This is a genomic window from Kitasatospora sp. NPDC036993 (assembly GCF_055607525.1).
The window spans coordinates 490,166-544,198 of sequence record NZ_JBVJRP010000001.1 but is presented as its reverse complement, the minus strand read 5'-3'; the positions used below and the strand labels follow the sequence as shown (position 1 = coordinate 544,198).

At 72.2% G+C, this 54,033-nt stretch carries 54 protein-coding genes and 4 tRNA genes (1 of these 58 running past the window's edge); 24 read left to right on the top strand and 34 right to left on the bottom strand.

Translation table 11 applies throughout. The annotated features are described in order from the left end of the window. The 5 genes from ACZ7C5_RS02570 to crcB (ACZ7C5_RS02550) all read right to left on the bottom strand — a co-directional run. Positions 1-1,958: DEAD/DEAH box helicase (locus ACZ7C5_RS02570; RefSeq protein WP_470321741.1), on the bottom strand; the 1,958-nt coding region annotated here is incomplete at its 3' end. 195 nt (positions 1,959-2,153) lie between these two features. Continuing rightward, the gene (locus ACZ7C5_RS02565) at positions 2,154-2,837 is read right to left on the bottom strand and encodes a hypothetical protein (protein ID WP_401089000.1); all 684 of its coding nucleotides are present in this window, start codon (positions 2,835-2,837) and stop codon (positions 2,154-2,156) included. A gap of 245 nt (positions 2,838-3,082) precedes the next feature. Continuing rightward, a complete protein-coding gene (gene crcB / locus ACZ7C5_RS02560; RefSeq protein WP_401089002.1) occupies positions 3,083-3,457 on the bottom strand; it encodes a fluoride efflux transporter CrcB in 375 nt (124 codons plus the stop codon). After that, positions 3,454-3,828 (bottom strand): DUF190 domain-containing protein, encoded by a 375-nt coding sequence (locus tag ACZ7C5_RS02555; RefSeq protein ID WP_401089003.1) that lies wholly within the window; start codon positions 3,826-3,828, stop codon positions 3,454-3,456. Before ACZ7C5_RS02555 ends, crcB (ACZ7C5_RS02560) begins: the two co-directional genes overlap by 4 nt. After that, positions 3,825-4,388, bottom strand: a complete 564-nt coding sequence (gene crcB / locus ACZ7C5_RS02550) for a fluoride efflux transporter CrcB (protein WP_470321740.1) — start codon at positions 4,386-4,388, stop codon at positions 3,825-3,827. The genes ACZ7C5_RS02555 and crcB (ACZ7C5_RS02550) overlap by 4 nt, the downstream gene beginning before the upstream one ends. Positions 4,389-4,458: 70 nt before the next feature. Between crcB (ACZ7C5_RS02550) and ACZ7C5_RS02545 the strand changes: the two genes are divergently transcribed. The 5 genes from ACZ7C5_RS02545 to ACZ7C5_RS02525 all read left to right on the top strand — a co-directional run bounded on the left by ACZ7C5_RS02545 (position 4,459) and on the right by ACZ7C5_RS02525 (position 5,509). Further along, positions 4,459-4,800, top strand: coding sequence for a metallopeptidase family protein (locus ACZ7C5_RS02545; RefSeq protein ID WP_188295177.1), 342 nt, complete (start codon positions 4,459-4,461; stop codon positions 4,798-4,800). Positions 4,801-4,912: 112 nt separating this feature from the next. Beyond that, positions 4,913-4,985: transfer RNA gene (locus tag ACZ7C5_RS02540), tRNA-Glu, on the top strand. A 56-nt stretch (positions 4,986-5,041) separates the two neighbouring features. After that, positions 5,042-5,115, top strand: a tRNA-Asp gene (locus tag ACZ7C5_RS02535). Positions 5,116-5,142: 27 nt separating this feature from the next. Next, positions 5,143-5,216 (top strand) — tRNA-Phe (locus ACZ7C5_RS02530). 89 nt (positions 5,217-5,305) lie between these two features. Next, complete coding sequence (locus ACZ7C5_RS02525; RefSeq protein WP_470321739.1) at positions 5,306-5,509, top strand: hypothetical protein; 204 nt, start codon at positions 5,306-5,308, stop codon at positions 5,507-5,509. A 136-nt stretch (positions 5,510-5,645) separates the two neighbouring features. Here the strand turns inward: ACZ7C5_RS02525 and ACZ7C5_RS02520 are convergent, their stop codons facing one another. The 3 genes from ACZ7C5_RS02520 to ACZ7C5_RS02510 all read right to left on the bottom strand — a co-directional run bounded on the left by ACZ7C5_RS02520 (position 5,646) and on the right by ACZ7C5_RS02510 (position 9,671). Then, entirely contained in the window at positions 5,646-8,072 is a 2,427-nt protein-coding gene (locus tag ACZ7C5_RS02520; RefSeq protein ID WP_401089017.1) for a helicase-associated domain-containing protein, read from the bottom strand. Positions 8,073-8,259: 187 nt separating this feature from the next. Further along, the gene (locus ACZ7C5_RS02515; protein WP_401089019.1) at positions 8,260-9,156 is read right to left on the bottom strand and encodes a hypothetical protein; all 897 of its coding nucleotides are present in this window, start codon (positions 9,154-9,156) and stop codon (positions 8,260-8,262) included. Further along, positions 9,153-9,671, bottom strand: a complete 519-nt coding sequence (locus tag ACZ7C5_RS02510; protein WP_401089021.1) for a SigE family RNA polymerase sigma factor — start codon at positions 9,669-9,671, stop codon at positions 9,153-9,155. Before ACZ7C5_RS02510 ends, ACZ7C5_RS02515 begins: the two co-directional genes overlap by 4 nt. Before the next feature lie 140 nt (positions 9,672-9,811). Between ACZ7C5_RS02510 and hrpA the strand changes: the two genes are divergently transcribed. After that, complete coding sequence (gene hrpA, locus ACZ7C5_RS02505) at positions 9,812-13,810, top strand: ATP-dependent RNA helicase HrpA (protein WP_470321738.1); 3,999 nt, start codon at positions 9,812-9,814, stop codon at positions 13,808-13,810. 145 nt (positions 13,811-13,955) lie between these two features. Continuing rightward, a tRNA-Asp gene (locus ACZ7C5_RS02500) sits at positions 13,956-14,029 on the top strand. A 379-nt stretch (positions 14,030-14,408) separates the two neighbouring features. Here the strand turns inward: ACZ7C5_RS02500 and bldC are convergent. Then, positions 14,409-14,615: a developmental transcriptional regulator BldC gene (bldC, locus tag ACZ7C5_RS02495; RefSeq protein WP_014137253.1), complete on the bottom strand. Its 207-nt coding sequence runs from the start codon at positions 14,613-14,615 to the stop codon at positions 14,409-14,411. A gap of 487 nt (positions 14,616-15,102) precedes the next feature. Then, positions 15,103-16,080: a DUF8083 family protein gene (locus ACZ7C5_RS02490; RefSeq protein WP_401089025.1), complete on the bottom strand. Its 978-nt coding sequence runs from the start codon at positions 16,078-16,080 to the stop codon at positions 15,103-15,105. 207 nt (positions 16,081-16,287) lie between these two features. Between ACZ7C5_RS02490 and ACZ7C5_RS02485 the strand changes: the two genes are divergently transcribed. Next, positions 16,288-17,445: a Glu/Leu/Phe/Val dehydrogenase dimerization domain-containing protein gene (locus ACZ7C5_RS02485; RefSeq protein ID WP_401089027.1), complete on the top strand. Its 1,158-nt coding sequence runs from the start codon at positions 16,288-16,290 to the stop codon at positions 17,443-17,445. A 384-nt stretch (positions 17,446-17,829) separates the two neighbouring features. Further along, positions 17,830-18,087, top strand: coding sequence for a DUF3073 domain-containing protein (locus ACZ7C5_RS02480; protein WP_188295183.1), 258 nt, complete (start codon positions 17,830-17,832; stop codon positions 18,085-18,087). Between the two features lie 159 nt (positions 18,088-18,246). Here ACZ7C5_RS02480 and purM read toward each other — a convergent pair whose 3' ends face one another. From purM to ACZ7C5_RS02465, 3 genes are all read right to left on the bottom strand, one after another. Then, the gene (gene purM / locus ACZ7C5_RS02475) at positions 18,247-19,332 is read right to left on the bottom strand and encodes a phosphoribosylformylglycinamidine cyclo-ligase (RefSeq protein WP_401089030.1); all 1,086 of its coding nucleotides are present in this window, start codon (positions 19,330-19,332) and stop codon (positions 18,247-18,249) included. Positions 19,333-19,431: 99 nt separating this feature from the next. Continuing rightward, complete coding sequence (gene purF / locus ACZ7C5_RS02470) at positions 19,432-21,015, bottom strand: amidophosphoribosyltransferase (protein ID WP_188295185.1); 1,584 nt, start codon at positions 21,013-21,015, stop codon at positions 19,432-19,434. 371 nt (positions 21,016-21,386) lie between these two features. Beyond that, entirely contained in the window at positions 21,387-22,232 is an 846-nt protein-coding gene (locus ACZ7C5_RS02465; protein ID WP_317619933.1) for a diacylglycerol kinase family protein, read from the bottom strand. 126 nt (positions 22,233-22,358) lie between these two features. Between ACZ7C5_RS02465 and ACZ7C5_RS02460 the strand changes: the two genes are divergently transcribed. Then, positions 22,359-23,642 carry an adenylosuccinate synthase gene (locus ACZ7C5_RS02460; RefSeq protein WP_401089032.1) on the top strand — a complete coding sequence of 428 codons (1,284 nt, stop codon included), beginning with the start codon at positions 22,359-22,361 and terminating at the stop codon, positions 23,640-23,642. Between the two features lie 168 nt (positions 23,643-23,810). Further along, entirely contained in the window at positions 23,811-24,413 is a 603-nt protein-coding gene (locus tag ACZ7C5_RS02455) for a GNAT family N-acetyltransferase (protein WP_401089034.1), read from the top strand. A gap of 61 nt (positions 24,414-24,474) precedes the next feature. Here the strand turns inward: ACZ7C5_RS02455 and ACZ7C5_RS02450 are convergent, their stop codons facing one another. After that, complete coding sequence (locus tag ACZ7C5_RS02450) at positions 24,475-24,630, bottom strand: hypothetical protein (RefSeq protein ID WP_188295188.1); 156 nt, start codon at positions 24,628-24,630, stop codon at positions 24,475-24,477. 332 nt (positions 24,631-24,962) lie between these two features. Here ACZ7C5_RS02450 and ACZ7C5_RS02445 point away from each other — a divergent pair, with 332 nt between their 5' ends. The 3 genes from ACZ7C5_RS02445 (at position 24,963) to metG (ending at position 27,905) form a co-directional block, all read left to right on the top strand. Continuing rightward, positions 24,963-25,811: a helix-turn-helix domain-containing protein gene (locus ACZ7C5_RS02445; protein ID WP_401089037.1), complete on the top strand. Its 849-nt coding sequence runs from the start codon at positions 24,963-24,965 to the stop codon at positions 25,809-25,811. Further along, a complete protein-coding gene (locus ACZ7C5_RS02440) occupies positions 25,808-26,008 on the top strand; it encodes a DUF397 domain-containing protein (RefSeq protein ID WP_188295190.1) in 201 nt (66 codons plus the stop codon). The genes ACZ7C5_RS02445 and ACZ7C5_RS02440 overlap by 4 nt, the downstream gene beginning before the upstream one ends. Positions 26,009-26,171: 163 nt before the next feature. Then, positions 26,172-27,905 (top strand): methionine--tRNA ligase, encoded by a 1,734-nt coding sequence (gene metG / locus ACZ7C5_RS02435; RefSeq protein WP_401089039.1) that lies wholly within the window; start codon positions 26,172-26,174, stop codon positions 27,903-27,905. Between the two features lie 82 nt (positions 27,906-27,987). Here metG and cutA read toward each other — a convergent pair whose 3' ends face one another. The 6 genes from cutA to ACZ7C5_RS02405 form a co-directional block, all read right to left on the bottom strand. After that, a complete protein-coding gene (gene cutA / locus ACZ7C5_RS02430; RefSeq protein WP_188295192.1) occupies positions 27,988-28,317 on the bottom strand; it encodes a divalent-cation tolerance protein CutA in 330 nt (109 codons plus the stop codon). 74 nt (positions 28,318-28,391) lie between these two features. After that, a complete protein-coding gene (locus tag ACZ7C5_RS02425) occupies positions 28,392-29,309 on the bottom strand; it encodes a class I SAM-dependent methyltransferase (RefSeq protein WP_401089041.1) in 918 nt (305 codons plus the stop codon). Positions 29,310-29,347: 38 nt separating this feature from the next. Next, positions 29,348-30,388: an NAD(P)/FAD-dependent oxidoreductase gene (locus ACZ7C5_RS02420; RefSeq protein WP_470321737.1), complete on the bottom strand. Its 1,041-nt coding sequence runs from the start codon at positions 30,386-30,388 to the stop codon at positions 29,348-29,350. Between the two features lie 82 nt (positions 30,389-30,470). Then, positions 30,471-31,433: a hypothetical protein gene (locus ACZ7C5_RS02415; RefSeq protein WP_470321736.1), complete on the bottom strand. Its 963-nt coding sequence runs from the start codon at positions 31,431-31,433 to the stop codon at positions 30,471-30,473. A 129-nt stretch (positions 31,434-31,562) separates the two neighbouring features. Next, a complete protein-coding gene (locus ACZ7C5_RS02410; protein ID WP_401089047.1) occupies positions 31,563-32,132 on the bottom strand; it encodes a GNAT family N-acetyltransferase in 570 nt (189 codons plus the stop codon). Between the two features lie 23 nt (positions 32,133-32,155). Next, positions 32,156-32,983 carry an NAD(P)-dependent oxidoreductase gene (locus ACZ7C5_RS02405; RefSeq protein WP_470321877.1) on the bottom strand — a complete coding sequence of 276 codons (828 nt, stop codon included), beginning with the start codon at positions 32,981-32,983 and terminating at the stop codon, positions 32,156-32,158. Between the two features lie 224 nt (positions 32,984-33,207). On the opposite strand from ACZ7C5_RS02405, the gene ACZ7C5_RS02400 reads away from it, so the two are divergent. Continuing rightward, a complete protein-coding gene (locus tag ACZ7C5_RS02400) occupies positions 33,208-33,555 on the top strand; it encodes a winged helix-turn-helix transcriptional regulator (RefSeq protein WP_188295197.1) in 348 nt (115 codons plus the stop codon). 14 nt (positions 33,556-33,569) lie between these two features. Here the strand turns inward: ACZ7C5_RS02400 and ACZ7C5_RS02395 are convergent, their stop codons facing one another. Both ACZ7C5_RS02395 and ACZ7C5_RS02390 read right to left on the bottom strand, forming a co-directional pair. Then, positions 33,570-33,992 (bottom strand): DUF350 domain-containing protein, encoded by a 423-nt coding sequence (locus tag ACZ7C5_RS02395; RefSeq protein ID WP_401089049.1) that lies wholly within the window; start codon positions 33,990-33,992, stop codon positions 33,570-33,572. Between the two features lie 114 nt (positions 33,993-34,106). Then, positions 34,107-34,595, bottom strand: a complete 489-nt coding sequence (locus tag ACZ7C5_RS02390) for an LURP-one-related/scramblase family protein (protein ID WP_401089051.1) — start codon at positions 34,593-34,595, stop codon at positions 34,107-34,109. A 165-nt stretch (positions 34,596-34,760) separates the two neighbouring features. On the opposite strand from ACZ7C5_RS02390, the gene ACZ7C5_RS02385 reads away from it, so the two are divergent. Both ACZ7C5_RS02385 and ACZ7C5_RS02380 read left to right on the top strand, forming a co-directional pair. Then, positions 34,761-35,282 carry a GNAT family N-acetyltransferase gene (locus ACZ7C5_RS02385; RefSeq protein ID WP_401089052.1) on the top strand — a complete coding sequence of 174 codons (522 nt, stop codon included), beginning with the start codon at positions 34,761-34,763 and terminating at the stop codon, positions 35,280-35,282. A 65-nt stretch (positions 35,283-35,347) separates the two neighbouring features. Continuing rightward, positions 35,348-37,207, top strand: a complete 1,860-nt coding sequence (locus ACZ7C5_RS02380) for an NHL domain-containing thioredoxin family protein (protein ID WP_470321735.1) — start codon at positions 35,348-35,350, stop codon at positions 37,205-37,207. A 57-nt stretch (positions 37,208-37,264) separates the two neighbouring features. Here ACZ7C5_RS02380 and ACZ7C5_RS02375 read toward each other — a convergent pair whose 3' ends face one another. Further along, on the bottom strand, positions 37,265-38,572 hold the full coding sequence (locus ACZ7C5_RS02375) for a M18 family aminopeptidase (RefSeq protein WP_188295203.1): 1,308 nt from the start codon (positions 38,570-38,572) through the stop codon (positions 37,265-37,267). A 316-nt stretch (positions 38,573-38,888) separates the two neighbouring features. Continuing rightward, positions 38,889-40,718, bottom strand: a complete 1,830-nt coding sequence (locus ACZ7C5_RS02370) for an acyl-CoA dehydrogenase (protein ID WP_470321734.1) — start codon at positions 40,716-40,718, stop codon at positions 38,889-38,891. Positions 40,719-40,931: 213 nt separating this feature from the next. Here ACZ7C5_RS02370 and ACZ7C5_RS02365 point away from each other — a divergent pair, with 213 nt between their 5' ends. After that, positions 40,932-41,435 (top strand): SseB family protein, encoded by a 504-nt coding sequence (locus ACZ7C5_RS02365; RefSeq protein ID WP_401089056.1) that lies wholly within the window; start codon positions 40,932-40,934, stop codon positions 41,433-41,435. 257 nt (positions 41,436-41,692) lie between these two features. After that, the gene (locus ACZ7C5_RS02360; protein ID WP_470321733.1) at positions 41,693-42,652 is read left to right on the top strand and encodes a pirin family protein; all 960 of its coding nucleotides are present in this window, start codon (positions 41,693-41,695) and stop codon (positions 42,650-42,652) included. Between the two features lie 108 nt (positions 42,653-42,760). Here the strand turns inward: ACZ7C5_RS02360 and ACZ7C5_RS02355 are convergent, their stop codons facing one another. Further along, a complete protein-coding gene (locus tag ACZ7C5_RS02355) occupies positions 42,761-43,582 on the bottom strand; it encodes a protein phosphatase 2C domain-containing protein (protein WP_470321732.1) in 822 nt (273 codons plus the stop codon). Positions 43,583-43,784: 202 nt separating this feature from the next. Between ACZ7C5_RS02355 and ACZ7C5_RS02350 the strand changes: the two genes are divergently transcribed. After that, the gene (locus ACZ7C5_RS02350) at positions 43,785-43,928 is read left to right on the top strand and encodes a hypothetical protein (protein ID WP_401089290.1); all 144 of its coding nucleotides are present in this window, start codon (positions 43,785-43,787) and stop codon (positions 43,926-43,928) included. 40 nt (positions 43,929-43,968) lie between these two features. On the opposite strand, the gene ACZ7C5_RS02345 is transcribed toward ACZ7C5_RS02350, so the two are convergent. Together ACZ7C5_RS02345 and ACZ7C5_RS02340 are read right to left on the bottom strand one after the other, a co-directional pair. After that, positions 43,969-44,577, bottom strand: coding sequence for a TIGR03086 family metal-binding protein (locus tag ACZ7C5_RS02345; RefSeq protein ID WP_470321731.1), 609 nt, complete (start codon positions 44,575-44,577; stop codon positions 43,969-43,971). Continuing rightward, positions 44,574-45,440, bottom strand: coding sequence for an alpha/beta hydrolase (locus ACZ7C5_RS02340; protein WP_401089061.1), 867 nt, complete (start codon positions 45,438-45,440; stop codon positions 44,574-44,576). Before ACZ7C5_RS02340 ends, ACZ7C5_RS02345 begins: the two co-directional genes overlap by 4 nt. 154 nt (positions 45,441-45,594) lie before the next feature. Between ACZ7C5_RS02340 and ACZ7C5_RS02335 the strand changes: the two genes are divergently transcribed. Further along, positions 45,595-46,236 (top strand): TetR/AcrR family transcriptional regulator, encoded by a 642-nt coding sequence (locus ACZ7C5_RS02335; RefSeq protein ID WP_470321730.1) that lies wholly within the window; start codon positions 45,595-45,597, stop codon positions 46,234-46,236. On the opposite strand, the gene ACZ7C5_RS02330 is transcribed toward ACZ7C5_RS02335, so the two are convergent. From ACZ7C5_RS02330 to ACZ7C5_RS02320, 3 genes are all read right to left on the bottom strand, one after another. Next, a complete protein-coding gene (locus ACZ7C5_RS02330) occupies positions 46,233-47,537 on the bottom strand; it encodes an amidase (RefSeq protein ID WP_401089065.1) in 1,305 nt (434 codons plus the stop codon). The two genes, ACZ7C5_RS02335 and ACZ7C5_RS02330, sit on opposite strands and share 4 nt — an antisense overlap. A 21-nt stretch (positions 47,538-47,558) precedes the next feature. Next, positions 47,559-47,777, bottom strand: coding sequence for a hypothetical protein (locus ACZ7C5_RS02325; protein WP_470321729.1), 219 nt, complete (start codon positions 47,775-47,777; stop codon positions 47,559-47,561). Between the two features lie 288 nt (positions 47,778-48,065). Further along, positions 48,066-49,028, bottom strand: coding sequence for a hypothetical protein (locus ACZ7C5_RS02320; RefSeq protein WP_470321728.1), 963 nt, complete (start codon positions 49,026-49,028; stop codon positions 48,066-48,068). A 428-nt stretch (positions 49,029-49,456) separates the two neighbouring features. On the opposite strand from ACZ7C5_RS02320, the gene ACZ7C5_RS02315 reads away from it, so the two are divergent. Then, positions 49,457-50,419: a hypothetical protein gene (locus ACZ7C5_RS02315; RefSeq protein ID WP_470321727.1), complete on the top strand. Its 963-nt coding sequence runs from the start codon at positions 49,457-49,459 to the stop codon at positions 50,417-50,419. Between the two features lie 41 nt (positions 50,420-50,460). Here ACZ7C5_RS02315 and ACZ7C5_RS02310 read toward each other — a convergent pair whose 3' ends face one another. Next, on the bottom strand, positions 50,461-51,219 hold the full coding sequence (locus tag ACZ7C5_RS02310; RefSeq protein ID WP_470321726.1) for a hypothetical protein: 759 nt from the start codon (positions 51,217-51,219) through the stop codon (positions 50,461-50,463). A gap of 262 nt (positions 51,220-51,481) precedes the next feature. Here ACZ7C5_RS02310 and ACZ7C5_RS02305 point away from each other — a divergent pair, with 262 nt between their 5' ends. Continuing rightward, positions 51,482-51,943 (top strand): DUF2199 domain-containing protein, encoded by a 462-nt coding sequence (locus ACZ7C5_RS02305; RefSeq protein ID WP_470321876.1) that lies wholly within the window; start codon positions 51,482-51,484, stop codon positions 51,941-51,943. A gap of 25 nt (positions 51,944-51,968) precedes the next feature. Next, positions 51,969-52,325, top strand: a complete 357-nt coding sequence (locus ACZ7C5_RS02300) for a hypothetical protein (RefSeq protein ID WP_401089075.1) — start codon at positions 51,969-51,971, stop codon at positions 52,323-52,325. Between the two features lie 36 nt (positions 52,326-52,361). Here the strand turns inward: ACZ7C5_RS02300 and ACZ7C5_RS02295 are convergent, their stop codons facing one another. The 3 genes from ACZ7C5_RS02295 to ACZ7C5_RS02285 all read right to left on the bottom strand — a co-directional run. After that, positions 52,362-52,793, bottom strand: a complete 432-nt coding sequence (locus ACZ7C5_RS02295) for an NUDIX hydrolase (RefSeq protein WP_470321725.1) — start codon at positions 52,791-52,793, stop codon at positions 52,362-52,364. 73 nt (positions 52,794-52,866) lie between these two features. Beyond that, on the bottom strand, positions 52,867-54,027 hold the full coding sequence (locus ACZ7C5_RS02290; protein ID WP_470321724.1) for a hypothetical protein: 1,161 nt from the start codon (positions 54,025-54,027) through the stop codon (positions 52,867-52,869). Continuing rightward, a protein-coding gene (locus tag ACZ7C5_RS02285) for a hypothetical protein (RefSeq protein ID WP_470321723.1) crosses the window boundary here: on the bottom strand, positions 54,009-54,033 show its end. It continues 170 nt past the right edge of the window; only the last 25 of its 195 coding nucleotides appear in the window; its start codon lies off the right edge, out of view; the stop codon is at positions 54,009-54,011. Before ACZ7C5_RS02285 ends, ACZ7C5_RS02290 begins: the two co-directional genes overlap by 19 nt.

The window sequence follows — 54,033 nt, the reverse complement described above, 5'->3', positions numbered from 1 at the left end:
TCACGACCGGCACCGCCACCGAAGCCACCACGGTCACGGTTGAAACCGCCGCGGTCGTCACGGTCACGGCCACCGCCGAAGCCACCGGAACGGCCGCCGCGGTCGTCACGGTCACGACCGGCACCGCCACCGAAGCCACCACGGTCACGGTTGAAACCGCCGCGGTCGTCACGGTCACGGCCACCGCCGAAGCCACCGGAACGGCCACCGCGGTCGTCACGGTCACGACCGGCACCGCCACCGAAGCCACCCGAACGGCGGTCGTCACGGTCACGGTCACGGCCACCGCCGAAGCCACCGGAACGGCCACCGCGGTCGTCACGGTCACGGTCACGGTCACGGCCGGAGGCCGGACGCTCGCTGCGGGCCTCACGGTAGGAGGAGGTGCGCTCCTCGGTCTGCGCCGCGGCGGGGGCCTCGGCGGCCGGAGTGGCCTCGGCGGCCTCGCCGGACTCCTCCGAAGCGGCCGGCGCCTCGTCCTCGATGCCCAGCTCGGCGCGCTCGCGCGCGGCCCGGGCGGCCAGGCGGTCGGCCTCCTCGCGCAGCTCGTTGGCGCGGCGCTGCGCGCGCTCCAGCTGGCGGGTCATGTCGGCGAGCTCGCGCTCGGCGGCACCGGCGATGCCGGCCGCGCTCTCGGCCTGGACCTCGATCAGCGAGCGGGCGCCGGTGATCTTGGCGACCTCGGCGTCGAAGGCGTGGTCGAGGATGTGGCGCGAGGCGTCCACGCCCGCGTCCTCCATCAGGCGGAACACGCCACGGCGCTGGTGCGGCAGCACCAGGGTGACGACGGCGCCGGAGCGGCCGGCCCGCGCGGTGCGGCCGGAGCGGTGCAGGTAGTCCTTGTGGTCGCCGGCCGGGTCCACGTTGAGGACCAGGTCGATGCCGTCGACGTGGATGCCGCGGGCGGCGACGTCGGTGGCGACGACGACGTTGACGTAGCCGTCCTTGAAGTCGCCGAGGACGCGGGTACGGGCGCCCTGGGTCATGCCGCCGTGCAGCGCGTCGGCCTTCACGCCGGCCTCGATGAGCTGCTCGGCGACGCGGTCGGCGCCCATCTGGGTGCGGACGAAGATGATCGTGCGGCCCTTGCGGGCGGCGATCGCGTTGGTGATCGGCGCCTTGTCCTTGGGCTTCACCACGAGGATGTGGTGGGTCATGGTGGTGACCGCGCCGGCCGACGGGTCGACCTCGTGGGTGACCGGGTTCTTCAGGTAGCGCTTGACCAGGGTGTCGATCTCGTTCTCCAGGGTGGCGGAGAACAGCAGGCGCTGGCCGCCGGCCGGCACCTGGTCGAGGATCTCGGTGACCTCGGGCAGGAAGCCCATGTCGGCCATCTGGTCGGCCTCGTCGAGCACGACGGTCTTGACGTCGCCGAGCTTGGCACTGCCACGGTTCAGCAGGTCACGCAGTCGGCCGGGGGTGGCGACGAGGACGTCGACGCCGCGCTCCAGCGCGTAGATCTGGTTCGACATCGAGGTGCCGCCGCAGACGACCTTGAGCTTGAGGCCGAGCACCGAGCCGAACGGCTCCAGGGCGTCGGCCACCTGCATGGCCAGCTCGCGGGTCGGGACCAGGATCAGGCCCCGCGGGTGCTTGGGCTTGGTGCGCTCGCCGTCGGCGAGGCGGGTCAGCAGCGGCAGGCCGAAGCTGAGGGTCTTGCCGGAGCCGGTGCGGCCTCGGCCCAGCACGTCCTTGCCGGCCAGGGCGTCCGGGATGGTCGCGGCCTGGATCGGGAACGGGGTGGTGACGCCGCGCTTGGCGAGGGCGCGCACGACGTCGTCGTGCAGGCCCAGGTCGCCGAAGGTGATGGTGGGCTCGGCGGCCGCCTCCTCGGTGGCCTCCACGGCCTCGGCGATCACCTCGTCCGCGGCGGTGTCGATGGTGTCGGTGGTGTCGGCGACATCGGCGGCGGCCTCGTCCGCGGGCATGGCGAAGCGGGCGTCGTCAATGAGAGACATGCAAAACCTTCCGGAAGTGGCACGCGCCAAAGTCCGGGGTTCTGTTTCACAACCGCCTCTATGCGGTCAGCCACGGATCGCCGGAACGCGCCAAGGGCGCCAGATGGGATTAGGGCGCCAGTCAAATGGATCAAACGAACGATCTACCACCATAGACGAACCTGGGGATCGGAGGCAAATTCCCTGACCATCCTCCTAATGTCCGCCCGCCCGGGGGCTGGGGGCCGAGGAACCGGAGCTGTCCGGGGACGGGTCGGGGGCCGGCGGGACGGTCGCCGCGGGCGAGCTGTGCTCGGGCGCCGGGGTGCTCGACGGGTGGCTGCTCGGGGTGGTCGAGGGCGTCCCGGCCGAGGCGCCGCCGGAGCGGCCCTCCCCGGTGCCGCCCGCCCCGCCGGTGCCGCCGGAGCCCGCCGTGCCACCGGTCCCGGCCGGCCCGCCGCCCTGGTGCGGCACCGGACTGGTGTTCACACCGCCCGCCGTACCGCCGCCGGGCCCGCCCTCGGGAGCGCCCGACCCCGGCACCGGGACCACCCCGGCCACCGTGCCGCTCGCCCCCGGCACCGCCTCGCCCGGCGCCGCGGCGGTGGCCCCGCCCGACCCGCTCTCGCCCTGGAGGCCCCCCGGCCGCTCGGGGCGCCCCGGGGGCCCGCCCTGGTGCCCGGCCCCCGGCGAGGCCGAGGGCCCGCCGGTCACCCCCGGCCTGGGCGCCGGACCGACCTGCCCGACCGGCGCCACGCCGTGCTTCTCCTCCGCCGCGGGACCGACCGACATGCACCCGGTCAGCCCGAGCCCGGCCACCGTCAGCAGCGCCGCCGCCCGTACCGCGCGCGAGCGCGGGACCGCCGCCGCCCACCCCGGAGCCGTACGCGCGCCGGCCATCCGTACCCGCACCACCCGTACTGCCCGCACCGCCCGTGCCGCCGCCCGTACCGAAGCCACTGAGGTCCCTCTCTACCGCCCCACCCGGGCCGCCCACTCACGCGCGACCGCTTTCGGTGCCCAACGCGCGCCCGGCCCGGCGGGACACGGGCGGGACGCAAGCTCGCCCCGGCGACGCGGGCGCCACGGGCGGCGCGGACGGCCCGGAAGCCCGCCGGGGCGGACCGCCCGGGCCCGGCGTCCGGTCAGCCCCAGAACGCCGAGGCCAGCTCCGCCCCCGCGTACACGGCGGCCAGCCCGGCCGCCACGCTGCCGGCCACGTTGGCCAGCGCGTACCGCCCGGCGCCGGTCTCGGCCAGCCGCAAGGTCTCGTACGAGAAGGTCGAGTAGGTGGTCAGCGCCCCGCACAGTCCGGTGCCCAGCAGCAGCTGGACCTTCGAGGAGGCCGCGCCCGAGGCCACCGCGCCGGTCACCAGCCCGAGGATCAGACAGCCGGCCACGTTCACCGTGAAGGTCCCCCACGGGAACACCGAGTCGTGCCGGGACTGCACCGCCCGGTCGGTCAGGTAGCGCAGCGGTGCGCCGACCGCCGCGCCCGCCACCACCAGCAGCCAGTTCACCGCGCCGCCTCCCCCGGGCCCCGGTCCGGGCCGGGCTCCCGCCCCGCGTAGGTCACGACCTCGCAGCGGTCCAGCAGCACCAGACCCTCCGCCACCAGCCCGTCCAGCTGCGGCAGGAACGCCCGCACCCGCTCCTCCTCGTCCACGATCACCACCGCCACCGGCAGGTCCTCGCTCAGCGACAGCAGCCGCGTGGTGTGCACCAGCGACGAGGCGCCGAAGCCCTCGATCCCCCGGAACACACTCGCCCCGGCCAGCCCGGCCGCCCGGGCCCGGTGCACGATCTCGCTGTACAGCGGGCGGTGGTGCCACCGGTCGCTCTCCCCGGTCAGCACGGTCAGCCGCAGCGCCGGCCCGCTCAGCCGGCTCACCGCGCACCCCGCCCTGCGCCGCGGCGACCGGCCGCGTCCCGCCCTGCGCCGCGCCGCAGGGCCCGGTGGACCAGCCGCCGGGTCAGCCCGGCCGCCGCCCACACCCCGACCAGCGCGCCCAGCAGGGTCAGCCCCAGGTACACCAGGGCGGGCCCCGGCCGGCCGCCCTCCAGCAGGCGCCGGAGGTCCACCGCGTACGTCGAGAAGGTGGTGAACCCGCCCAGCACCCCGGTGCCGAAGAACGGCCGCACCAGCGGATGCGCCTGCCGCCCCTCGGTGATCACCACCAGGAACACCCCGATCACCGCGCAGCCGGCCACGTTGACCAGCAGCGTCGTCCACGGGAAGGCCGTCGGCCCGGTCTGCCAGCCGAGCCCGGCCGCGTACCGCGCGGTCGCCCCGATCGCCCCGCCCACCGCGACCACCGCCACCGCGGGCCCCTGCCCGCGCAGCACCGGCGGCCGGCGCCCGGCCGGCGCCACGACCGGCGGCACCGTCCGGGCCGGACCGCCCGCGGTGTCGCCCGCGGCGCCGTCCAAGGCGTCCTCCGAGGTCGTCATAGCCCCATCAAACACCGGGCTCCGTCACCTGGCACACCGTCACCCGACACCCGACAATGATCCGGTGGAGATGACCCGGGAAGAGTTCGAGATGCTGGTCAGCGACGCCCTCGACCAGATCCCCCCGCAGCTCGCGGCCATGATGGACAACGTCGCGATCTTCGTCGAGGACGAACCCGACCCCAGCGATCCCGAACTCCTCGGCCTCTACGAGGGCACCCCGCTCACCGAGCGCGGCGAGTGGTACGCGGGCGTCCTGCCCGACCGCATCCTGATCTACCGCGGCCCCACCCTGCGCCACTGCGAGACCCGCGAGCAGGTGGTCGAGGAGGTCCGCACCACGGTCATCCACGAGGTCGCCCACCACTTCGGTTTTGACGACCACGAGCTGGACGAGCTGGGCTGGTCCTGACCCCCCGGAGACCCCGCCGCCCACTCGGCCGAAACCCGTTTTGGCGATCCGCCCTGCATCCCATATGCTTCTCGACGTCCCCGAGCGCTGGAAACAGCGGGACAGGCCGCAAGCCCTCATCGTCTAGTGGCCCAGGACGCCGCCCTTTCAAGGCGGTAGCACGGGTTCGAATCCCGTTGGGGGCACGCAGTACCCGTAGTAAAGTGCAGTAACGCAAGACCTGAGTGGTTCGCCACTTCCAGGTCCCGTGGAGCAGTTGGTTAGCTCGCCACCCTGTCAAGGTGGAGGTCGCGGGTTCAAGTCCCGTCGGGATCGCTCGTCTCGCAAGAGACGGTGCAGTACGGCCAGGTAGCTCAGTTGGTACGAGCGTCCGCCTGAAAAGCGGAAGGTCGCCGGTTCGACCCCGGCCCTGGCCACAAACAGGAAGCCCCCGCAGCGAATTCGCTGCGGGGGCTTCTTCGTGTCCTCCGATACCCTCCACCCCCGGCAAGTACGTGCCGTAGACGTGACGGAGGACGTGTTCTGGCCCTGCGTCCTGGACGGCACGCTTCCCGATCGAGGCGCGCCCGAGCCGCCACGCGAGGCGCTTCCCGTAGATCTGGTCCACCTGCTGATCAACCGCGTCGGACTCTCCGAGGACCAGGTCGCCGAGCTGGACAAGGCCCAGGCGATCGCGCGACTCCAGCAGTTCTGGACCGAGGGCCACTGACACGCTGCCGTCGCTGCCGATTCAACGCGCCCAGCGTGCCGAGCTCCGACCTCGGGCCTGGGAACTCCGAGGCGACTTCACCGCCGCGACGCGGTGCGCATCGCCCTGCCTGGGCGTTTGGAGCGATTCCCCTTGGTCACCGGCCGGCCAGCATCGCGCCCGCCAGCGCCTGCGCGGTGCCCGGTCCCTTGCCGTGGCGCGGTCGTGCTCCGGACAGTGACGGCATGCGCCGGGGAGCGCGTTCCCGGCGGGCCTTCTCGATGACCGTCGTCCCGGTCTCCGCCTCCAGCACGGGGGCGTAGCCTGCGGCCCTGAGCGCGGCAAGGGTCGCCTCGGGCTCGGCCGTGCTGATCAGCACCGTCGGCGCGATCCGTCGCAGCCCGAGCCTGGACAGCGCACGGGCCGCGGCGAGTTCCGACACCAGTGCCTCGTCGTCGGAGCGGATGCAGCAGGCGGAGCGCACCACCCGCATCCGGCCGTGGGTCCGCGCGGTGTCCTTGATCAGGTACTCCAGGGGCTGCGGAAGCGGCCGCCCGCCCTCGGAGACGTCGGCCAGCCGGGCCAGCAGGTCGGCGGCGTCCCATCCCGAGTCCAGCGCCCGGCGGACCGCCGCGGGGGTGATCCGCCACACCACGGCGTGGCCCTCCGACTCCCGGTCCGCGCAGGTGGACAGCAGGTCGGTCAGCTCCGGTGCGACGGCTCCGGCGACCACAGCCGTGAGGTCCGCCTGGAACCGGGCGGTGGTCCGCGGCGCGGGCAGCAGCCCGTCCAGGGCCGTGAACACCTGCCTGACCGCGTCGACCAGAGCCGGACGGTCGCGCAGCGCCGGCCCGGCGCCCGGAACGGCGGGGAAGTGGCGGTGTGCGCCCGCCCTGAGGAGCCCGAGCAGGGCGTGCCCGAGCGGAGTCAGCGCTCCGTGGGCGACGACCCCGAGCAGTTCCGCCTCCGCCAGGGTCGCCTCGACCCGCTCGGCCGCCCACGAGCCCCGGGCGAGGGCGGTCGGGCGGAACCAGGCCGCCGTGGCGACGAGACCGACGAGAGCGGTCGCCGGCTCGCGAGCGGACTTGCCGGTGGCGACTCCCTGCCCGGCCGGAAGGGTGGCCAGAGCCTCCAGAACGGCAAGGCGCAGGTCGACGGCCTCGTCGTCCTCCGGCGTGACCAGCGCGACCGGGGTCTCGTCCTCGTCCGGCCAATGGCTGAACACCTCGGGCACCACCGCCCAGGTGGCGACGAGCGGCAGCAGCCGCTGGGCGGGTGGCGCCGCCAGCCACTCGTCGTACCGCTCGGTGGGCAGCATCCGGGCGGGCGGCCGGGACTCCGGCCGGTGAGCGCGGCCCCGTCCTCTCGCCGGGGCCTCCGCTTCCTCGGCCCAGGGGGTGATCAGGTCCGCGTTGTTCGCCAGGTCGAGCCAGAGCCGGGCCTGTGCCTCCGGCATGCCGGCCGCCTTCGCCAGCCGGCGGGTGTCCCGGACCGCGATTCCGCCCGCCTTGCGCACGGCGAGCGGCTGCACGGCCAGCTGGCGGAGCATCAGCTCGATCCGGGAGGCCGTCTCGGCCAACGCCGCCTGCGCCTGGCTCTCCACCGCACCGTCCGGGATCTCCACCGTGCCCTCGACCGGGGGCGGTGCGGACTGGTAGCCCGGCGCACGGTCGTGGTCGCGCAACGCCTCGCCCACCTCGCGCGGCAGTTCCACCAGGTCCTCGTCCACCGGAAGGACCATGCCACGGGCGGCCAGCCAGTCCGTGCCGGGATCTCCCGAGCCGCTCTCCCGGAAGGTGAACTTGCCTCCGGAGCCCGGGTAGAAGCCGCCGCCGTACCGGGAGACGAAGCAGCGTGTGCGCAGCAGTGGCGGGCCCGGGACCAGGTGGTCCAGCAGGTCCAAGGCGGCCTGCGGCGCCTCGGCGACCATGGCGCGCACGCGCTTCGCGTCCCTGAGCACGTCCACGATCTGCCGCTGCGCCTCGGCCCGGGTCCGTGCCTTCGTGAACCCCAGTTCCTCCGCGATGCGGTGGATCTCCGGAGCGTTGAAGGCCTCGGTGAGCAGATGCTCGGCGGGCCGGCCGTAACTGCCGCCTTCGTCCGCCTGACGGTGGACCAGGATCGGAACGACGACCCTGCTTCCGGTCGAGGGCAGTACCAGGGCCCGCTCGGTCAGCCGGGACAGCGCCGCCTCGGCCGCGGACCGGCCCGCGCCGTCGAGTTGCAGGAACCGGAAGAGCTGCTCCCGGGTCACGGACCGGTCGGCGGGGTCGACCGCGGGCGCGTCGAGCCGTGGTGAACGGCCGCCGTAGCCCACGAACAGGTGATGAGCAGCCGGGACGGCCGGCAGCGGACCGTGCAACCGTTCGGCCAGAGTCCCCACAGCGACCAGTAGTTGAAGGTCCCCGAGGCCGATCTCGCTCAGCCCCAGGGCCGTCGAGGCGTCCGTCAGCAGGTGGTCGGCCAGGTCGGTCAGGTTCGTCACCCTGGCCGCGTGGGGAAGTTCGCGCTGCTCCAGCAGTTCGGTCAGCTGCTCGGGAGTACGGTCGGCCAGCCAGGTCGCGAGGCTTCGTGCGGCTTTCACCGCACCAAGCGTAGTGAGTCGCCGGCGGGGACGGGCCCGGAGGGTTGAAATCCGTCGCAGCGGGCCGGGCAGGTGCCGGTGATCGTCGCGGAGCACCGCCGGCCGCCGCCGGTGGGGAGGCCGCGCCCGAGTAGGATCGGCCGCCGGGCGGCGGGCTCGGTTCCGTCGAGCCCGCCGCCCGGTCCGTTCAGGACGTCCTGAGCCAGTAGTCCTTGGTGAGCTCCACCGAGCCGTCCGCCTTGTAGTAGGTGACGGTCGCCGCGTCGCTGCCGGGCTTCGCGCCGACGGCGAAGTAGCGGAACGGGGAGTCCCCGACCACGACCGGCACCGCCTCGGTGGTGCCGCCGGTCTTCCAGGCGATCACGACCTTCGTCACCTCGGCGTTGACGCCGTCGATCACCACCGGCGGGACGGCCGACGGGTGGTGGAGGCCGAGCGAGGCGCCGCCGACGGCGGCCGGGAACCCGCCGGGGGCGGAGACCGCGTGCACGGAGTCGTCGGCCTGCCGACGGCCGTCCACGGTGTAGTAGTAGTTCACCTGGTCGAGGCGCGCGTCCCAGTTGGTGTCGATGTCCTGCCGGCTGACCGGCTTCACCTCCGGGTTGGCGGCGTACCGCTCCTCCCGGAGCAGCTGGGCCTGCTTGAGGGCGTCCTGCTTGCTGGAGGTGGTCGGCCACAGCGCGGCCCAGGCCTGCCAGGTGTGGCCGCTCGCGGTGCCTTCGGCGACCTTGACCCGCACGGGCTTGAACGGGTCCCGGTCGGCGGCGGACGCGCCCGCGCCGGCCGCGGCGGCGGGAGCCGCCACTGTGGTGGCCGGGCTGGAGGCCGCCACCACCACGGTCGAGACGGCCTGCCGGCCGCGTTCGCCGATCACCGCCGCACCGCCGGCCACCCCGACGACCAGGGCCGCCGCCAACCCCGCGGTCAGCAGCCGCCGACGCCGCAGCCGCCGCCGGCCCCCGGCGACCAGCCGGTCGTACGGGACCGCCTCGATCTCGACGCTCTCGGCCAGGTCGCCCAGCGCCCGCACGGCCGCCCGGTCCTCCCCGCTCTCAGCGCTCCCTGGCAGGAACTCGTTGCTCATCTTGCTCCTCCGATGCTCGTCAGTCCGATGAGTGAGGAGGCGCCGCGGAGCTTGGCCAGCCCCCTGGCCGCCTGGCTCTTCACCGTCCCGACCGAGCACCCCATGGCCGCCGCGGTCTGGGTCTCGGTGAGGTCCTCCCAGTACCGCAGCACCACCGCCTGGCGCTGGCGCGGCGGCAGGGTGGCGAGCGCGGTGAGCAGCACGGCCCGGTCGTCCGGGTCCGCGCCGGCCGGCGCGGCCCGGTCGGGGACGGCGGTGACCGGGTACTCGACGAGCCGGCGCCGGAACTTCCTGGCGTGCTCGTTGATCACGATCCGGCGCACGTAGGCGTACGGGTCGTCGGCCGCCCGCACCCTGGTCCAGGCCGCGTACGCCCGTTCCAGCGCCTGCTGGACCAGGTCCTCGGCCCCGTGCCGGTCTCCCGCGAGCAGGTAGGCCGTCCTGAGCAGCCGCGACCACGCGCTGCCGACGAACGCCCGGAACTCCTCGTCCCTGGCGGTCTTGTGGGCTCCCATGAGCACCTCCTCACCCCCCAGAGCCCGGGACCGGCACGGACCGTTGCCCGGCGTTCGCGATTCGCCTCCGTCGGCTGTGACACTGGAGGGGCTCGAAAACCGAGGTGCGCTCCGCCGTGCCTCCTTGCGAACCTAGAGGGATGCCCGCAGTGAGTTCTCCCGCAGTCCAGTCCGCCACCGTACCCGCCGTGGGGCCCGGAATCGGTGCGCTGGCCGCCCGTCTGCCCGAGCTGACCCTGCGCGACCAGGTGCGGATCGGGCGCCGGCTGGAGGGGGCCCGCAGGGTCCGCAAGCCCGAGGCCCGGCAGAAGGTCGCCGACGAGATCGCCGCCGACATCGAACGCGCCGAGCTGCTGGTCGAGCAGCGCCGCGGCGCCGTTCCGGCCATCAGCTATCCCGCCGAGCTGCCGGTCAGCCAGAAGAAGGACGAGATCCTGGCGGCGATCCGGGACCACCAGGTGGTGATCGTCGCGGGCGAGACCGGCTCCGGCAAGACCACCCAGATCCCGAAGATCTGCCTGGAGCTGGGCCGCGGCGTGCGCGGCCTGGTCGGCCACACCCAGCCGCGCCGGATCGCCGCCCGCACGGTGGCCGAGCGGGTCGCGGAGGAGCTGGACAGCCCGCTCGGCGAGGCGGTCGGCTGGAAGGTCCGGTTCACCGACCAGGTCGGCCGGGACACCCTGGTCAAGCTGATGACGGACGGCATCCTGCTGGCGGAGATCCAGACCGACCGCGATCTGCACCAGTACGACACCCTGATCATCGACGAGGCGCACGAGCGCAGCCTCAACATCGACTTCATCCTCGGCTACCTCAAGCAGCTGCTCCCCCGCCGCCCCGACCTCAAGGTCGTGATCACCTCCGCGACCATCGACCCGGAGCGCTTCGCCCGGCACTTCGGCGACGCCCCGATCGTCGAGGTCTCCGGCCGCACCTACCCGGTCGAGGTCCGCTACCGGCCGGTGGTCGACGAGGCCGACGACGAGGACGCGACCGATGCCGACCGCGACCGCGACCAGGTCCAGGCGATCTGCGACGCCGCCGAGGAGCTCCAGGCCGAGGGTCCGGGCGACATCCTGGTCTTCCTCTCCGGCGAACGCGAGATCCGCGACACCGCCGACGCCCTCGGCAAGCTCAAGCTGAAGAACACCGAGATCCTGCCGCTGTACGCCCGGCTCAGCTCGGCCGAGCAGCACAAGGTCTTCCAGCGCTCGCGCAGCCGCCGGATCGTGCTGGCCACCAACGTGGCCGAGACCTCGCTGACCGTCCCCGGCATCAAGTACGTGATCGACCCGGGCACCGCCCGGATCTCCCGCTACAGCCACCGCACCAAGGTGCAGCGGCTGCCGATCGAGGCCATCAGCCAGGCCAGCGCCAACCAGCGCAAGGGTCGCTGCGGCCGCACCTCGGACGGCATCTGCATCCGGCTCTACTCGGAGGAGGACTTCCTCTCCCGCCCCGAGTTCACCGACGCCGAGATCCTGCGCACCAACCTGGCCTCGGTGATCCTCCAGATGACCGCGGCCGGCCTCGGCGACATCGCCGCCTTCCCGTTCCTGGACCCGCCGGACTCGCGCAACATCAAGGACGGCGTCCACCTGCTGCACGAGCTGGGCGCGCTGGACCCGGAGGAGAAGGACCCGCGCAAGCGCCTGACCCAGCTCGGCCGCAAGCTCGCCCAGCTCCCGGTGGACCCGCGGATGGCCCGCATGGTGCTGGAGGCCGACCGCAACGGCTGCGTCCGCGACGTCATGGTGATCGCCGCCGCGCTCTCCATCCAGGACCCGCGCGAGCGCCCGGCCGAGAAGCGCCAGGCCGCCGACGAGCGGCACCGCCGGTTCAACTCGGAGACCTCCGACTTCCTCGCCTACCTGTCGATGTGGCGCTACGTCCGGGAGCAGCAGCGGGAGCTCTCCTCCTCGGCGTTCCGCCGGATGTGCAAGGCCGAGTTCCTCAACTACCTGCGGATACGGGAGTGGCAGGACATCTACGTCCAGCTGCGCACCGTCGCCAAGCAGCTGGGCGTCACGGTCGAGGAGGATCCCGTCCGGACCGACGGTCACGAAGGGGAGCCGGACGCCGACCGGATCCACCAGTCGCTGCTGGCCGGCCTGCTCTCCCACATCGGCCTGTTCGACGTGGAGAAGCGCGAGTACGGCGGCGCGCGCGGCGCCCGCTTCGCGGTCTTCCCCGGCTCGGGCCTGTTCAAGAAGCCGCCGCGCTGGGTGATGTCGGCCGAGCTGGTGGAGACCTCCCGGCTCTGGGCGCGGATCAACGCCAGGATCGAGCCGGAGTGGGTCGAGCCGCTGGCCGGCCACCTGATCAAGCGCAGCTACAGCGAGCCGCACTGGGAGAAGAAGGCCGGCGCGGTGCTGGCGTACGAGAAGGTGACCCTCTACGGGATGCCGGTCGTCGCCCAGCGCAAGGTCAACTACGGGAAGATCGACCAGGAGCTCTGCCGCGAGCTGTTCATCCGCAACGCGCTGGTCGAGGGCGACTGGGAGACCCACCACAGGTTCTTCGCGGAGAACCGCAAGCTGCTCGGCGAGGTCGAGGAGCTGGAGAACCGGGCCCGCCGCCGGGACATCATGGTGGACGACCAGACCCTGTTCGACTTCTACGACGCCCGGCTGCCCGAGGAGGTCGTCTCCACCCGGCACTTCGACTCCTGGTGGAAGAAGGCCAGGCACGAGCAGCCCGACCTGCTGAACTTCGAGAAGTCGATGCTGATCAACGACGCCGCGGGCGGCGTCACCGAGGCCGACTACCCGGACCACTGGCAGCAGGGCAAGCTCCGCTTCACGCTGACCTACCAGTTCGAGCCGGGCAGCGACGCGGACGGCGTGACGGTGCACATCCCGCTGCCGGTGCTCAACCAGGTCACCGCGGAGGGCTTCGACTGGCAGATCCCCGGCCTGCGGGAGGAACTGGTCACCGCGTACATCAAGTCGCTGCCGAAGGCGATCCGGCGCAACTTCGTCCCCGCCCCCGACTTCGCCAGGGCGGCGCTGCGCGCGGTGAAGGACCGCCAGGAGCCGCTGCTCCCGGCCCTGGAGCACGCCCTGAAGCGCCTGACGGCCGTCACCGTGCCACCGGAGGCCTGGGACGACGAACGGGTGCCCGACCACCTCAGGGTGACCTTCCGGGTGGTGGACGGGCGCCGCAAGCTCGCCGAGTCCAAGGACCTGGAGGAGCTGCGGCTGAAGCTCAAGCCCAAGCTCAAGGAGACGCTCTCCTCGGCCGCCTCCGGCCAGGGCATCGAGCAGAGCGGGCTGACCGCCTGGCCGGCCTCGCTGCCGGTGCTCCAGCGCACCTTCGAGCAGCGCTCGCGCGGCCACGCGATGCGCGCCTACCCGGCCCTGGTGGACGAGGGCCAGTCGGTCGGCGTCAAGCTGTTCGACACCCCGCAGGCGCAGTCGCAGTCGATGTGGGAGGGGACGCGCCGGCTGCTGACGCTGACCACCACCTCCCCGGCCAAGTCGATCCAGGGCCGGCTGGGCAACCAGGCGAAGCTGGCGCTCTCGCACAGCCCGCACGGCTCGGTCGGCGCCCTGTTCGAGGACGTCGTGGCGGCCGCGACGGACCGGCTGATGACCCTGGCCGGCGGCCCGGCCTGGGACGAGGCGGCGTTCGGCAAGCTGCACGACAAGGTGCGCGCCGACCTGTACGACCTGTCCGCGGACACCACGCTGAAGACGGCCACCTCGCTGATCGCCTTCCACAAGGCCTCGACCCGGCTGAAGTCGGTGAGCAGCCCGGTGCTGCTGAACGCGGTGAACGACGTCCGGCTGCACCTGGCCTCGCTGGTGTACCCGGGCTTCGTGACCGCCACCGGCTGGCAGCGGCTGCCGGACCTCAAGCGCTACCTGCTGGCGGTGGACCGCCGCCTGGAGGCGCTGCCCAACCACCCGCAGCGGGACGCCCAGCACCTGCTGAAGGTGCAGCAGGTGCAGCAGGCGTACGGGGAGCTGCTGGCGGCGGTGCCGGCCGGGCACCAGCCGTCCGCGGAGGTGCGGGCGATCCGCTGGATGATCGAGGAGCTGCGGGTCAGCTTCTTCGCCCAGTCGCTGGGCACACCGAGCCCGGTCTCGGAGAAGCGGATCATGAAGGCGATGGAGGCGGCGCGGGCGGCGCTCTGACCCGGGCGCCGCTCGCCCCGCCCGGTGTGTGGCCGTGTGAGCTGCGGCGGGCCTTCGGGAGCCGGTTCGACCTGAGGGCCCACCATGGGCTAGAGTCTGTCTTGTTCGCAGCGCGGCAAGCGAGTGAACGAGATCAGAAAACTCTGGTCCCGTGGAGCAGTTGGTTAGCTCGCCACCCTGTCAAGGTGGAGGTCGCGGGTTCAAGTCCCGTCGGGATCGCCGCAACGCGAGAGGCCCGGAACCGTCAGGTTCCGGGCCTCTCGCTTTTGACCGTTCGGCCCTTTACCCCGACTAGGTCTAGACCACAAGCGACGGGCCGCGTGACGGTCGTCACGCGGGCCTCCTCGGTGCACCCCTCCCGAAGACCCCTCCAGAACCACGTTAATTTAATATGTAAAATTGTACAGGTATTCACTGTAAATCCCCCCCGCCCCACTCGCATCAAATCGTTATCCGGAGTTCAACATTCCGACCACTCGGCCGACCCGAACGCCTCCGGTGAGCGCGACAACGGGTCCGATGGCGGGCACGACAAAGGGGCCGCTTACCGGACCCGGCGGAGTCCGGTAAGCGGCCCCTTTGAAGAGCCTTCGGCCTATCAGGCCTCAGTGCGCTGAGCGGGAATCCCGGCCAGCAGAGCGCGCACCTCCGCCTCACGGTAACGGCGGTGACCGCCGAGCGTGCGAATCGACGTCAGCTTGCCTGCCTTGGCCCAGCGAGTGACCGTCTTCGGGTCCACGCGGAACATGGTGGCAACCTCTGCCGGCGTCAGCAGCGGCTCAGCATCAGGGGTACGAGCGGTCATGAGCGGCCTCCTCGGGAGAACCGAACCAGGGCGGTTCTATCCTTCAAATTCTGCACCTTGGCCCGCGATGCCCGAAATGGCATAGACGGGCCGAGTCGGTTATAGGACGAACGGCTTGTCCTGGTGTCTACAACTACACCATCCGTCCAGCCCTATCGACCAAACCGCCAAAATTGACCCCTCACGGGTTCAAGGCCGACGGATGGCGATGGACCACCCCATAGCGGACAGTCACGCTGTGATGACATCCGGTTACAGGGGGACCAGACCCTCCGTTTCCCCGCAAAGCACGCATCGACTCCAGAACCACCCAAAAGTGGGCACGCTCACGTGAAGTTGGGCTGGTTGTCCCATTTTTGCACATAGGGGTAAGTTCGCGTCAACGGTGAGTAGTGTCACGTTCGACAGGTATTGACCCGAACCGGGACCTTGGTCATCGGACTCGCGGTCCTTAGGACTCTTACAGTCATACACGGGCGGTCGGACGTCAGTTCGCGTGCCGCAGCGCGAGCACCCGACGCCACCGCGCCGTCAGTTCCCCGTACATCCGCAGCGCCTCGGCGGTGTCCCCCGCCCGCAGCGCGCGCAGCCCCTCCTCCAGCTCCCCCGCCGAACGGTCCGCCAGCAACCGCTCCGGGCCCAGCAGATGCACCAGGCCCCCGTAGTCCAGTTCCACCAGCGAGCGCGGATGGAACTCCTCCAGCCACCGCCCGATCCGCTCCGCCCCCTGCACCAGCTCCCCGTCCGGCACCGCCTCGCGCAGCGCCCGGAAGGCCCGCGCCACCCGGCGGCGCGCCTGCGCCATCGGCACCAGGTAGAACAGCGCCGCCGGCCGTCCCCCCTTGTCCTCTGCCCCGCCCTGGCCGTCCCCCTCCTGCCCCTCCCTTTCCTGGTCGTCCCTTTCCCGCCCGTCCCCTTCCTGCCGGGCCACCGGCCCCGCGCCGCCGTCCGGCACGAAGCAGCGGTCCTCGTCCCCGAACGGCAGGAACCAGCGCACCGGCACCTCCCACCGGCTGGTCAGGATCCACGGCCTGGCGTCCGGGTGCCCGGCCCGCCAGCGCTCCCGGTCCGCCTCGGCGGCCGCCCGGGTCACCGGCGGCAGCGCGGTGTCCAGCAGCGCCGCCGGCGCCCCGGTCCGCAGCTCCTCCAGCGCCTGCCAGCTGCGCAGCCTGGTCGCCCACGGGCAGACGTACAGTACGCCGTCCACCACCCGCAGGAACGCCCGTCCGCTCTCCCGCTCGGGCAGCGCCCGCGGCGTCCGGGCGGCCAGCCCGGCGAGCGCCTCGCGCTGCTGCTCCAGCACCGCCGCGGCCACCGGCAGGACCGGCTCCGCGGCGTCGGGGCCGTGCTCCGCCGCGTAGGCCTGCCAGTGCGCCCGCTCGGCCTCCGGATAGGCGGCCAGCGGCTCGTAGACCCGCAGGTGGGCGGCGTAGGGCGGCTGTACGGAAGTACGTACGACGGTCACGTCCTGCATGGTCGCACGCGGCGCGCGGCCCCGGGAGAGCGCGCATCCGAACCGTTCGCGCCCGCATCGCCGACCACGTTCCGTCTCACCCCTCGGACGAACGGAGGCAGGTCGGACAAGACGGCCGATACGCGACGGGCACCCGACTACGCTTCGCCCTAGGCGCCCGCACCACAGCAGCGGGCCTTCGATACTGGAGTCACCACAGTGACCGACGTACAGACCCCCGCCACGCACTCCGCACCCGGCGTGCTCAGCAGGATCTTCCGTACCGAGCAGGACGGCGCCCCCGGCGACGGTCACGAGCAGGTCGTCCTCTGCCACGACCGCAGCTCGGGCCTGAAGGCGATCATCGCCATCCACTCCACCGCCCTCGGCCCGGCCCTGGGCGGCACCCGCTTCTTCCCGTACGCCTCCGAGGAGGCGGCGCTGGAGGACGCGCTGAACCTGTCCCGCGGGATGTCCTACAAGAACGCGCTGGCCGGGCTGGACCTCGGCGGCGGCAAGGCCGTCATCATCGGCGACCCGAACAAGAACAAGAACGAGGCGATGCTCCGGGCCTACGGCCGCTTCGTCGAGTCCCTGCGCGGCCGCTACATCACCGCCTGCGACGTGGGCACCTACGTCCAGGACATGGACGTCATCGCCCGCGAGACCGAGTTCGTGACCGGCCGCTCGCCCGAGCACGGCGGCGCCGGCGACTCGTCGATCCTGACCGCCTTCGGCGTCTTCCAGGGCATGCGCGCCACCGCCCAGGCCCGCTGGGGCCAGCCGACCCTGCGCGGCAGGCGGGTCGGCGTCGCGGGCGTCGGCAAGGTCGGCCACTACCTGGTCGGCCACCTGGTCGCGGACGGCGCCACCGTCGTCGTCACCGACCCCTTCGAGACCGCGGTCAACCGCGTGCGCGCGGCCCACCCGGAGGTGGAGGTGGTCGCCGACACCACCGCCCTGCTCCAGGCCAAGCTGGACGTCTACGCCCCCTGCGCCCTCGGCGGCGCGCTGACCGACGACGTGGTCGCCGCGCTGGGCGAGTCCGGCACCTCGATCGTCTGCGGCGCGGCCAACAACCAGCTGGCCCACGCGGGCGTGGAGAAGGACCTGGCCGACCGCGGCATCCTCTACGCCCCCGACTACCTGGTGAACTCCGGCGGCGTCATCCAGGTCGCCGACGAGATCGACGGCTTCAACTTCGAGCGGGCCAAGAACAAGGCCACCCGGATCTTCGACACCACGCTGGAGATCTTCACCCGGGCCGCCGCCGACGGCGTCCCGCCGGCGGTCGCCGCCGACCGCCTGGCCGAGAAGCGGATGCGCGAGATCAGCGCCCTGCGCACGGTGCTGCTGCCGGGCGCCCGCCGCGCCTGATCCGGCCCGGACCCGACCCCGTGGCGCGCGGGGGGCCTTCCCAGCGGCCCCCCGCGCATCACGATGTGGAACCGGATTCTCACTTCTCCGCCCGAACGGGTGATCCGAGGTCCCCCCAGGGGGGATAATCAGTCCTGGAACGACGGACCTCAGACACCTCCGGACAGCGTGAAAACCGCCGCAAAACCTCCCTTGACCTGGAAAGACCTGGTCTCGGGTGCAGTCGGTGCGCGCCACGTCACACCGACGACGTACCGTCCAGCGGCGGAAACAGGTACCGTTAATGCTCCAAGGGACGGCTTCTCCCATTCGGGCAGGCCGGTCCTGATCATGAACACGTGTCAGACTCGGGGCCGTGAGCCCCATCGTTGAGGGGGTCGACCCATGGGGCGCGGCCGGGCCAAGGCCAAGCAGACGAAGGTCGCCCGCGAGCTGAAGTACAACAGCGGCGGGTTCGACGCTAACCGTCTGTCCAACGAGCTGGGCGTATCGCCGTCCACCTCTCCGATCGAGCCGGAGCCGATCGAAGAGGAGGAGGACGACGACCCGTACGCGGAGTACGCCGCCCGCTACGCCGACCTCGACGACGAGGACGACAACGAGCCGGGTGCCGGGGCCTCGCAGGCCTCCCGCCGCTCGTAACAGCAGCTCCACCGGACCGGTCCGGGTGCCCAGGGCGCCGGGCCGGTCTTCGGCGTTCCCGCGGACCGTCCGTCCGGCGTCCCCGCCGGGTGGGGCCCGTGGGACACGAGAAGGGCCCCTCCGGCGCGCCGGAGGGGCCCTCTCACCACCGGGTCCGGGTCAGACCGCCCGGAAGCCCTCGTAGGCGTTGTAGAGGGCCGCGCCGCCCTCGTGCCCGTCGGCGCGCTCGACGATGTCACCGAGCAGCCAGGACTCCACGCCGCGGTCCTCCAGGATCGACAGCACGACGTCCACCGAGTGCGGCGGGACGACCGCGACCATGCCGACGCCCATGTTCAGCGTCTTCTCGATCTCCAGGGTGGCCACGTCGCCGACCTCGGCGACGGTCCGGAAGACCGGCAGCGGGGTCCAGGTGCCGCGGTCCAGGCGGGCGTGCAGGCCGTCCGGGATGACCCGGGCCAGGTTGGCCGCCAGGCCGCCGCCGGTGACGTGCGAGAAGGCGTGGACCTCGGTGGCGCGGGTGAGCGCCAGGCAGTCCAGCGAGTAGATCCGGGTCGGCTCCAGCAGCTCCTCGCCGAGGGTGCGGCCGAACTCCTCGACCTTGCGGTCGAGCTTCCAGCCGGCCTGGTTCAGCAGCACGTGGCGGACCAGCGAGTAGCCGTTGGAGTGCAGGCCGGAGGCGGCCATCGCGATCACCACGTCGCCGGCCCTGACCCGGTCGGCGCCGAGCAGCGCGTCGGCCTCCACCACGCCGGTGCCGGCGCCGGCCACGTCGTACTCGTCCGGGCCGAGCAGGCCCGGGTGCTCGGCGGTCTCGCCGCCGACCAGGGCGCAGCCGGCCAGGGCGCAGCCCTCGGCGATGCCCTTGACGATCGCGGCGACCCGCTCCGGGACGACCTTGCCGACGCAGATGTAGTCGGTCATGAACAGCGGCTCGGCACCGCACACCACCAGGTCGTCGACGACCATGCCGACGAGGTCGTGGCCGATGGTGTCGTGCTTGTCCATGGCGGCCGCGATGGCCACCTTGGTCCCCACGCCGTCGGTGGCCGAGGCCAGCAGCGGCCGCTCGTAGTTCTTGAAGGCGGACGCGTCGAAGAGGCCGGCGAAGCCGCCGAGACCGCCGACCACCTCGGGGCGGCTCGCCTTCTTCACCCACTGCTTCATGAGCTCGACGGCGCGGTCGCCCGCCTCGATGTCGACACCGGCGGCGGCGTAGGTGGCGCCGTTCTGGTTGCTGGTCACTGCGTGCGGCCCTTTCGGGTCAGGTGGGGGTGGTTCTTCGGAACAGCAGGGGTGGAACAGCGGTGGGGCCCCGGTTCGCGGGACCCCACCGTCGGTTCGTTACGGCCGGCGCAGCGCGTCGGCCGCGCCCGCCCCGCCGAGCAGCGACTGGACGCCGTCCAGGTCGCTGCCGCTGGTCGGCTTGCCGCGGACGGCGGGCTGCTGCCGGCCGCCCTTGATCTCGGCCTCCAGCAGGAGCTTGCCGAGCAGCGCCGGGTCCGGCAGCTCCATCGGGTACTCGCCGTCGAAGCAGGCCCGGCAGAGCCGGTCCTTGGGCTGCGTGGTGGCCTCGATCATGCCGTCGATCGAGATGTAGGAGAGCGAGTCGGCACCGAGCGTGCGGCCGATCTCCTCCACCGTCATCCCGTTGGCGATCAGCTCCGCGCGGGTGGCGAAGTCGATGCCGAAGAAGCAGGGCCACTTCACCGGCGGCGAGGAGATCCGGATGTGCACCTCGGCGGCGCCCGCCTCGCGCAGCATCCGCACCAGCGCGCGCTGGGTGTTGCCGCGCACGATCGAGTCGTCCACGACCACCAGGCGCTTGCCGGCGATGACCTCGCGCAGCGGGTTGAGCTTGAGCCTGATGCCGAGCTGGCGGATCGTCTGGCTGGGCTGGATGAAGGTGCGGCCCACGTAGGCGTTCTTCACCAGGCCGGAGCCGTACGGGATGCCGCTGGCCTCGGCGTAGCCGATCGCGGCGGGGGTGCCGGACTCGGGCGTCGCTATCACCAGGTCGGCCTCGACCGGGGCCTCCTTCGCCAGCCGGCGGCCCATCTCCACGCGGGAGAGGTGCACGTTGCGGCCGGCGATGGTGGTGTCGGGGCGGGCCAGGTAGACGTACTCGAAGACGCAGCCCTTGGGCTTGGCCTCGGCGAACCGGGAGCTGCGCATGCCGTTCTCGTCGACGGCGATGAGCTCTCCGGGCTCGACCTCGCGGATGAAGGAGGCGCCGCAGATGTCCAGCGCCGCCGTCTCGGAGGCGACCACCCAGCCGCGCTCCAGCCGGCCGAGCACCAGCGGGCGGATGCCCTGCGGGTCGCGGGCGGCGTAGAGCGTGTGCTCGTCCATGAAGACGAGCGAGAACGCGCCCTTGACCTTGGGCAGGACGAGCTTGGCCGTCTCCTCGATGGAGAGGTCCGGGTGGCCGGCGAGCAGCGCCGTCACCAGGTCGGTGTCGTTGGTCGCGGCCGTCCGGCCGGAGCGCGAGACGTGCTCCTCGCCGGGCAGTTCGGCGACCATGGCCGCCAGTTCGGCGGTGTTCACCAGGTTTCCGTTGTGCCCGAGGGCCAGCGAACCGTGAACGGTCGCCCGGAAGGTCGGCTGGGCGTTCTCCCAGACCGAGGAACCGGTGGTCGAGTAGCGGGCGTGTCCGACGGCGATATGCCCGTGCAACGACCCCAGCGAGGCCTCGTCGAAGACCTGGGAGACGAGCCCCATGTCCTTGAAGACGAGAATCTGGGAGCCGTTGCTCACTGCGATGCCCGCGGATTCCTGACCGCGGTGCTGCAGGGCGTAAAGGCCGAAGAACGTGAGCTTGGCGACCTCCTCGCCGGGAGCCCAGACACCGAAGACGCCACAAGCGTCCTGGGGGCCTTTCTCACCGGGAAGAAGATCGTGGTTGAGTCTTCCGTCACCACGTGGCACGCCTTCGAGTCTAGGGCAGTTGACTCGGGCTTCCGGAACCCGGGACTGCGGCTTTGTCCGCCGACGGTGAGTTGATGCGCGTAGACAAAACCCCTTACGGGGCGGGGATTTCGGGTGGGGGGAATTCCCGGGGGCGGCGGTTGGCCTTGTGGTTCGCGCCTGTTGGGGAGTTCCGTGTGCGCGGCGGCGGGGTTCCGGGCCCGGCCGAACGTGAGCCTGCTCACCCGGGGTTCACCGGGCGGTCATGCGGCCGGTTCCGGGCCGTTCCGCGCCGCACGGCCTGGCTGTTCCCCGCTGTGCGGCCGCGTCGCCTGGCCGTTTCCCGCCGCGTCGCCTGGCCGTTTCCCGCCGCGTCGCCTGGCCGTTTCCCGCTACGCGGCCGGCAGCAGCAGGCCCCAGGCGCCCGGGTGCACCGTCCAGGTCCTGGCGCGGACCGGGCCGACGGGGTGGCCGTCCGCCTCGTAGCCGAAGCCGCGGCCGACCACCGAGACGCTCGCCGCCCTGGCGCGCACCATGGCTCCGGAGGCCGCGACCACGACCTCCATCTCGCCCGTCCCGTCCGAGGCGCCGGTCGGGAGCGTGACCTGGACCAGCCGGACCGGCCGGTGGACGTCCGCGAGCAGCCGGCCGTCGGCCTCGACCCTGACCCGGGAGCTGTGGTCGGCACCGTCCGGGGTGAGTGCGTTCGCCTGCTCGGCCGCAGCCAGTTTCGCCCATAGCGAACGCCAGCCACCCGTTCGGCCCACCGGACGACGGGTGCCCCCACCGGTGATCCGCACCCCGCCGAGCGCCACCCCGCCACCGTCGTCCACCAGCAGGTCCAGCCGGCGCGGGGCACCGGACAGCACCGCCCGCGCGGCCCGGACCGGCTCCCCCGGAACCCCCAGCGCGCGGGCCGTCGCCAGCTCCTCGGCCCGCCCTACCGGAACCATCCCCACCGGTTCGGTGCCCAGCTCACGCTGGCGGTGCAGCGCCTGGAGCACCCGCTGGAGAGCGAGGTCGGAACCGATCACCACCGGCCGCCGTCGACCCCGGTGCGAAAGCATCCGGTCGAGTTCGGAAGGGCTCTCCGGAAGGACCACCTTGACGTCCGTGCCCCCGCAGAGCACGTCCTTCGCGATCCGCACCGACTCGCCGTCGGTCTGCCGGGCCACCGGGTCGAGGAGCAGCAGGAGCGGCTCCGGGCCGCCGGTGGCAGGCGTGGACAGGGACGACACGACCGGTCCTTCCTCAGGTAATCTCTCGGTGCAAGAGCCCCTTGCGCCGTTGCGCCAGGGGCTTCGTCTATCTCGGGGCAGACTGCGGCCTACGCAGGATGCCCCAACCGGAAGGGGTGTACGCCTGTGCCGGCACTCGTGCTCGTTGGCGCTCAGTGGGGAGACGAGGGCAAGGGGAAGGCCACCGACCTCCTCGGCGGTTCCGTCGACTACGTGGTCCGCTACCAGGGCGGCAACAACGCCGGTCACACGGTGGTCATCGGCGACCAGAAGTACGCCCTGCACCTGCTCCCTTCCGGAATCCTCAGCCCGAACGTGACGCCGGTGATCGGCAACGGCGTCGTGATCGACCCGGCCGTGCTGCTCTCCGAGCTGGCCGGCCTGAACGAGCGCGGCATCGACACCTCGAAGCTGCTGGTCTCGGGCAACGCCCACCTGATCACGCCGTACCACCGCACCCTGGACAAGGTCACCGAGCGCTTCCTCGGCAAGCGCCGGATCGGCACCACCGGCCGCGGCATCGGCCCGACCTACGCGGACAAGATCAACCGCGTCGGCATCCGGGTCCAGGACCTGTTCGACGAGTCGATCCTGCGCCAGAAGATCGAGGCGGCGCTGCACGACAAGAACCAGATCCTGGTCAAGCTGTACAACCGCCGCACCATCCCGGCCGACCTGGTGGTCGAGGAGTACCTGGGCTACGCGGACAAGATCAGGCCCTTCCTCGCCGACACCACCCTCGTCCTGGACGAGGCGCTGAAGGCGGACAAGGTCGTCCTGCTGGAGGGCGGCCAGGGCACCCTGCTCGACGTCGACCACGGCACGTACCCCTTCGTGACCTCGTCGAACCCGACCGCGGGCGGCGCCTGCACCGGCGCCGGCATCGGCCCGACCAAGATCGACCGGGTCATCGGCATCCTCAAGGCCTACACCACCCGCGTCGGCTCCGGCCCGTTCCCGACCGAGCTGCTCGACGAGGACGGCGAGGCCCTGCGCCGGATCGGCGGCGAGCGCGGTGTCACCACCGGCCGCGACCGTCGCTGCGGCTGGTTCGACGCGGTGATCGCGCGCTACGCGACCCGGGTCAACGGCCTCACCGACTTCTTCCTCACCAAGCTGGACGTGCTGACCGGCTGGGAGCAGATCCCGGTCTGCGTCGCGTACGAGATCGACGGCAAGCGGGTCGAGGAGCTCCCCTACAACCAGTCGGACTTCCACCACGCCAAGCCGATCTACGAGACCCTGCCGGGCTGGACCGAGGACATCAGCAAGGCGAAGACCTTCGCCGAGCTGCCGAAGAACGCCCAGGCGTACGTGAAGGCGCTGGAGGAGATGTCGGGCGCGCCGATCTCGGCCATCGGCGTCGGTCCTGGCCGCGACGAGACGATCCAGATCAACTCGTTCATCTGAGCCCGACCGCCGGCCGACCGCCTGTCGGTCGTCGGCCGGTCGTCGGCCGGCCGCTTCGAGGGCCTCGCGGGATCCGTCCCGCGGGGCCCTCCGCGCACCCTGACCCCCGATTTTGCACTAGTTCAAACATCTCTTGCATCTAGTGCAGAGCGCCACTACGTTCTGACCATGACCGCGAAGCTGCCCTCACCCGTCGTCCTCACCGGCCAGCGCATCCGCCTGGAGCCGCTGGAGCGCCGCCACCTCGCCGACCTCTGGGCCACCGTCGGCTCGGACCCCGAGGTCTGGCGCTGGACCATGTTCCTGCCGCCCGCCTCACCGGAGGAGTTCGGCGCGATCCTCGACGGCCGCGTCGCGGAGGCGGCCTCGGGCGAGTCGGTGAACTTCGCCGCCGTCGACCTCGCCACCGGCCGGGCCGTCGGGGTCACCGGCTACCACGACTACAGCGCGCGGGACGAGTTCGTGGAGATCGGCGGCACCTGGTACGCCCGCTCGGTCTGGCGCACCGCCGTCAACACCGAGGCGAAACTGCTGCTCCTCACCCACGCCTTCGAGGACCTCGGCATGGGCCGCGTCTTCTGGAAGACCGACGCCCTCAACGAGCGCTCCCGCACCGCCATCCAGCGCCTCGGCGCCCAGTACGAGGGGACGCACCGCCGCCACCGCCTGCGTCCCGACGGCAGCTGGCGGGACAGCGCCTACTTCTCGATGCTCGCCGACGAGTGGCCGGCCGCCAAGTCCCGCCTGACGGACCGGCTTTCGCGAGGCTGAACGGCGACCGGGCCCAAGCCCGGCCGAGTGCGGAGACACGGCCGGGCGCCGGGGCACGGCCTCATGTCCGCTCGCCGGGGGCGGGGTGGGCGGGGGCGAACTCGTGGGGCGCCGGGTGGGGTTCGAGGGCCTGGATGTTCACCAGCCAGACCAGCCAGCCGACGAACAGGACCGCGAGCAGGAGTGCCGACAGTCCGGCGACGAGAAGCGCATTCACCGGGATACGGGAATGCGCTGGGAAGGAAGGGGCCGACGGGGGCGGAGAGGCGAGGGGAGGGGCATGGCTGTCTCCGATCGGTGATTTCGGGCGCCGCGACCATGCATCTGCCGTGTCATTACGGCCGATTGACGACTGTTTGACGACTGTTTAGGCGGCAACAAGTCAGCGAGTGACACGGATGACCATAGGGTCAGGGTGCCAGAGTTGCTACCGAGCGGGAGGACGTTCACTCCATCGTGGGGTATCCCCCATTTTGGTAGCTAGGGCCGGGTATGCGCGGCACACTTCACCGGAAGCATCGCCGCAGCCGCGACCCGGAGAAGAGAGTCATGCCACCCCGCTTGTCGCCGACCGTGCGCCAGCAGCGCCTCGGGATCGAGTTGCGCAGGATGCGCGAACGCGTGGGCGTCACGCCCAAGAGCCTGGCCGCCACCATCGGCACCGACCTGCCCAAGATCTCCCAGATGGAGAACGGGAAGTCGGGCATCAGCGCCGAGCGGCTCCGGATCTGGGCCGGTACCTGCGGCTGCGAGGACGGCCCTTACCTGGACGCGCTGTTGGCGATGACGCAGGACCGGCGCAAGTACTGGTGGGACGGCTACCGCGGACGGCTGCCGAACGGGATCATCGACATCGCGGAGATGGAGCACCACGCGGCCTCCCTGTCCATCCTGAACAGCACCTTCATCCCCGGCCTGCTGCAGACCCCGGCGTACGCCGCCGCGGTGTTCGAGCGGCTGCCCCCGCAGTACCGGCAGGAGGCTGACGTCCGGAAGGCCTTCCGGATCCGGCGCCAGCAGATCTTCGTCGACCACCCGAAGCCGTACAGCGCGTTCCTCCACGAGTCCGCGCTGCGCATGCAGTTCGGCGGTCCCGACGTGCTGCGCGACCAGTTGCTGGGCCTGCTGGAGAACTCCGAACGGCCCGGGGTGGAGATCCGGGTGATCCCCTTCAGCGTGCCCACCTACACCGGCTCCGGGGAGAGCCTCTACCTCGCCCGCGGGCCCGTCGCGGAGCTAGACACCGTCCAGATCGACCTCTCCCACGGGCCCACGTTCGTGCACACCCAGGCCGAACTGGCCTCCTACCGACGGATCAAGGAGGAGACCGCGAGGATCGCGCTCGGGACGGACGAGTCCCGGGAGTTCATCCGGTCCTTGCTGAAAGACTTCGCATGAGTACCTGGCGCAAGGCGTCCGCCAGTGGCGAGAGCACCGACTGCGTCGAGGTGAGGGCGACCGGCGGGCTGGTGGAGATCCGCGAGTCGGACCGGCCCGAGGTCGTCGTGCGGACCACGCCGCGCAAGTGGGCCGCCTTCGTCCGCGGGGTGAAGTCGGGGGAGTTCGACCGGTACGGGGACTTCACCCGGCCGTGAGGCCCGGCCCCTGTCCAGAGGAGCCCAGGGCGTGCGGAGTTCGGCCGTCGGGCCGTCGGGCCGGACCTCCGGCGACCGCTAGGCTGACAGCCCACAGTGGACCCCTGCCCCCGGCACGGCACTCCGGGTGGGGTGCGTGCGGGAGAAACCGGAGCAGCCGAGGATGGCTCGCCACCTGATCACCAGCGCCCTTCCGTACATCAACGGGATCAAGCACCTGGGCAACATGGTCGGGTCCATGCTCCCGGCGGACGTCTACGCCCGCTACCTGCGCCGACGAGGGCACGAGGTGCTGTTCGTCTGCGCCACCGACGAGCACGGCACACCCGCCGAACTCGCCGCCCAGGAAGCCGGGTTGCCGGTCGCGGAGTTCTGCGCCAGGGCGCACGGCGCGCAGCGTGCGGTGTACGACGGCTTCGGGCTCTCCTTCGACCACTTCGGCCGCAGCTCCTCGCCGCAGAACCGGGAGATCACCCAGGAGATCGCCCGCGAGCTCCAGCGCAACGGCTTCATCGAGGAGCGTGCGATCCGCCAGGTGTACTCCAACGCCGACGGCCGCTTCCTGCCGGACCGCTACATCGTCGGCACCTGCCCGCACTGCGGCTACGACAAGGCGCGCGGCGACCAGTGCGAGAACTGCACCCGGGTGCTGGACCCGACCGACCTGCTGGAGCCGCGCTCGGCGATCAGCGGCAGCGCCGACCTGGAGGTCAGGGAGACCCGCCACCTGTTCCTGCTCCAGTCCGAGCTCACCGAGGAGGTCGAGGACTGGATCGCCGCGCACGCCGACGACTGGCCGGTGCTGGCCTCCTCGATCGCCCGCAAGTGGCTGACCGAGGGCCTCCAGGACCGCTCGATCACCCGCGACCTGGAGTGGGGAGTCCCGGTGCCGGCCGACGTGTGGCCCGAACTGGCCGCCGAGGGCAAGGTGTTCTACGTCTGGTTCGACGCTCCGATCGAGTACATCGGCGCCACCAGGGAGTGGGCGGACGCGGCCCCGGCCGGGCAGCTGCGGGACTGGAAGTCCTGGTGGTACGAGGTCGACGAGACCGTCCGCTACACCGAGTTCATGGCCAAGGACAACGTCCCGTTCCACACCGTGATGTTCCCGGCCACCCTGCTCGGCTCACGCCGCCCGTGGAAGAAGGTCGACTACGTCAAGGCCTTCAACTGGTTGACGTACTACGGCGGGAAGTTCTCCACCAGCCAGAAGCGCGGCGTCTTCACCGACGTCGCGCTGGAGCTGCTGCCCGCCGACTACTGGCGCTACTTCCTGATGGCGCACGCGCCCGAGTCGGACGACTCCAGCTTCACCTGGGACCTGTTCGCCTCGGTGGTCAACAAGGACCTCGCCGACACCCTCGGCAACTTCGTCAACCGGGTGCTCACCTTCAGCCGCAAGCGCTTCGGCGACGACGTCCCCGGCGGCCACCCGGCGGGCGAGGCCGAGCAGCGCCTCGGCGAGCAGATCGCCGGCCTGCTCGCCGAGTACGAGGCCCAGTTGGAGGCGCTCAACTTCCGCAGGGCCGCGCAGGCCCTGCGCGCGCTGTGGAGCGCGGGCAACGCCTACCTGGACGCGAAGGCGCCCTGGCTCCAGGTGAAGAGCGACCCGGACGCGGCGGCGCTGACCCTGCGCACGGCGATGAACCTGATCCACCTGTACGCCGTGGTGTCCGAGCCGTTCGTCCCGGCCACCGCGGCGGCGATGCGCGGGGCCTTCGCGCTGCCCGAGGACTCGCCGGCCGCCACCCGTGACTGGGTCGGCCCCGAGGAGGCGCGAGCGCTGGACCTGGTGCCGGCCGGGACGGCGTTCACGGTGCCGCCGGTGCTGTTCGCCAAGATCACCGACGAGGACCTGGCCGCCTGGACGGCGCGCTTCGGCGGCTCGGCGCACTGATCCGAGGCCCGTACGACGACACACCACGCGGGCCCCGACCGCGGCGAACGGCCGGGGCCCGCGTCGTCGGTACCGGGGGCCGCTACCCGGCCGTCTCCTCCGCCACCCAGGCCAGGTAACCGGGGCTGCCGGCCACCACCGGCACGGCGATCAGCTCGGGCGTCTCGTAGGAGTGCCGTCCGGCCACGAACTCGCCGAGCCGGTCGGCGAGTTCGGCCCTGGTCTTGAAGTCGATCCGCCACTCCTCGGCGTCCCGCACCTCGCCGTCCCACCAGTACACCGACCGTACCGGGTACACCTGGGCGCAGGCCGCCAGCCGCTCCCGCACCACGGCGGACGCCAGGGCCCTGGCCGGCTCCTCGCTCTCGTGGGTGGTGGTCACCACCACCAGGCGCTGCTCGCTCGCTGTCATGCCCCGACGGTATCCCGGGGCCGGGCGCCGGTCCCCGTCGCGGCTCACCCCGGGGACCGGCGGGAACCCCCGGCTCAGTCCCTGCGGGCCGTGTGGACGGTCATCGCGGAGAGGTAGAAGGCGTCCGGGCGGCGCAGGATGCCGGTGGGGGCGTCCTCGGCGAGCAGGGCTTCCAGGGCGGCCCGGTCCTCGGCGTCGAGCTGCTCGGCGAGTTGGTCGCGCCGCCGGGCCAGCTGGGTGTGCAGGTAGCCGCGGAGGGGGCCGGCGAGCGGGGCCGGGTGGTCGACCAGGAAGGTGCGGGTGCCGGTCGGGGTCAGCCCGGCCCGCCCGAGCATGGCCGGCCAGTCCTCGATCTCCTGGATGCTGCCCGGCAGTTCGGCCCGCATGGTGCTGAAGCCGTCCTCGTGGGCGGCGTCCATCCGGGCCTGGAGCCCGGGCCGGCCGAGGCCGAAGTCGCGCGGCAGGTAGCGCGCCGGCAGACCGCGCTCGGCGACGGCGAGCAGGCCGCCGGGCCGCAGCAGTCCGGCGAGCGAGGTGAGCGCGGCCTGCTGGTCGCCCAGGTGGTGGATGGCGTTGCCGGACCAGATCAGGTCGGCCTCGCCGAGCTTGTCGAACTCGGCGGGCAGGTCGGCCTGCCGGGTGCCGAGCCGGCCGCCGGAGCGGGTCCGGGCACGCTCCAGCAGGGCGGCGGACTGGTCGACGGCCACCACCTCGGCCGCCGGGAAGACGTCCGCCAGCAGTCCGGCGATCACGCCGGGCCCGCTGCCGACGTCCAGGACCCGTCCGACCGGGCCCTCCCCGTGCAGGCCGGCCAGCCACCGGGCGGCCTCGGTGACGGCGTCGGCCCGCAGGTCGGCCTCCAGCTCCAGGTGCGCGGCGAGCGCGTCCCAGTCGAGGTCGGCGGCGGGGACGTGCGAGTGGGAGCCGTGCGCGTGGGAGCCGTGGGAGTGGGAGCCGTGGGAGTGGGAGTGGCCGTGCTGGTTCGCTGACATCCGGGTTCTCCGATCGTGGATTGACGAAAGTTTCCCGCTCAGGCGGGCAGGGCGGCACCGGAGGCGCGGTACCCCGCGACGGCCCGGTCGATCTCCTCCGCCACGAGGTCGTGGTCGAGCGCGAAGGCCGCCGCCGCGCCCGCCCCGGCGGCGGTGACCACCTGGGCGCGCGGGTCGGCGACGTTCCCGGCCGCCCAGACGCCGGGGAGGCTGGTGCGGCCGGTCCGGTCGGTGGTCACCCAGCCGTTGTCGTCCCGGTCGCAGTCGAGGCCGAAGAGCAGCGCGTCCCTGGGCACCGGCTGCGGGAAGACGAACACCGCCTCCCGCGGCACCACTTGTCCGTTCGCGAGTTCGACGCCGCGCAGCCGCCCGTCGTCGGACACCAGGCGGACGATCCGGCCCTCGACCACCCGGACGTCCCGGGCGGCGAGCCGCTCCCGCTCGGCGTCGGTCAGCGCGAGGGTGTGGGCGAGCAGCACCACGTCCGCCGACCACTGCCGCAGCAGCAGCGCCTGGTTGACCGCCCCGGGGCCGGTGCCGAGCACCCCGAGCGGGCGGTCGCGGACCTCCCAGGCGTGGCAGTACGGGCAGTGCAGCACGTCGCGGCCCCAGCGCTCGGCCAGGCCGGGCAGCTCCGGCAGTCCGTCGCGCAGGCCGGTGGCGACGACGATCCGGCGCGCGTGCAGCACCGGGCCGCCGGCCAGGTGGACCACGAAGCCCGGCCCGGCGGGCCCGGCCGGCTCGACGGGCTCGACGGGCTCGACGGGCTCAACGGGCTCGACGGGCTCGATGTGCTCGACCCGGCCGTCGATCAGGTCCACCCCGTACCGGGCGACCTCCTCCCGCCCGACCGCCAGCAGCGCCGCCGGCGGCATGCCGTCCCGGCTCAGGTAGCCCTGCATGTGGGCGGCGGGCGCGTTGCGCGGCTCGCCGGCGTCCACCACGGCGACCCTGCGCCGGGCCCGGCCCAGCACCAGCGCGGCGTTCAGTCCCGCCGCTCCGGCGCCGACCACCACCACGTCGTAGCGCTCGTTGTCCCTGATCCCGGTCGTCCCGGCCGTCCCGGTCGTCTCGCCCATGGCGCTCACCTCCACCGCCAGGCTGCGGCCCCCCTCACCACATCGGCAAGCTTTGTTGCCGCCTCAGCAAACACTCGCGGGGTCACACCCCGGTCCGCCGCCAGTACGACCGGGCGGCCACCGCCAGCGCGACCCCGTACCCCGCGAACCCGCCGATCCCGACCCAGGCGATCTCCAGGGCGCTCTGCTCGTCGGCGAAATCGCCCAGCCTGATCCGCGTCACCCCGGTGGTGCACAGCGCCAGATAACCGATCCCGACCACGCCGTACGGCGCCAGCGTGGCCGCGCCCAGCAGGGCCGGGGTGAGCGGCAGCCAGCGCGGCACCCGACGGCCGCGCAGCGGCCCCGTCCAGCGCGGGAAGACCTGCCCCCACGGCCGGACCAGCCCCCAGAGCAGGAACACCCCGAGCAGCGCCAGCAGCATGGTGCCGTCCAGCCCCCGGCGCTCCAGCGCGAGCCAGAGCCCGGAGGAGCCGTTGCGCACGTAACCGGCGTACATCCGCTCGCCGCTGACCCCGGCGAAGCTGCCGCCGAGCGCCCAGAGCAGCTTCATCAGCACGTACGGGACGAACGCCGCGGTGCCCGCCCAGGCGGCCAGCCGGACGAACGCCGGAGCCGGGGCGGGTGCCGGGGCGGGTGCCGGCGCGCCCCGTCCGACACCAGCGGGACCGCAGGCGCCATCGCGGGCCCCGCGGCGCGGGCCCAGGGCGGCGCGGGCCAGCAGCACCGCCCCCACCGCGGCCAGAGCGCGCTCCACCGTGTCGGGGACGCTGTCCACCCGCTGCCCGAACAGCAGCGTGACCAGGTCCATCAGCAGGCTCCAGGCCCCCAGGGCGGCCACCCCGCAGAGCAGCCACAGCAGCCGTCGCACCGGCTGTCGCCGCACCACCCCCACGCCGGCGGCGGCCGCGACCGCCCCCACGCCGGCCACCGCCCACCCCGGCCACCGCGCGCCGAACAGCTCCGTCCCGCTCAGCGCGCACCCCAGCCCGAACCCGGCGTACCCGACGCCCCAGCCGGCCACCGTCCACCCGCTCCTCATCATGCCGCCAGGCTCGCCCGCCCGGCCCGGCCGGTCCTCCCCCGGCACGGTGATCCGGCTCCCCCGCCCGAGGGAGCCCGCACCGGGGCGGGCTTGGGGCGGGGCGGCCGGGCGAGGCGGGCGGGCCGCGCTTCACCCCCGTGGAGCGGCGAAGCAGTGGACGGTGACGGTGCGCCCGGAGGCCCAGCGCTGGTCGCCGCCACCGAGGTGGGTCCAGCCGAGCCTGCGGTACAGGGCCACCGCGGCGGTGTCGGTGGCGAGGACGTCGAGAACGGGGTGCAGGCCGAGCGCCCGCGCGTGCGCCACCGCGCAGGCCAGCAGCCGGGCGCCGACGAGGCGGCCGCGCGCCGCGGGGGCGACGTAGAGGCGGCCGATCACGCTGGTGAGTTCGGGGGGCCCACCGGTGCGGCGGCTCCACAGCACGGGGGCGAGGTCGCCGGGGGCGCTGCGGGCGAGGCCGACGTGTCCGGCGATCCGGCCGTCCGACTCGGCGACCCAGGCGGCGAGCAGGCCGTCCGGGGTGAGCCAGCCGGCGGGCCGGTCGGGCCAGTCCACGGGATAGCCGTCGACGGCGTGGACGTCGCCCAGCACCCGGACGCAGCCGGCGAGGTCGTCGGCCCGGCGCGGCCGGACCACCACCCCCGCCCCGGCCTGCCGTGAGTCGGACGCGACGACAGTGGCGCGTTCTTCGAGGTCTGCCATGCCGGTACGTTACCGGCCCGCCCTCACCGTCGCAGCAGGTCGACGACCCCGGTCAGGTCCTCCCCGCCATGGCCGATCTCCAGCCGACGCTCCATCAGCCGAAAGTACGGATCCAGCAGTTCGGTGCTCACCCGCTGCTCCTCCGCGGTGCGCAGCAGGGTGCCCTTGCCGGCCACCTGCATCGCCAGGCCGGACACCACGTCCCTGGCGTAGTCACCGCTCTCCAACCGCTCCGCCGTCCGCGTCACCGAACCGGACATCGCGGTGAGCCAGCTCCCCAGCAGCGGCGCCAGCTCGGTCGGCGCCACGGCCTCGCCGCGGACCAGCGCGAAGGCGTGCGCGACCCCGGCGAACATCCCGTACATCGCGCTGAGCAGCGCCACGTCGTGCAGTGCCGCGGACCCGGCGTCCGCGCCCACGTACCGGGTGCCGGCCGGGACGGCGAGGGTGCCCCGGTGCTCCTCGAACAGCTCGGACGAGCCGCTGTAGAACACGTACGCCCCGGCCGCCGGGGCGCCGATCATCGGCGGGACGGCCATGATCCCGCCGTCCAGGTAGCGGGCACCGCGCCGCTGCGCCCAGGCGGCGCGGACCCGGGCCTGCCCGGGGGTGCCGGTGACCAGGTTGACCAGGTCCTTGCCGGCCAGGTCGACGCCGTCCAGGGCCTGTTCCACGGAGGCGTCGTCGAGCAGGCAGACGACCACCAGCCGGTTCGCCGCGACGGCCTCCGCGGCGGTGGCGGCGACGGCGGCCCCGCGGGCGGCGGGCCCGTCGGCGCGGGCGGCGGTGCGGTTCCAGACGGTCAGCGGGTGCCCGGCGGCGAGCCAGGCCCCGGCCAGCGCGGTGCCCATCGCGCCGAGGCCGAGCAGGGTGAGCGGGGTGGGTGGGATGTGCGAGGTGTGCGGGGTGGGTGGGCTGTGCGGGTTCCTGGACGTGTTCTCAACGGGGTTGGTTGCCATGGCAGTCAGCCTCCGCGCCGGCCCCGGAAACGATCAAGTACGCACTTCGAAGTGGGTGGTTACCCTGGAGTGAGCATCGAGGTCGGAGGGGCCGGAAAGGGCCGGAAGGGATGGGCATGGCGACCGTACCGAGGCCGGGGGCGTACGTCTGCGGGACCGACGCCGCGATGGACGTGATCGGCGGCAAGTGGAAGGTGTCGATCCTCTGGGCCCTGGGCGAACGCCCGCGCTGCCGCTTCGGCGAGCTGCGCCGGCTGCTGCCGGGGATCACCGAGAAGGTGCTGGCCGCGCACCTGCGCGAGATGGAGGCGCACGGCATCGTGCACCGGGAGGCGTACGACGAGGTGCCGCCGCGGGTCGAGTACGCGCTCACCGAGGCGGGGCACCGCCTCAACACGGCGCTGGGGCCGCTGGGGGACTGGGGCCGGGAGCACGTCCTGGGCAAGGCGCCGTACCCGGCGTAGCGCCCTCGGAGGGGTCAGGCGATCGCGGCCGACACCACCGCCGCCACCGCGATGTTGCAGGCCGCCGACACCCACACCGCCGGATGCGGCTCCGGATCGACCAGGATCTCGCCGAGCCTGCCCGGGGTCAGCAGGTCCACCAGCCAGAACGCGACGGCCATCAGCGCCAGTCCCAGCAGGCCGTAACAGGCCGTCGAGACCAGGCCCTTGCCGAAGTCCGCGTAGGTGTACATGATCGCGGTGAAGACGATGCCGCCGATGCCGAGCAGCGCGGAGCTGAGCAGGAGGGCGGCGTTGCGGTTGCGCTCGACCCAGATCTGGTGGCCGAGCCGACCGGGCGTCAGCAGGTCGACCAGGCCGATGCCGAGGAGCAGCAGCACCACCCCGAGGGCGCCGTAGGCCGCCGCCGCACCGAGCCCGTGCAGAATGTCGTTCATCGTGGTTCCAGCCCCCGGTCCGCTCTCGCCGTCCCCCTGACCGGCACGGTCAAGGGCTGGCAAAAGATACCCCACCCGGGTGAGGGGCGGACCGGGCGCCGAAGCCGGCGGCGGTCAGTCCTCCTCGTTCACCAGGTGGTCGACGCAGGCGGCGACGGCGAGCAGCAGACCGGTGTCCGCGCCGTCGGCGACCTCCACCCCGTAGGTGTCCCTGATCCGGAACCACTTGCGGCTGATCCTGGCCAGCTCGTCACCGTGCTGGTTCTCGATCCGGTAGTCCTTGTCGATCAGGCTGCCGTGGATCTTCAGCTCGCCGCCGGAGGCCAGATCCACCAGGTACTTGTCGCGGAACGGGGTGAACAGCTTCTCCCGGACGGTGGCGATCACCTCGCCGTCGGCGTCCTCGATCTTCATCGCGTCGCGGACTGTCAGCATCTTCTCCCTCACCACCGCGACCACCCGCCCGTGCGCGTCCTTCAGCTCGAAGGTGTCCCGCAGCCGCAGCACCTTGCCGTCCACCAGGTACGCCTTGCGGCCCCGGTCGTCCTCGATCCAGTAGTCGTCGCCGACCGCGAACAGCTTCTCCCTGACCAGATACCGCACGTGCGACCTCCTCCGGGCCGGCTCCACTGCCGGCCTCGCCCCATTCGACCCCGATCCGCCGCCCGCGGAAAAGCACCGCCACGAAGCACCGCCACGAAGCACCGCCACGAAGCACCCCGCGGAAACCCCGTGGCACGGCGGGCCCCGATCACCTTCAATACCGCCATGCGCCCCGACCTCACCACCGCCGAGCTGCGCAGCGAGCGCCTCGACCTGCTGCCGATCGCCCCCGAGCACGCCGAGGAGCTGGCCGCCGCACTCGCCGACCCCGCTCTGCACGCCTTCACCGGCGGCCGCCCGGCCACCGCCGGGGAACTGCGCGCCCGCTGCGAGCGGCTCGCCGCCGGCTCCCCCGACCCGGCCGAGTCCTGGGGCAACTGGGTGCTGCGGCTGCGCGCCGACGGCGCCCTCACCGGCTACGTGCAGACCACCGTCCGCCCCGGCCAGGCCGAACTCGCCTGGGTGGTCGGCACCCCCTGGCAGCGCCGCGGCCTGGCCACCGAGGCCGCCCGCACCCTGCTCGCCCACCTCACCGCCGCCGGGGCCACCACCGCCGTCGCCCACATCCACCCCGACCACCACGCCTCCGCCGCCATCGCCCGCACCCTCGGCCTGCACCCCACCACCCACACCCAGGACGGCGAGACCCGCTGGCAGGCCGACCTCCTCCCGAACACCCCCGGCTGACCCCGCCCCGCCCGCAACACGGCACGCCCGGAATGCGGGCACCCGGCGTGCGGTTTGATTGACGCATGGCATCTCGTGCACGTGTACGCGCCCCCGAGCTGGTCGGGGCAGGCGGTTGGCTTAACACCGGCGGCAGGGAGCTCACGCTCGCCGACTTCCGGGGCAAGATCACCATCCTGGACTTCTGGACCTTCTGCTGCATCAACTGTCTCCACGTCCTGGACGAGCTGCGGGAGTTGGAGGAAAAGCACCGCGACACCCTGGTGATCGTCGGGGTGCACTCGCCGAAGTTCGTGCACGAGGCCGACCACCAGGCCGTCGTCGACGCCGTCGCCCGGTACGAGGTGCATCACCCGGTGCTGGACGACCCGGCGCTGGTCACCTGGAAGCAGTACGCCGTACGGGCCTGGCCGACGCTGGTGGTGATCGACCCGGAGGGCTACGTGGTCGCCCAGCACGCCGGCGAGGGCCACGCCCACGCGCTCGCCCGGCTGGTCGAGGAGCTGGAGGCCGAGCACGCCGCGAAGGGCACGCTGCGCCGCGGCGACGGCCCGTACGTGGCGCCGGAGCCGAGCGCCGGGGACCTCAAGTTCCCCGGCAAGGCGGTCCGGCTGCTGAACGGCCACTTCCTGGTCGCCGACTCCGGCCACCACTCGCTGGTCGAGCTGGCCGAGGACGGCGAGACGGTGGTCCGCCGGATCGGCGACGGGCAGCGCGGCCTGGTGGACGGCACCGGAGCTGACAGCACCGGCACCAACGGCAATGGCACCGACGGCACCGGCCCGCGGTTCAGCGAGCCGCAGGGCCTCGCGCTCGTCCCCGAGGGCCACGGCTTCGACGTGGTCGTCGCCGACACCGTCAACCACGCCCTGCGCGGCGTCCGCCTCGCCGACGGCCACGTGACCACCCTGGCCGGCACCGGCCGCCAGTGGTGGCAGGGCTCGGCGACCGAGGGCCCGGCCCGCGAGGTGGACCTCTCCTCGCCGTGGGACGTCGCCTGGTTCGACGGCCGGGTGTGGATCGCGATGGCCGGCGTGCACCAGCTGTGGTCGTACGACCCGGCCACCGGCACGGTCGCGGTCGCGGCCGGCACCACCAACGAGGGTCTGGTGGACGGGCCGGCCGCCGAGGCCTGGTTCGCCCAGCCGTCCGGCCTCGCGGTGTCCGCGGACGGCGAGCGGCTCTGGGTCGCCGACGCCGAGACCTCGGCGCTGCGTTCGGTTTCACGTGAAACCAAGACGGTCGAAACCGCCGTCGGCACCGGCCTGTTCGACTTCGGTCACCGCGACGGCGCCGCCGGCCAGGCGCTCTTCCAGCACCCGCTGGGCGTCACCGTGCTGCCGGACGGCTCGGTGGCCGTCGCCGACACCTACAACCACGCGCTGCGCCGCTACGACCCGGCGAGCGGCGAGGTCAGCACGCTGGCCACCGACCTGCGCGAGCCGTCCGGCACGGTGCTGGTGGACGGCGACATCGTGGTGGTCGAGTCGGCCCGGCACCGGCTGACCAGGCTGCGGCTGCCCGAGGAGGCGGTGCGGGTCGAGTCGGTGGCCCACCGCACCCGGCGCGCGGCCACCGAGGTCGCCCCCGGCGCCCTCCGGCTGGACGTGGTCTTCGAGGCGCCGAACGGCCAGAAGCTGGACGAGCGCTACGGCCCGTCCACCCGGCTGCTGGTCAGTGCGACCCCGCCCGAGCTGCTGGTCTCCGGCGCGGGCGCGGACTCCGACCTCTCCCGTGAGCTGGTGCTCTCCGGCGAGGTCGCCGAGGGCGTGCTGCACGTCTCGGCGATGGCCGCCTCCTGCGACGACGACCCGGAGATCGAGTACCCGGCCTGCCACGTGCACCAGCAGGACTGGGGCGTGCCGGTGAAGCTGGTCGACGACGGCGCCCGCCGCCTGCCGCTGGTCCTGGCCGGGATGGAGTAGCGCGGACCCACGCGAAGGGGGCCCGGCGTTCGTCCTCCGGGCCCCCTTCGCCGTGTCTCAGCCCTCCAGGAAGGCCTTGAGCGCGCTCGCCAGCAGGTACGGGTCCTCAGCCCCGCACAGCTCGCGCGCCGAGTGCATGGACAGCGCCGCGATGCCGCAGTCCACCGTCGTGATGCCCAGGCGCGCCGCCGTGATCGGGCCGATCGTCGTCCCGCAGGGCATCGCGTTGTTGGACACGAAGGCCTGCCACGGCACGCCCGCCTTCTCGCAGGCGGCCGCGAACACCGCCCGGCCGACGCCGTCGGTCGCGTAGCGGTTGTTGACGTTGACCTTGAGGATCGGCCCGCCGTTCGGCACCGGGTGGTGGCCCGGCTCGTGCCGCTCGCTGTAGTTCGGGTGGACGGCGTGGCCCATGTCCGAGGAGAGGCAGATCGTGCCGGCGAGCGCCCTGGCCCGGTCCTCGGTGTTGCCGCCGCGCGCGTGGATCGTCCGGTCCAGCACGTTGCCGAGCAGCGGGCTCTGCGCGCCGGTGTCGGACTCGCTGCCGGTCTCCTCGTGGTCGAAGGCGGCCAGCACCGGGATGTACGGCAGGTCGGCGGCGCCGTCGGCGGTGGCGACGGCGGCGAGCGCGGCGGTGGCCGCGTGCACCGAGAGCAGGTTGTCCAGGCGCGGGGCGGCGATCAGCTCGCGGTCGCGGCCCAGGTAGGAGGCGGGCTGGACGTCGTGCGTCATGAGGTCCCAGCCGGCCACGTCGGCGGCGTCCAGGCCGGCCCGCCCGGCGACGTAGGAGATCAGCGAGCCCTCGTCGACCGGGCCGAGGCCCCAGATCGGGGTGAGGTGGCGCTGCTTGTCGAGCTTCATGCCCTCGTTGACCTGGCGGTCCAGGTGGATGGCGAGCTGCGGCACGCGCAGCAGCGGCTCGTCCAGCTGCACCAGCCTGGCGGTGCCGTCCTTGAGCGCGAGCCGGCCGGAGAGGCCGAGGTCGCGGTCCAGCCAGGTGTTCAGCGGGACGCCGCCGTAGATCTCCACCGCGACCTGCCGCCAGCCCGCCGAACCGGTGTCCGGCACCGGCTTGACCCGCAGGTTGGGCGAGTCGGTGTGGGTGCCGACGATCCGGAACGGCGTCTCGGGGCCCGTCCCCTCCGGCAGGTACCAGGCGATCAGCGCGCCCCCGCGGATCAGGTAGCGCCCGCCGGCCGCGGTGTCCCACGCGTCCGTCTCGGCGACCTGCCGGAAGCCCGCCTTCTCCAGCCGCTCCGCGGCGCTCGCCACCGCGTGGTACGGAGACGGCGAGGTGCCGAGGAACGCGATCAGGTCGTCGCTGTGCGTCCGGTCGAAGAATGCCTGGCGGGCGGCGGTCGACATACTGCTCCTGGGTCGAGTGAGGGCCGAAGCCGGATGGGGAGTCGGCTTCGCACCTGAGCATATGCCCGTACACGGACAGGGCATTCGGAACACCTCGTCCGGTGCGCAACCCGGACACAACCGTGAACGGCCCCGCACGACCCGAGCGTTCCCGCCGGTCATCCGGGCTTTCCGCGTCCGGGTTTCCCGCGGGAAACACCGAAGGGCCCGGTGGCAGCCGGGCCCTTCGGTGCGAGGGTGTGTCAGTCAGTCGAGGAGGTGTCACCCGCCGCCGCCCCGGGAGGGGCGGCGGCGGGTGACGGGTGGGCGCGGCGGCTCAGAAGGCCTCCTCCGCCAGCTCCATGATCTCGTTGTCGATGCCCTCGGCGATGAGGCGCTGCGGGGTGATGGTCGGCAGGACGTTCTTGGCGAAGAAGCGGGCCGACGCGACCTTGCCCTGGTAGAAGGCGACGTCCTTCTCCGGGGCGCCCGCCTCCAGCTTGGCCAGGGCCACCACGGCCTGGCGCAGCAGCAGCCAGCCGACCACGACGTCGCCGGAGACCATCAGCAGGCGGGTGGTGCTGAGGCCCACCTTGTACATGTTCCTGACGTCCTGCTCGACCGAGGTGAGGTCGGCCAGCAGCTTGCCGACGATGGCCTCCAGGTCGCCCGCGGCCTTGGCCAGCAGGTCGCGCTCGACGGCCAGGGCGTCGCCGCCGGCCGCGGAGCCGAGGAACTTCTGGATCTGCTCGGACAGCGCGGTGAGCGCCTGGCCGCCGTCCTTGACGATCTTGCGGAAGAAGAAGTCCTGGCCCTGGATCGCCGTGGTGCCCTCGTACAGGGTGTCGATCTTGGCGTCCCGGATGTACTGCTCGATCGGGTACTCCTGGAGGTACCCGGAGCCGCCGAAGGTCTGGAGCGACTGGGCGAGCTGCTCGTACGACTTCTCCGAGCCGTAGCCCTTGACGATCGGCAGCAGCAGGTCGTTGAGGCGCTCGGCGGCCTCGTCGCGCTCGCCGCGCAGCGCGGCGGCCGTCATGTCGTCCTGGACGGACGCGGTGAACAGGACCAGCGCGCGCATGCCCTCGGCGTAGGCCTTCTGGGTCAGCAGCGAGCGGCGCACGTCCGGGTGGTTGGTGATGGTGACGCGCGGGGCGGTCTTGTCCAGGAACTGCGAGATGTCGGCGCCCTGCACGCGCTCCTTGGCGTACTCCAGCGCGTTCAGGTAGCCGGTGGAGAGGGTGGCGATGGCCTTCGTGCCGACCATCATGCGGGCGAGCTCGATGATCTTGAACATCTGGCGGATGCCGTCGACCTTCTCGCCGAGCAGCCAGCCCTTGGCCGGGTGCTTGGCGCCGAAGGTCATCTCGCAGGTGTTCGAGGCCTTGAGGCCCATCTTGTGCTCGACGTTGGTGGCGTAGACGCCGTTGCGCTCGCCCAGCTCGCCGGTCTCCCAGTCGAAGTCGAACTTGGGGACGATGAACAGGCCCAGGCCCTTGGTGCCCGGCTTTCCGCCCTCGGGGCGGGCCAGCACCATGTGGACGATGTTCTCGGACATGTCGTGCTCACCCGAGGTGATGAAGCGCTTCACGCCCTCGATGTGCCAGGAGCCGTCCTCCTGCTTGATCGCCTTGGTACGGCCGGCGCCCACGTCGGAGCCCGCGTCGGGCTCGGTGAGGACCATGGTGGAGCCCCACAGGCGGTCGGTCATCCGCTTGGCGACCTCCAGCTGCTCCTCGGTGCCCTCCTCGGCGATGACGCCGGCGAAGGCCGGGCCCGAGGAGTACATCCAGATGGCCGGGTTGGAGCCCAGGATCTGCTCGGCGAAGGCCCAGATCAGCGAGTTCGGGGTGACCTGGCCGCCGATCGACTCCGGGATGCCCAGCCGCCACCACTCGGCGTCCATGAAGGTCTGGTAGCTCTTCTTGAAGGCGGCCGGGATCGGCGCGGTGTTGGTCTCCGGGTCGAAGACCGGCGGGTTGCGGTCGGTGTCCGTGAAGGACGCCGCGAGGTCGTTCTCGGCGAGGCGCGAGATCTCGCTCAGGATGTTCTTCGCGGTCTCGACGTCCATGTCCGCGAACGGTCCGGTGCCGTACACCTGGTCGCGGCCGAACACCTCGAAGAGGTTGAACTCCACGTCCCGCAGGTTGGACTTGTAGTGACCCATGGCCGTTATCTCCGGTTCGTCGCTTCCGGGAGACCGCCGCGTTCCGGCGTCCCGTACCCACCAGTAGGCATCATGATGCTACCCAGCGGTAACTTGAGCAAGCCCCCGCCGGCCAAACCTCTATGAACGTGGTCACGTCCCACAGGCGGGGCGACCACTCCTTGTCAGGATCGATGCCAGCAGAGAAGGGTGCCCTCCCGCTAGCCTGTCCGTGTGTACGGATATGACCAGAACACATACCCGGGAGATCCCTACCAGCAGCAGGCGGGGCCGCAGCCGGGCATGAACGGCATGCCCGGACCCGACGCCTACGGCGGGCAGTCGCAGACCCCCCAGCAGTCCCTGTACCCCGAACCCTCGCCTCCCTCACTCGCGGACGCGGTCCGGGCGTTCACCACCGGCTCGATGGCGGTCGAGGACTTCCAGGCGATCTTCATCACCTCGAAGGTGCACTGCCCCCGCGGGGAGCGCCCCGGCTTCCTGGCGCTGCACAACACCCCGACGCCGGTGATCCCGATGTTCAGCTCGCTAAAGGAGCTGCGCCGCTACGCGGGCAAGGACTCCAAGCACTTCACCGTGACCGGCGCCGAGGTCCTGGACCTGCTGCCGACCGGCTACGGCTTCGCGCTGGACATGGAAGGCGAGCACCGGATGGTGTTCGACGCCAAGGCCGTCGAGCAGATGGTGGACTTCACCATGCGCCGGATGTACGGCTGACCGGACGGCCCGCCGGAGCCGCGGACGGCCGGCCCAGCCGACCGGAGCCGCGGACGGCCGGCCCAGCCGACCGGAGCCGCAGCCGACCGAGCCGCGGACGGCCGGCCCGCGATGCGGCCGGCCCACCCCTGACCCATCCTGGAGGAGGAGCCCCGCGCTCCTTCGTCACTGCATAGTTCAATTTTCAACTTGCTTGTTGTTGATGATTGAACTAACCTCGTGCACGTAGGCCAGACCACCCCCCGAAGGAGGCCGACATGCCCGCCGTGACCGTCGACAACCCACTGACCCTTCCGCGCGTCACCACGCCGGACCCCGCCGTCACGAGCGCCCGGCCGGTCCTCACCGTGGCCACCGCGCCCGAGGGCTTCGAAGGCGAGGGCTTCCCCGTCCGCCGCGCCTTCGCCAAGATCAACCAGAAGTACCTCGACCCGTTCATCATGATGGACCAGATGGGCGAGGTGGATTACGCGGCCGGCGAGCCCAAGGGCACCCCCTGGCACCCGCACCGCGGCTTCGAGACCGTCACCTACATCATTGACGGAACGTTCATCCACCAGGACTCGCACGGCGGCGGCGGCACCATCACCGACGGCGACACCCAGTGGATGACGGCCGGCTCCGGCCTGCTGCACATCGAGACCCCGCCGGAGTCGCTGGTGAAGTCCGGCGGCCTCTTCCACGGCCTCCAGCTGTGGGTGAACCTGCCCGCCTCGGACAAGATGATCGCCCCGAAGTACCAGGACATCCGCGGCGGCAGCGTCAGGCTGCTCAGCACCGCGGACGGCGGCGCGCTGCTCCGGGTGATCGCGGGCGAGCTCGACGGCCACCAGGGCCCCGGCACCACCCACACCCCGATCACCATGATCCACGCGTCGGTCAGCCCCGGCGCCCAGATCACCCTGCCCTGGCGCTCCGACTTCAACGCCCTCGCCTACGGCCTCGCCGGCAACGGCTCGGCCGGCGCCGAGCACCGCCCCTTCCACCGGGGCCAGGCCGTCGTCTTCGGCGACGGCGACTCGATCACCATCCGCGCCGACGAGAAGCAGGACTCCCGCGACAACAACTTCGAGGTCGTGCTGCTCGGCGGCCTCCCGATCCGCGAACCCGTCGCCCACTACGGCCCGTTCGTGATGAACAGCCACCGCGAGCTCCAGCAGGCCATGGAGGACTTCCAGGCCGGCCGCCTCGGCACCATCCCCGCCGCCGGTCACTGACGGCTCAGGAGGCAGGGCCGGCTCGGCGGCAGGAACGACGGAGCCGGAACAACCGGGCGGCCGCAGGCAGTGCCTGCGGCCGCTCCGCCGTCCTCGTCGCCGAGCCGGCTACAGCAGCGCGTACAGGGCCGAGGCGTCGTCGTGCGTCCTGCCCCGCGGCCAGCGCTCGCAGGTCGGGTCGGCCCGCTCCGCCGCCCGGACCCTGGCGATCAGTTCGCCCGGCCCCGACTCGGCGAGCAGCCTCAGCGCGTCGCCCCAACTGCCCAGCCCGAAGCGCTCGGTGTAGCGCGAGGCGCCGGCGGTGAGGGCGGCCAGCGCGTGCAGCCGGTCCAGCCGGACGAAGCCGGTCTCGGCGTGCTCGGCCGCCCGCGGGCCGGCGGCGGCGATCCACGGGCCGGTACCCCGGTTCCTGGCCGCGCGCACCGCCAGCGCGTACTCCAGGCGCAGGGCGGCCCGTTCGGCCGAGCCGGGCACGGTCTCCCTGACCTGGCGGCGCAGTTCCTCCCCGCCGGGGAAGCGCTGGTTGTCCCCGATCACCTTCGGCGGGCCGTCCCGGTGCTCCAGCACCAGCAGCGAGTCGCCGAGCACCAGGTACTCCAGCGACTCGCCGTGCCGCCGGGCCGCGACGACCATCGCGGCGGGGGTGTTGGGGTGGGCCAGGTCGCAGCGGCCGCCGTGCAGCGCGGCCGTCTCCACGATGGCGTCGGCCAGGCACTCGGCGATCGAGCGGTCCGTCCGGTCGGTGAGCCTGGCCAGCAGGTGCACGCCCAGCCGGCGCACGTACCAGGCCGTCCCGTGCCGGCACCCCGACTCCAGGCCGGCCGGCGAACTCGCGCCGTCCAGCAGGACCAGCGCCTCCGGCGAGGCCGCCGCGAAGTCCTCGCTCTCACGGTCGGGACGGCGGGCTTCCCCTGCGAGCTGTAGCTGCATACCGGCAGTGTGGCCGCCGCTCCGGGCCCGCGCCCGGACCCGTGCGCCGGTGTGGCGGGCCCGGGGCCGGGCGCCCGGTGGCAGCCGGTGTGATTCGGCCATACCGTCGGACAGTGACCGGACGATTCGGCCAATCGGAGCGGGTCGGGTTTGGGATCACCTTCGGGTGTCCGCGGCGCCCGCGACTGACGAGGAGCGGAAGATGTTCTGGCAGTTCATCGTGGTGCTGGCCGCCTCGACCGGCTTCCCCACCGCCGCGCTGCTCTTCCTGATCGGCGGGCCGCGCTTCCCCGACGAGCAGCGCGGCCGCGGCCCCCGGACCGGCGGAAGCACCCGCGGCTCCTAGGGCCCGGGGTCCCGGGAGCACAGGGGATCGCGGCGCCGCGCTACGGCTTCCAGGCCGGGTCACGGCCGAGCAGGGCCAGCGCGCGGCCGAACCGGCCCGCGCCGCCGCCGGGTTCGAGCCGCGGCCCGAAGGCACGTCCCGGCACCCGGTGCTCCGGGCCGGCCGGAACGGCCTCGGCCACCCTCAGCAGCACGGCGGCCAGTTCCTCGTCGCCGTCCACCGCCGCGGCCGGCCCGTCCCCGGTGCCGAGCGCGGCGGCGACGTCCCAGCCGTGCACCAGGGTGTCCAGCAGGTGGAAGCCCACCGCCTGGGCGCACGGGAAGGGCGCCCCGTCGTGGAGTTCGGGCAGCCAGATCGGCCGTCCGGCGGCGGCCGCCTCCCGGAAGGCCTCGGTGAGGTCCTCGCCGGTGCGGCGGAAGACGCCCGCCGGGTCGGCGCCGAGCGGCGCGTCCGCGAACAGCGCCGGGTCGGGCCCGGCGCCCCGGGCCGCCGCGGCGAAGCCCCGGTGCTGCCCGACGCAGTGCTCCAGCAGGGTCCGCAGCGTCCACCCGGCGCAGGGGGTGGGCAGGTCCAGCTCGTCCGGCCGTACGCCGTCCACCACCTGGGCGGCCGACTCCACGGCCCGCGCGTGCAGTTCGACGATCCTCATGCGGCGGCGGCCGCCGTTCCCGCGGAGACGAACCCGATCACCTGGTCGACGACGGCCGGCTCCGCGATGATCCTTCGGTGGCCGAGCCCCTGGGTGAGCACCAGGTCGAGCCGCTCCCCGTACGCCGTGCGGAGCCGGTGCGCCTCGCTGGGCGGGACGACGCGGTCCCCCTCGTCGTGCACCACCAGGACCGGCCCGCCGACCGCCTCGACCTGACGGACGGCGTCGAAGCGCTCCCAGCCCCCGGCGTCCCCGCCGAACAGCTCCCGTTCGATCCGCTCCCGCAGCGCCCGCTCGACCTCGGCGTTCAGCCCGAGCCCGGCGCAGAAGGCGGCCGGGAAGAAGCCGACCCCGGACACCCCGGAGACGGCCGCCAGCCGGCCCGCGCTCAGCCCGTCGGCGAGCGCTCCGAAGGCCGCGCAGACGCCGAGCGAGTGCGCCACCACGGCCTCGAACGGCCCGTACCGCTCCTGGAGTCGCAGCGCGAGCTCGCGGAACTCCAGCACGCTGGTGGTGCGGCCGCCGGAGTCGCCGTGGCCCGGCGCGTCGAAGGCGACGGCGCTCAGCCCGAGCGCCCGCAGCCGGGACACGTACGGGGCGAACCGGGAGGCCCGGGAGCGCCAGCCGTGCAGCAGCAGGACCGGCCGCTCCCCGTCGCCCCAGCGGTAGCCGGCCACCGCCTTGCCGTTCACGGTGAGCCGCTCGACGGCGGCGCGCCCGTGCACCTCGCGCTCCGACTCGCGCACCCGGCTGCGCCGCAGCGGGTGCGCGAACAGTTCGAAGGCCGCCCGACCGGCCAGGCCCGGGGCGACGCGGGCGGTGGGGTTGAGGGCCGTACGGATCAGTGCCCGGGTGGGGTCCATCGGGTCTCCCTGCTCTCTGCGCTCCTTGTCCTGCCTTGCTCGCGGCGAGATATTAGCACGACCGTTCGTGCAATTTCCTGGCGTTTCCGAGGCCGCCACCGGTGCACCCACTACCCTGGGCGACACGCCACGACGAGCAGAACGGGGACGGACGATGGCCGGACCGACCACCGACGGACGAGTCCTGCGCGGCGAGGAGACCCGCCGGGCGGTGCTGCACCGCGCCGTCGGGATCGCCTCCGTCGAGGGCCTGGACGCGCTCTCCATCGGCCGCCTCGCCACCGACCTCGGGCTCAGCAAGAGCGGCGTCTTCGCCGGCTTCGGCTCCAAGGAGGAGCTGCAACTCGCCACCGTCCGCGCCGCCCGCCGGATCTTCGTCGACGCCGTCGTCACCCCGGTCGCCGACGCCCCGCCCGGCCTCGCCCGGGTCCGCGCCCTCTGCGAGAGCTGGCTCGCCTACTCCCGCGCCCGGGTCTTCCCCGGCGGCTGCTTCTTCTACGAGGTCACCGCCGAGTTCGACGCCCGCCCCGGCGCCGTCCGGGACGCCCTGGCCGGCTGCGCCCGGGAGTGGTCCGACACCATCGCCGCGGCCCTCGGCGACGCCAGGGCCGCCGGCGGCCTGCGCCCCGACACCGACCTCGGCGACCTCGCCTTCGCCCTGGTCGCCGTCCTGGAGACGGCCAACTCCCAGGCCGTGCTGCACGACGAGGACGTCCCGTACCAGCGGGCCGGCCGCCTCCTGCTGCGCCTGCTGCGCGCCGAGGCCGCCGACCCGGCCGACCCGGCCCTCGCCTAACGCTCCGTCAGCACCCGTTCCAGCAGGGCGGACCGGGCCAGCAGCTGCTCGTCCCCGCCCTCCGCGCCGACCACCTGGAGCCCGAGCGGCAGCCCCTCCCCGGTCCACCCGGCCGGCAGGCTCAGGGCCGGGCGGCCGAGGAAGCTCCACGGCAGCGACATCACCGCGTCCCCGGTGCCGTGCAGGCCCTCCGGCGCGCCGCCGGTCGCCGAGGGCGCCAGCCACAGGTCCACCCCGGCCGCCGTCTGCGCCGCGGCCACCCGCTCGCGCAGCCGCTCCCGGAAGCGCAGGGCGGCCGCCCTGTCCTCGGCCGCGACGCCCTGCCCGACCCGGATGCCGGCTGCCGTCTCCGGCCGGTAGAGCCCGCCGAAGCGGGCGAACCAGTCGGCGTGGCCGCGGGCCAGCTCGAACCGGTTGACCGTCTGCAACTGCCGCCTGACCTCGGCGAAGTCGGGGAACAGCTCGACCCGGCGCACCGTCAGCCCGGCCCTCACCAGCCGGGCCAGCTGCTCCTCGAAGGCGCGCAGCGCGGCCGGCTCCGCCCACTCCAGGTATGTCCCGTCCGGCACCCCGAGCACCGGCTCCGAGTCGTCCGCCGGCCGCCAGTCGTCGCAGAGCAGCGGGGCCACCAGCGCCGCGCCCGCCAGGTCGGCGGTGAACACGCCCAGGGTGTCGAAGCTCGGCGCGTTCGGGATCACCCCGTCGATCGGGATCCGCCCGTACGTCGGCCGGAAGCCCACCACCCCGCAGTACGCGGCCGGGCGGACCACCGAGCCGACGGTCTGGGTGCCGATCGCCAGCGGCACCAGCCCCGCCGCGACCGCCGCCGCCGAACCGCTGCTGGAGCCGCCCGGGGTGTGGCCCGGATGGTGCGGATTGCGGGTCGGGCCCGGGGCGCTCGCGGCGAACTCGGCGGTCACCGTCTTGCCCGCGACCAGTGCCCCCGCCGCCCGCAGCCGGTCCACCACCGGGGCCTGCGGACCGGCCAGCACCCCGGGCGGCAGCGCCGAACCGCCGTGGGTGGGCAGCCCGTCCACGTGCACGATGTCCTTGACCCCCACCGCCACCCCGTACAGCGGCGGCCGCCCGTCCGGCTCCGGGTACCGCGCGGCCAGCTCCCTCGCCTGCGCCCGCAACCGCCCGTGCCGTCCGGGCTCCGGCACGAACGCGTGGATCAGCGGGTCCACCCGCTCGACCAGCGCGCACAACCGGTCGACGTACTCGGGCAGTTCAGGCACGCCGGCACGCAGCCCGGCGGCCTCGGGGGTCAACGGCCGCGGCCGGACGAGGGGTTCCTCCATGCCGGGCAACGGTAGTGCCGCCTACGGGTGTTCGGCCGCCAGGTACGGGGCCTCGCGCAGGAAGTACGCCCCGCAGGTGTGGCAGCACAGCTCCGGGGTCTTCCCCCAGTCCACCGCCGAGCGCACCCGCGCCGCCGGATCGAGCTCCCGCCCGCACATCGCGACACTGTCCTCACCCCGGACCACGTGCCACAGCCGCACCCCCTCGGCCTCGCCGCCGGCGCCGTACTCGGCTCGCATCTGGTGCATCATGCCCCCATCGTCCGGTCCGCTCCCACGCCCGGCAACCGCAGTGCGGTCCGACGGAGGAGCACCGCCAGCGACTGGTCCGGCCCTCAGGACGCGGCGCGCAGGAGGGCGTTGTCCTGCCACTTGAGGATCTTTTGATCCCCACAAGCCAGTGACCTGCGGGTTCAACCAGAAAAGTGCCGCTGACCAGGCGAAACTACCTTCAGTAGTTCGCACTGGTCAGCGGCACTTTTGGGCTTCATGTGCCCCCGATGTGCCCTGCAGGGCACCGTTCACCGTCTACCTGGTGACACCGGCAACGACTCGCTCAACACGTTCCCGCACCACGCGGGCTCGCTGGAGGTCAGCCATCCACTGATCTCCGTCTGCCTCCCACGGCGCGAAGAACGGTTCGAGCGCCTCGCTGCCATGTGTGGCAGCGAGGCGCAGCCTACGCGGAGACCTCAGCGAGCGGGCGCTGGTTTGCATGGGGAGCCCAAAGCGGGGATCAGTGAGCGCGGCGGCAAGTTCTTCCATGCGCGGCGGAAGGTCCGGGTAGCAAGCCAGGTCGAACTTCCACAACAGCTCGCTGGACAGCCCTCGCCAACCATCAGCAGCCCAGGGAATGGCGGTGGTGTGGAAGAGGGCAATTCGACGAAGCAACCCGCTGGCCAGCCAGGCGCCACGGCGGGCAAGCCCGGTGTACCAACCTTCGTCATCCCTCTCCTGCAAGCGTTCCACTTCGGTCCAGGCATCAGGGTGGGTACGCCAGCAAGCCCGGTAGCCGGAATCCTCAAGGTCGTCCACAACCTGCTTCTCGGCCCGGCGCCAGACGGCATGCGGCGCACCAGCGAGGCGGACAAGCGTGCGCTGACCCGGGCGGTGCAGTTCCAGGCCATCGTCCCGCCACCTCAAGATTCGCAGGCCCTCGACGCCCTGAACCTCTTCCCCTTCTCGGTCTGCACTCGGCAGCAGGTCACGCAGCATGTCGAGCACCAGACGCTCGGAGGTGTCGACCACGAGCACAAGGCTCTCGGGATAGGGCCGCGTCTGGGCGATGCGTAGTGGATGCAGGCCGAAGCGGTACGGCTTCAGGATGTGCGCGAAGATGGCCGCTTCGAAGAGTTCTTGGTCTCCCCCTGCCGCCGGAAGCGGGCAGGAGCCGGGAGATAGCTCACGGATGGCCTGAAACGCGATGCGGTAGCGCTCGTTCGTGTAGACCATGCGCTGCCTGGCGAGGTCGCCGAGGACACTGTGGGGCACTGGAACTCCGTCGCCGCACCGCCGACCAGAGCGCGGAGTCGTGTGCGTCCGCAGAGACCGTGTGGTGGGTGCTGATCTCCCTCCCAAGAGGGGCGGATGGGGCCAAGCCCCTTGCCTGCCCTGCTGGCCCTGTAGGTCGGCGAGCCGTGAGCCGGAGTCGGCTTCCGCAAGCCGACTTGGTCGAGCCTAGAGGATGACTCGGCCGATACATCTTCGGCACGCCGAGGCAGCCGACGCGATGAACGGACGACGCGGAGAATTCATGGTTGAATCCCACCAGGCCGGACAGCGGCCATCCCAGGCGCTCGGCCCGGCCGTCGACGTCGCGGGAGAAGGAGCAGGGCTCACCTGGTTCATCTCCACCTTCAACGTGCTTCACAGAGCAGCAACTCCTCGTTGATACCGGGCCGGCGGTCAAGGAGTTCGACATGCCTCGCGACAACGTTTCCCGTCTGACCAGGGTCGTACGCGCTTACACCGGCGAGTCCCATCAGAGGCTGCGGGAGCGGATCGAAGGAACCCCACGAGGTCAGAGCCTGATCCCCGCAGCCCGCAGCGCTCTTCAGAGGCGGCTGGAGAGGCGGGCATTCTTCACCTTGGCCTGGCCGGACGAACTGACGATCTACCCCTTCGGCGTCAAGTCGGTGATCCCAGCCCCGGACTCGATCACCTTGAACTTCGAAGGCGACCACGTCGCCGATCACGCAGTGCAACTGCTGCCATGGACCCGCGACACCGAGATCGGCGGAGTACCAGGACTCCGTGTATGCCGAACCTCGGCAAGCGGAATCGACCTCGTCGTCGCCGGGACCTCCGCCACGATCAACGTAACGGGGATCAGCAGGCATGCATGGGAGCAAGCCGAGTCCGCCAGAATTAGCTGGCTCGCAGACGCCGGTGAGGAGATGTGTCACATCACGTCACCGCACCTCCAGACAGCCCAGGAGCGCTTGTTCGAGCGGTACCTCGCTACGGATGACCATTCAGCCTGGCTCAGCAGCGGTCTCCTCCGCAGGATCGGCCTGTTCAGCCGGATCGAGGTACCGCTCCACTTCTCTGCCTGGAGGAATCCCGGACAACACGGCGAACAGTGGTGCTTCGACATGGACTACCACCCCCTGAACGGCAGTTGCCAGCACGAGGCGTTCCTGAGCCGACTCACCGACCCCATGTTTGGTCTCCCACTCACGGTCGTCCGTCGCCACTGCACGGGCGACTACTCATGGGGCGCCCAGTGCTCTATCGATGCCAAGGGCATGGGGCAGCCCGGAGAAGTCAACCTGCGATTCAACCGGCGTACTGCCGAACGAACCATGGCCTGGCAAGACATGTCACCGGCCGTCATGGCTGCAAAGCAACTCGTCTGGCACACACCATCTTTGCTCAGGTAGGTGCCCCTCGGCGGCATGGCTCAACACCCACGGGTCGCCCGTCACATGCCGCTACACGACGCTGCGACGCAGGCACGCATCTTGCGCTGCAGGCGGCTGCGGAGGACGCCGACCGGGGAGTGCAGGGGCACGGGCAGGCCGGGCAACAGGGCTTGGGCCAACTCCTGGGCAGTGCTGCCGCGCTCCAGCCACTGGGCGACGAGCGGCGCCAGCTCAGTGGCCTCGGCCTCGCCCAGCCACAGGCGCGGCTCCGAGCGGATCGCCCGGAACAGCGTCGCCGCCGCCTCGCGGACCTGCTCGTCCGGGATGGTCAGAGTCTCCTGGTCGATGGTGTGGCCCTCCTCCCGCCCTTCGGGCCGGTCGGCGGCCTCACTGCTGGTGGCCGATCGCTGATCGGCCTGCTCGGCGAGGTGGGAGGGTTCTTGATACCGGTCCTTTACAAGAGGGACGCCAGCACGGCCGGTGCTCGCCTCACCGGAGACCGGACGGGTGACACCCGGTGCCGCCAGCTGAGGGGTGTCGTAGACGTGGGTCTCGGTGTGGATCGTCCCGTCCGGCAGGCGGATCTTCTCGACCCGGTAGTACCCGGCCTCGGTCAACTCCTTCAGAGCCTTGCGGATCGCCCCGCGCCCCTGCGGGCTGGAGTCGGCCATGTGCCGGCCGTCCTCGCGCCAACCATCCGGGCGGGAGAGGAGGTCGGCGAGCAGGCCACGGGCGGTGTAGGACAGCTGCCGGTACTGCAGCATGGCGTTGGGCAGCACGGTGAAGTTGCGCACGTGGGCGCTACGACGGACACGCATCGGGAGGTCGCACTCCTGCTGCCGGACCCCGGGGTGTTACCAGCACCGCCGGGGTCGCCTATTTTCGGTTGGACCACGGAACGTACCACAACAACCAGGCGCACAAGGCGCGTTCACGCCAGCGACCTTGATCACTGTCCGGCCTCTGCGGAGGAACGCACTGCCCTGAGAGGTGTCGGCTCTGATCATTAGGCTTCCACCCATGACCAGTGATCTCGGATTCACCTGCTCGTGCTGCGGCGGGCACCACCCAGAGCTGCCGATGAACTACTCGACAACGGCCCCCTACGTCTGGGCCCCGGGCTTCGCCGACGCTCCCGACTGCCTGCTCTCGTCGGATCAGTGCGTCATCAAGGCACAGCACTACTTCGTCAAGGGCCTGATCGAGATACCGGTCATCGGCAGCAGTGATGTGTTCTCCTGGGGCGTCTGGGTCTCCCTGAGCCGCGAGAACTTCTCCCGCGCCGCAGACCTCTGGGACACCCCAGGGCGCGAATCCGAGAAGCCGTACTTCGGCTGGCTGACCACCGAGCTTCCCATCTATTCGCCCAGCACGATCAACCTGAAGACCAACCTCCACACCAGGCCCATCGGTCAGCGACCCCTCATCGAGCTCGAACCCACCGACCACCCCCTCGCCGTCGAGCAGAGGACCGGCATCACCCAGGAACGCGTACGCGAAATCGCCGAGGCCGTTCTCCACTCCGCCAACGACGGCTCCTAACCACGACCAGCCAGGGGGAAGGGACATGAAACAGCTCTCGGAGATGGACGAGCGCGAGTACTTCGCCTGTATCGGCCAACGCCCCCTGATCATCGGCTGCAGCTCCTTCCACCAGCTGACCGCCTTCCTGACCGGCTACGACGAACACGCCAGCCGCCACGGCGGCCCCGTCCTCCTCACCGGCTGGCACGAGTGGCTCGTCGCCCGCCGAGGCCGTGACTGTAACCATGCCTGGCCCGGCCAGGTCCTGCACATCGCCCTCCCCGACGGCTGGGACAACATCTCGGACCTACCGTCCAAGGACGAGAAGCACGCGATCAAGGTCCTGTTCCAGCTCCTCGACGACTTCATCGCTGAACGCGAGGCCGCAAGGGGCGCTTGATGTTGGGTGGCCGGGCCGACCCGGCCACCCTTGCGGTCAACGGACGGCGAGGAGTTCTCCGCGCTCGACGGCCTCGCGCAGGACGGCCGCGAAGTCCTGGGGCAGGAGGTTGACCGCGTCGAGGGCGGCGGTGGTCAGGGGGATCTCTTCGAGGAGGTATTCGCCTCGGTCTTCCTGGCTGAACTCGGGGCCGGTGCGGTCCTCGAAGCTCCACTTCTGGATGGTGGCGAGGTAGAAGTCCTGGCGTTCGTCGGCGGTCTCGATGGTGTGGAGGAGGCTGACGATCTCCGCCTCGCCCGCGATCTCCTCGCGGACCTCGCGCAGCAGGGCCTCCTCAGGGCTGACGTCGGTCGGTTCGATCTTGCCGCCGACGATCACCCAGTACGGGTCGATGCCAGGTCGGATGCGCTTGATCAGCAGCATGGTGTCGTTCGGGGTGAGGAGGACGGCGCGGACGCGGTGCTGCATAGTGGCCTGCTTCCTGTTCGATGGTGCGGGGCGAGTCAGTGGGGGAGCCAGCTGCTCGACAGCCCGGCAGGAGCTAACTCGCGGGCGCCAGGTGCCGGTTCAACCATCGTTCCTCCTCCGTCCTGTCCCGTAGGGGAGCGACCAGCCAGGGCACGAGGCGAGGGGCCGGCACTGCGGCGTTCTGTTCGACCGGGTGGAGGAGCCCCCGTTCGCAGGTCTCCGCCGTCCAGACCGAGAAGCCGGCATGCGGGTGGGCCGGATTGATGCCGATCTCCCCCTTGGGGGTCGTGCCGTTGAACGGCGTCGGGATGCGCTCGGAGTTCCAGTAGCTCCACGCTTCCAGGGCCTTGACCTGTTCGAAGCAGTGGTAGAGCTGCGGGTAGCGGTCGGCGATCCGGATCTCCCGGAAGATCAGCTGGCCGAGGAGGTACGGGGCGGTGTCCGCCAGTGTGTCCAGGTCCGCCCGGTGGAAGGTGAGGGCGGAGGCGTCCTGATCCGGGGCAAGGGCTGTGGCGGCGAACAGGTGGGACAGCCGGCGTCGCACATGGCCGGGCAGGCCGGATGCCAGGCCGGGCTCGATGCGCTCGACGAGTTCGAGGAGCCGCGCGCAGTCCGGCGCGAACCGCCCGAGGTCGAAGAGAACTCCCATCCCCCGCACCGCAGAGAACGCGAGCTCCTTGTACAGGCGGTTGTTGAGCTCGCCCCGGTGGGCGTACTCCTTGGTCGCCCGGCTGGTGGAGTGGAGCATCAAGTACTCGGCGACGGTCTCGAAGTAGAGGTACCCAAGGTAGGGGAAGACCGGGACCGTGACGGCAAGGGTGTCGATGAACGACCCGTCCGGCGTCGTGCCACCGCTGGCGTTGCGCAGGAGCATGTCGAGGAACGGGGCAGCGACGCGCACCCGGTCCACGACGGACCGGAGCACATCGTCATCCTCGGCTTCGGTGAGGAAATGCCGGTACGTCTGGTACGTCCTCAGGTGGATACCTCCGAGGCGCAGGTAGTCGATGCCCTTGGCGGGCGCTGGAGCGCCGGGGGTGACCTCGATGATGAGCGGTGTGCTGTTCTGCCTGCTTTCCAGCAGGTAGGAGCCGAGGTTGTGGGGCCGGAAGGCGCCACCGGTCGGAGTGAGAGGCGCCCCGTAGACGGCGCCGACCAGGCAGCCGGTGGAGGCGTAGAGGTGCCCGCTGCTGCGGACGGTGCCCAGGTCGCGGGTCAGGTGGAGCAGGTGCATCGGGCG

What these genes read in the sequence shown, in the direction of transcription:
- ACZ7C5_RS02345 (WP_470321731.1), bottom strand. Translation starts at nt 44,577, where the DNA reads ATGAGGATCGTCGAACTGCACGCGCGGGCCGTGGAGTCGGCCGCCCAG.
- ACZ7C5_RS02315 (WP_470321727.1), top strand. Translation starts at nt 49,457, where the DNA reads ATGCCTCGCGACAACGTTTCCCGTCTGACCAGGGTCGTACGCGCTTAC.
- ACZ7C5_RS02340 (WP_401089061.1), bottom strand. Translation starts at nt 45,440, where the DNA reads ATGGACCCCACCCGGGCACTGATCCGTACGGCCCTCAACCCCACCGCC.
- hrpA (WP_470321738.1), top strand. Translation starts at nt 9,812, where the DNA reads ATGCCCGCAGTGAGTTCTCCCGCAGTCCAGTCCGCCACCGTACCCGCC.
- ACZ7C5_RS02405 (WP_470321877.1), bottom strand. Translation starts at nt 32,983, where the DNA reads ATGGGCACCGCGCTGGCCGGGGCCTGGCTCGCCGCCGGGCACCCGCTG.
- ACZ7C5_RS02380 (WP_470321735.1), top strand. Translation starts at nt 35,348, where the DNA reads ATGGCATCTCGTGCACGTGTACGCGCCCCCGAGCTGGTCGGGGCAGGC.
- ACZ7C5_RS02350 (WP_401089290.1), top strand. Translation starts at nt 43,785, where the DNA reads ATGTTCTGGCAGTTCATCGTGGTGCTGGCCGCCTCGACCGGCTTCCCC.
- ACZ7C5_RS02445 (WP_401089037.1), top strand. Translation starts at nt 24,963, where the DNA reads ATGCCACCCCGCTTGTCGCCGACCGTGCGCCAGCAGCGCCTCGGGATC.
- crcB (WP_470321740.1), bottom strand. Translation starts at nt 4,388, where the DNA reads ATGACGACCTCGGAGGACGCCTTGGACGGCGCCGCGGGCGACACCGCG.
- ACZ7C5_RS02400 (WP_188295197.1), top strand. Translation starts at nt 33,208, where the DNA reads ATGGCGACCGTACCGAGGCCGGGGGCGTACGTCTGCGGGACCGACGCC.
- ACZ7C5_RS02330 (WP_401089065.1), bottom strand. Translation starts at nt 47,537, where the DNA reads ATGGAGGAACCCCTCGTCCGGCCGCGGCCGTTGACCCCCGAGGCCGCC.
- ACZ7C5_RS02325 (WP_470321729.1), bottom strand. Translation starts at nt 47,777, where the DNA reads ATGCGAGCCGAGTACGGCGCCGGCGGCGAGGCCGAGGGGGTGCGGCTG.
- ACZ7C5_RS02440 (WP_188295190.1), top strand. Translation starts at nt 25,808, where the DNA reads ATGAGTACCTGGCGCAAGGCGTCCGCCAGTGGCGAGAGCACCGACTGC.
- ACZ7C5_RS02370 (WP_470321734.1), bottom strand. Translation starts at nt 40,718, where the DNA reads ATGGGTCACTACAAGTCCAACCTGCGGGACGTGGAGTTCAACCTCTTC.
- ACZ7C5_RS02360 (WP_470321733.1), top strand. Translation starts at nt 41,693, where the DNA reads ATGCCCGCCGTGACCGTCGACAACCCACTGACCCTTCCGCGCGTCACC.
- ACZ7C5_RS02510 (WP_401089021.1), bottom strand. Translation starts at nt 9,671, where the DNA reads ATGGGAGCCCACAAGACCGCCAGGGACGAGGAGTTCCGGGCGTTCGTC.
- ACZ7C5_RS02565 (WP_401089000.1), bottom strand. Translation starts at nt 2,837, where the DNA reads ATGGCCGGCGCGCGTACGGCTCCGGGGTGGGCGGCGGCGGTCCCGCGC.
- ACZ7C5_RS02410 (WP_401089047.1), bottom strand. Translation starts at nt 32,132, where the DNA reads ATGGCAGACCTCGAAGAACGCGCCACTGTCGTCGCGTCCGACTCACGG.
- ACZ7C5_RS02375 (WP_188295203.1), bottom strand. Translation starts at nt 38,572, where the DNA reads ATGTCGACCGCCGCCCGCCAGGCATTCTTCGACCGGACGCACAGCGAC.
- ACZ7C5_RS02385 (WP_401089052.1), top strand. Translation starts at nt 34,761, where the DNA reads ATGCGCCCCGACCTCACCACCGCCGAGCTGCGCAGCGAGCGCCTCGAC.
- bldC (WP_014137253.1), bottom strand. Translation starts at nt 14,615, where the DNA reads ATGACCGCTCGTACCCCTGATGCTGAGCCGCTGCTGACGCCGGCAGAG.
- ACZ7C5_RS02305 (WP_470321876.1), top strand. Translation starts at nt 51,482, where the DNA reads ATGAACTACTCGACAACGGCCCCCTACGTCTGGGCCCCGGGCTTCGCC.
- ACZ7C5_RS02355 (WP_470321732.1), bottom strand. Translation starts at nt 43,582, where the DNA reads ATGCAGCTACAGCTCGCAGGGGAAGCCCGCCGTCCCGACCGTGAGAGC.
- ACZ7C5_RS02545 (WP_188295177.1), top strand. Translation starts at nt 4,459, where the DNA reads ATGACCCGGGAAGAGTTCGAGATGCTGGTCAGCGACGCCCTCGACCAG.
- ACZ7C5_RS02415 (WP_470321736.1), bottom strand. Translation starts at nt 31,433, where the DNA reads ATGATGAGGAGCGGGTGGACGGTGGCCGGCTGGGGCGTCGGGTACGCC.
- ACZ7C5_RS02290 (WP_470321724.1), bottom strand. Translation starts at nt 54,027, where the DNA reads ATGCACCTGCTCCACCTGACCCGCGACCTGGGCACCGTCCGCAGCAGC.
- ACZ7C5_RS02335 (WP_470321730.1), top strand. Translation starts at nt 45,595, where the DNA reads ATGGCCGGACCGACCACCGACGGACGAGTCCTGCGCGGCGAGGAGACC.
- ACZ7C5_RS02455 (WP_401089034.1), top strand. Translation starts at nt 23,811, where the DNA reads ATGACCGCGAAGCTGCCCTCACCCGTCGTCCTCACCGGCCAGCGCATC.
- metG (WP_401089039.1), top strand. Translation starts at nt 26,172, where the DNA reads ATGGCTCGCCACCTGATCACCAGCGCCCTTCCGTACATCAACGGGATC.
- ACZ7C5_RS02480 (WP_188295183.1), top strand. Translation starts at nt 17,830, where the DNA reads ATGGGGCGCGGCCGGGCCAAGGCCAAGCAGACGAAGGTCGCCCGCGAG.
- ACZ7C5_RS02310 (WP_470321726.1), bottom strand. Translation starts at nt 51,219, where the DNA reads ATGCGTGTCCGTCGTAGCGCCCACGTGCGCAACTTCACCGTGCTGCCC.
- ACZ7C5_RS02395 (WP_401089049.1), bottom strand. Translation starts at nt 33,992, where the DNA reads ATGAACGACATTCTGCACGGGCTCGGTGCGGCGGCGGCCTACGGCGCC.
- ACZ7C5_RS02300 (WP_401089075.1), top strand. Translation starts at nt 51,969, where the DNA reads ATGAAACAGCTCTCGGAGATGGACGAGCGCGAGTACTTCGCCTGTATC.
- ACZ7C5_RS02515 (WP_401089019.1), bottom strand. Translation starts at nt 9,156, where the DNA reads ATGAGCAACGAGTTCCTGCCAGGGAGCGCTGAGAGCGGGGAGGACCGG.
- ACZ7C5_RS02295 (WP_470321725.1), bottom strand. Translation starts at nt 52,793, where the DNA reads ATGCAGCACCGCGTCCGCGCCGTCCTCCTCACCCCGAACGACACCATG.
- ACZ7C5_RS02425 (WP_401089041.1), bottom strand. Translation starts at nt 29,309, where the DNA reads ATGTCAGCGAACCAGCACGGCCACTCCCACTCCCACGGCTCCCACTCC.
- cutA (WP_188295192.1), bottom strand. Translation starts at nt 28,317, where the DNA reads ATGACAGCGAGCGAGCAGCGCCTGGTGGTGGTGACCACCACCCACGAG.
- ACZ7C5_RS02420 (WP_470321737.1), bottom strand. Translation starts at nt 30,388, where the DNA reads ATGGGCGAGACGACCGGGACGGCCGGGACGACCGGGATCAGGGACAAC.